Source organism: Acidovorax sp. 62, assembly GCF_002754495.1.
Lineage (GTDB): Bacteria > Pseudomonadota > Gammaproteobacteria > Burkholderiales > Burkholderiaceae_C > Acidovorax.
Window position 1 is genome coordinate 1,644,755 of sequence record NZ_PEFJ01000001.1, and the last position, 55,513, is coordinate 1,700,267.

55 protein-coding genes (2 of these 55 cut by a window edge) are annotated in these 55,513 nt (G+C 63.5%); 25 read left to right on the plus strand and 30 right to left on the minus strand.

What is annotated here, in order from left to right:
• The 7 genes from CLU86_RS07310 to CLU86_RS07340 form a co-directional block, all read right to left on the minus strand.
• On the minus strand, positions 1-1,500 hold the 5' portion of the coding sequence (locus CLU86_RS07310) for a DEAD/DEAH box helicase (protein WP_099741151.1). The gene continues 1,422 nt to the left of window position 1, outside the view; 1,500 of the gene's 2,922 nt are visible here — the first part of the coding sequence; it begins with the start codon at positions 1,498-1,500; its stop codon lies beyond the left edge, outside the window.
• 57 nt (positions 1,501-1,557) lie between these two features.
• Positions 1,558-2,280 (minus strand): hypothetical protein, encoded by a 723-nt coding sequence (locus tag CLU86_RS07315; protein WP_233194859.1) that lies wholly within the window; start codon positions 2,278-2,280, stop codon positions 1,558-1,560.
• 26 nt (positions 2,281-2,306) lie between these two features.
• A complete protein-coding gene (locus CLU86_RS07320) occupies positions 2,307-3,674 on the minus strand; it encodes a HAMP domain-containing sensor histidine kinase (RefSeq protein ID WP_099741152.1) in 1,368 nt (455 codons plus the stop codon).
• Positions 3,661-4,326, minus strand: a complete 666-nt coding sequence (locus CLU86_RS07325; protein ID WP_099741153.1) for a response regulator transcription factor — start codon at positions 4,324-4,326, stop codon at positions 3,661-3,663. The genes CLU86_RS07320 and CLU86_RS07325 overlap by 14 nt, the downstream gene beginning before the upstream one ends.
• Positions 4,327-4,340: 14 nt before the next feature.
• The gene (locus tag CLU86_RS07330) at positions 4,341-4,886 is read right to left on the minus strand and encodes a cytochrome b/b6 domain-containing protein (RefSeq protein WP_099741154.1); all 546 of its coding nucleotides are present in this window, start codon (positions 4,884-4,886) and stop codon (positions 4,341-4,343) included.
• A gap of 47 nt (positions 4,887-4,933) precedes the next feature.
• Positions 4,934-5,191, minus strand: coding sequence for a PepSY domain-containing protein (locus CLU86_RS07335; protein ID WP_099741155.1), 258 nt, complete (start codon positions 5,189-5,191; stop codon positions 4,934-4,936).
• Positions 5,192-5,351: 160 nt separating this feature from the next.
• A complete protein-coding gene (locus CLU86_RS07340; protein WP_199175104.1) occupies positions 5,352-6,188 on the minus strand; it encodes a helix-turn-helix transcriptional regulator in 837 nt (278 codons plus the stop codon).
• A 122-nt stretch (positions 6,189-6,310) separates the two neighbouring features.
• Between CLU86_RS07340 and CLU86_RS07345 the strand changes: the two genes are divergently transcribed.
• The 3 genes from CLU86_RS07345 (at position 6,311) to CLU86_RS07355 (ending at position 9,680) form a co-directional block, all read left to right on the plus strand.
• Positions 6,311-6,787 carry a DUF3237 domain-containing protein gene (locus CLU86_RS07345; protein ID WP_099741156.1) on the plus strand — a complete coding sequence of 159 codons (477 nt, stop codon included), beginning with the start codon at positions 6,311-6,313 and terminating at the stop codon, positions 6,785-6,787.
• Between the two features lie 99 nt (positions 6,788-6,886).
• Positions 6,887-7,909, plus strand: coding sequence for a tripartite tricarboxylate transporter substrate binding protein (locus CLU86_RS07350; RefSeq protein ID WP_099741157.1), 1,023 nt, complete (start codon positions 6,887-6,889; stop codon positions 7,907-7,909).
• Between the two features lie 46 nt (positions 7,910-7,955).
• Entirely contained in the window at positions 7,956-9,680 is a 1,725-nt protein-coding gene (locus CLU86_RS07355; protein WP_199175105.1) for a tannase/feruloyl esterase family alpha/beta hydrolase, read from the plus strand.
• Between the two features lie 100 nt (positions 9,681-9,780).
• Here the strand turns inward: CLU86_RS07355 and CLU86_RS07360 are convergent, their stop codons facing one another.
• Positions 9,781-10,032: a GlsB/YeaQ/YmgE family stress response membrane protein gene (locus CLU86_RS07360; protein WP_099658630.1), complete on the minus strand. Its 252-nt coding sequence runs from the start codon at positions 10,030-10,032 to the stop codon at positions 9,781-9,783.
• Positions 10,033-10,247: 215 nt separating this feature from the next.
• On the opposite strand from CLU86_RS07360, the gene CLU86_RS07365 reads away from it, so the two are divergent.
• Positions 10,248-10,631, plus strand: a complete 384-nt coding sequence (locus CLU86_RS07365; protein ID WP_143226678.1) for a hypothetical protein — start codon at positions 10,248-10,250, stop codon at positions 10,629-10,631.
• 48 nt (positions 10,632-10,679) lie between these two features.
• On the opposite strand, the gene CLU86_RS07370 is transcribed toward CLU86_RS07365, so the two are convergent.
• On the minus strand, positions 10,680-11,267 hold the full coding sequence (locus CLU86_RS07370) for a C40 family peptidase (RefSeq protein WP_099655448.1): 588 nt from the start codon (positions 11,265-11,267) through the stop codon (positions 10,680-10,682).
• Between the two features lie 273 nt (positions 11,268-11,540).
• On the opposite strand from CLU86_RS07370, the gene CLU86_RS07375 reads away from it, so the two are divergent.
• Positions 11,541-12,146, plus strand: coding sequence for an isochorismatase family protein (locus tag CLU86_RS07375; RefSeq protein WP_099741159.1), 606 nt, complete (start codon positions 11,541-11,543; stop codon positions 12,144-12,146).
• Between the two features lie 124 nt (positions 12,147-12,270).
• On the opposite strand, the gene gloA is transcribed toward CLU86_RS07375, so the two are convergent.
• The gene (gene gloA / locus CLU86_RS07380; RefSeq protein ID WP_099655450.1) at positions 12,271-12,684 is read right to left on the minus strand and encodes a lactoylglutathione lyase; all 414 of its coding nucleotides are present in this window, start codon (positions 12,682-12,684) and stop codon (positions 12,271-12,273) included.
• Positions 12,681-13,232, minus strand: coding sequence for a PaaI family thioesterase (locus CLU86_RS07385; protein ID WP_099655451.1), 552 nt, complete (start codon positions 13,230-13,232; stop codon positions 12,681-12,683). The genes gloA and CLU86_RS07385 overlap by 4 nt, the downstream gene beginning before the upstream one ends.
• Positions 13,233-13,305: 73 nt before the next feature.
• On the opposite strand from CLU86_RS07385, the gene CLU86_RS07390 reads away from it, so the two are divergent.
• Genes CLU86_RS07390 through CLU86_RS07405 form a run of 4 tightly spaced genes read left to right on the plus strand, consistent with a single transcriptional unit; the run spans position 13,306 to position 17,028 of the window.
• Positions 13,306-13,806, plus strand: a complete 501-nt coding sequence (locus CLU86_RS07390) for a MarR family winged helix-turn-helix transcriptional regulator (RefSeq protein ID WP_099741160.1) — start codon at positions 13,306-13,308, stop codon at positions 13,804-13,806.
• Positions 13,796-15,073 (plus strand): MFS transporter, encoded by a 1,278-nt coding sequence (locus CLU86_RS07395; protein WP_099741161.1) that lies wholly within the window; start codon positions 13,796-13,798, stop codon positions 15,071-15,073. Before CLU86_RS07390 ends, CLU86_RS07395 begins: the two co-directional genes overlap by 11 nt.
• A gap of 42 nt (positions 15,074-15,115) precedes the next feature.
• The gene (locus CLU86_RS07400) at positions 15,116-15,625 is read left to right on the plus strand and encodes a MaoC family dehydratase (RefSeq protein ID WP_099741162.1); all 510 of its coding nucleotides are present in this window, start codon (positions 15,116-15,118) and stop codon (positions 15,623-15,625) included.
• Entirely contained in the window at positions 15,622-17,028 is a 1,407-nt protein-coding gene (locus CLU86_RS07405; protein WP_099741163.1) for an MATE family efflux transporter, read from the plus strand. The genes CLU86_RS07400 and CLU86_RS07405 overlap by 4 nt, the downstream gene beginning before the upstream one ends.
• Positions 17,029-17,109: 81 nt before the next feature.
• Here CLU86_RS07405 and CLU86_RS07410 read toward each other — a convergent pair whose 3' ends face one another.
• A complete protein-coding gene (locus tag CLU86_RS07410; RefSeq protein WP_099741164.1) occupies positions 17,110-17,922 on the minus strand; it encodes an SDR family NAD(P)-dependent oxidoreductase in 813 nt (270 codons plus the stop codon).
• A 282-nt stretch (positions 17,923-18,204) separates the two neighbouring features.
• Positions 18,205-19,200: a DNA-binding protein gene (locus tag CLU86_RS07415; protein ID WP_099741165.1), complete on the minus strand. Its 996-nt coding sequence runs from the start codon at positions 19,198-19,200 to the stop codon at positions 18,205-18,207.
• 115 nt (positions 19,201-19,315) lie between these two features.
• Between CLU86_RS07415 and CLU86_RS07420 the strand changes: the two genes are divergently transcribed.
• The gene (locus tag CLU86_RS07420; RefSeq protein ID WP_233194861.1) at positions 19,316-20,389 is read left to right on the plus strand and encodes a site-specific integrase; all 1,074 of its coding nucleotides are present in this window, start codon (positions 19,316-19,318) and stop codon (positions 20,387-20,389) included.
• 30 nt (positions 20,390-20,419) lie between these two features.
• Here the strand turns inward: CLU86_RS07420 and CLU86_RS07425 are convergent, their stop codons facing one another.
• From CLU86_RS07425 to CLU86_RS07440, 4 genes are read right to left on the minus strand one after another with little or no spacing between them, the layout of a single operon-like run.
• Positions 20,420-20,764, minus strand: coding sequence for a TIGR01244 family sulfur transferase (locus tag CLU86_RS07425; protein ID WP_369803811.1), 345 nt, complete (start codon positions 20,762-20,764; stop codon positions 20,420-20,422).
• Position 20,765: 1 nt separating this feature from the next.
• Positions 20,766-21,206 carry a YeeE/YedE family protein gene (locus tag CLU86_RS07430; protein ID WP_099741166.1) on the minus strand — a complete coding sequence of 147 codons (441 nt, stop codon included), beginning with the start codon at positions 21,204-21,206 and terminating at the stop codon, positions 20,766-20,768.
• 33 nt (positions 21,207-21,239) lie between these two features.
• Entirely contained in the window at positions 21,240-21,671 is a 432-nt protein-coding gene (locus tag CLU86_RS07435; protein WP_099741167.1) for a YeeE/YedE family protein, read from the minus strand.
• A 2-nt stretch (positions 21,672-21,673) separates the two neighbouring features.
• Complete coding sequence (locus CLU86_RS07440; protein ID WP_099658638.1) at positions 21,674-22,024, minus strand: helix-turn-helix transcriptional regulator; 351 nt, start codon at positions 22,022-22,024, stop codon at positions 21,674-21,676.
• A gap of 111 nt (positions 22,025-22,135) precedes the next feature.
• Between CLU86_RS07440 and CLU86_RS07445 the strand changes: the two genes are divergently transcribed.
• The 6 genes from CLU86_RS07445 to CLU86_RS07470 all read left to right on the plus strand — a co-directional run bounded on the left by CLU86_RS07445 (position 22,136) and on the right by CLU86_RS07470 (position 28,746).
• Entirely contained in the window at positions 22,136-22,996 is an 861-nt protein-coding gene (locus CLU86_RS07445; RefSeq protein WP_099741168.1) for an MBL fold metallo-hydrolase, read from the plus strand.
• A 96-nt stretch (positions 22,997-23,092) separates the two neighbouring features.
• Positions 23,093-23,290 carry a DUF2892 domain-containing protein gene (locus CLU86_RS07450; RefSeq protein ID WP_099741169.1) on the plus strand — a complete coding sequence of 66 codons (198 nt, stop codon included), beginning with the start codon at positions 23,093-23,095 and terminating at the stop codon, positions 23,288-23,290.
• A 23-nt stretch (positions 23,291-23,313) separates the two neighbouring features.
• Positions 23,314-23,667 carry a carboxymuconolactone decarboxylase family protein gene (locus tag CLU86_RS07455; protein WP_099741170.1) on the plus strand — a complete coding sequence of 118 codons (354 nt, stop codon included), beginning with the start codon at positions 23,314-23,316 and terminating at the stop codon, positions 23,665-23,667.
• 242 nt (positions 23,668-23,909) lie between these two features.
• Entirely contained in the window at positions 23,910-24,446 is a 537-nt protein-coding gene (locus CLU86_RS07460) for a molybdopterin-dependent oxidoreductase (protein WP_099741171.1), read from the plus strand.
• 18 nt (positions 24,447-24,464) lie between these two features.
• Complete coding sequence (locus CLU86_RS07465; RefSeq protein ID WP_099741172.1) at positions 24,465-27,503, plus strand: hybrid sensor histidine kinase/response regulator; 3,039 nt, start codon at positions 24,465-24,467, stop codon at positions 27,501-27,503.
• A gap of 52 nt (positions 27,504-27,555) precedes the next feature.
• A complete protein-coding gene (locus tag CLU86_RS07470) occupies positions 27,556-28,746 on the plus strand; it encodes a two-component system response regulator (RefSeq protein ID WP_099741173.1) in 1,191 nt (396 codons plus the stop codon).
• 36 nt (positions 28,747-28,782) lie between these two features.
• On the opposite strand, the gene bioB is transcribed toward CLU86_RS07470, so the two are convergent.
• Positions 28,783-29,883, minus strand: a complete 1,101-nt coding sequence (gene bioB, locus CLU86_RS07475; protein WP_369803812.1) for a biotin synthase BioB — start codon at positions 29,881-29,883, stop codon at positions 28,783-28,785.
• A 122-nt stretch (positions 29,884-30,005) separates the two neighbouring features.
• Between bioB and CLU86_RS22585 the strand changes: the two genes are divergently transcribed.
• Complete coding sequence (locus CLU86_RS22585) at positions 30,006-30,263, plus strand: hypothetical protein (RefSeq protein ID WP_143226679.1); 258 nt, start codon at positions 30,006-30,008, stop codon at positions 30,261-30,263.
• A 124-nt stretch (positions 30,264-30,387) separates the two neighbouring features.
• On the opposite strand, the gene CLU86_RS07480 is transcribed toward CLU86_RS22585, so the two are convergent.
• The 8 genes from CLU86_RS07480 to scpA all read right to left on the minus strand — a co-directional run bounded on the left by CLU86_RS07480 (position 30,388) and on the right by scpA (position 39,874).
• Entirely contained in the window at positions 30,388-30,894 is a 507-nt protein-coding gene (locus CLU86_RS07480) for a YegJ family protein (protein WP_158235578.1), read from the minus strand.
• A gap of 185 nt (positions 30,895-31,079) precedes the next feature.
• The gene (locus CLU86_RS07485) at positions 31,080-31,550 is read right to left on the minus strand and encodes a VOC family protein (RefSeq protein WP_099741174.1); all 471 of its coding nucleotides are present in this window, start codon (positions 31,548-31,550) and stop codon (positions 31,080-31,082) included.
• 98 nt (positions 31,551-31,648) lie between these two features.
• Complete coding sequence (locus CLU86_RS07490; RefSeq protein ID WP_233194863.1) at positions 31,649-32,494, minus strand: YdcF family protein; 846 nt, start codon at positions 32,492-32,494, stop codon at positions 31,649-31,651.
• Positions 32,491-34,539, minus strand: coding sequence for an acetyl/propionyl/methylcrotonyl-CoA carboxylase subunit alpha (locus CLU86_RS07495; RefSeq protein ID WP_099741175.1), 2,049 nt, complete (start codon positions 34,537-34,539; stop codon positions 32,491-32,493). Before CLU86_RS07495 ends, CLU86_RS07490 begins: the two co-directional genes overlap by 4 nt.
• A 21-nt stretch (positions 34,540-34,560) precedes the next feature.
• The gene (locus CLU86_RS07500; RefSeq protein WP_056062687.1) at positions 34,561-36,093 is read right to left on the minus strand and encodes an acyl-CoA carboxylase subunit beta; all 1,533 of its coding nucleotides are present in this window, start codon (positions 36,091-36,093) and stop codon (positions 34,561-34,563) included.
• A gap of 37 nt (positions 36,094-36,130) precedes the next feature.
• Entirely contained in the window at positions 36,131-37,192 is a 1,062-nt protein-coding gene (gene meaB / locus CLU86_RS07505; RefSeq protein WP_255408824.1) for a methylmalonyl Co-A mutase-associated GTPase MeaB, read from the minus strand.
• Positions 37,189-37,653, minus strand: coding sequence for a GNAT family N-acetyltransferase (locus CLU86_RS07510; protein ID WP_369803813.1), 465 nt, complete (start codon positions 37,651-37,653; stop codon positions 37,189-37,191). Before CLU86_RS07510 ends, meaB begins: the two co-directional genes overlap by 4 nt.
• Positions 37,654-37,702: 49 nt before the next feature.
• Positions 37,703-39,874: a methylmalonyl-CoA mutase gene (scpA, locus tag CLU86_RS07515; RefSeq protein WP_099741176.1), complete on the minus strand. Its 2,172-nt coding sequence runs from the start codon at positions 39,872-39,874 to the stop codon at positions 37,703-37,705.
• Positions 39,875-40,002: 128 nt separating this feature from the next.
• Between scpA and CLU86_RS07520 the strand changes: the two genes are divergently transcribed.
• Both CLU86_RS07520 and CLU86_RS07525 read left to right on the plus strand, forming a co-directional pair.
• The gene (locus CLU86_RS07520) at positions 40,003-40,638 is read left to right on the plus strand and encodes a GntR family transcriptional regulator (RefSeq protein ID WP_099741177.1); all 636 of its coding nucleotides are present in this window, start codon (positions 40,003-40,005) and stop codon (positions 40,636-40,638) included.
• 191 nt (positions 40,639-40,829) lie between these two features.
• Positions 40,830-42,719 carry a long-chain fatty acid--CoA ligase gene (locus CLU86_RS07525; RefSeq protein WP_099741178.1) on the plus strand — a complete coding sequence of 630 codons (1,890 nt, stop codon included), beginning with the start codon at positions 40,830-40,832 and terminating at the stop codon, positions 42,717-42,719.
• A 12-nt stretch (positions 42,720-42,731) separates the two neighbouring features.
• Here the strand turns inward: CLU86_RS07525 and CLU86_RS07530 are convergent, their stop codons facing one another.
• The gene (locus tag CLU86_RS07530) at positions 42,732-43,835 is read right to left on the minus strand and encodes a saccharopine dehydrogenase family protein (protein ID WP_099743396.1); all 1,104 of its coding nucleotides are present in this window, start codon (positions 43,833-43,835) and stop codon (positions 42,732-42,734) included.
• Between the two features lie 148 nt (positions 43,836-43,983).
• Between CLU86_RS07530 and CLU86_RS07535 the strand changes: the two genes are divergently transcribed.
• A complete protein-coding gene (locus CLU86_RS07535) occupies positions 43,984-44,460 on the plus strand; it encodes an Lrp/AsnC family transcriptional regulator (protein ID WP_099741179.1) in 477 nt (158 codons plus the stop codon).
• Positions 44,461-44,663: 203 nt separating this feature from the next.
• Here the strand turns inward: CLU86_RS07535 and CLU86_RS07540 are convergent, their stop codons facing one another.
• Complete coding sequence (locus tag CLU86_RS07540; protein WP_099655522.1) at positions 44,664-45,251, minus strand: lysophospholipid acyltransferase family protein; 588 nt, start codon at positions 45,249-45,251, stop codon at positions 44,664-44,666.
• A gap of 294 nt (positions 45,252-45,545) precedes the next feature.
• Here CLU86_RS07540 and dusA point away from each other — a divergent pair, with 294 nt between their 5' ends.
• Positions 45,546-46,550: a tRNA dihydrouridine(20/20a) synthase DusA gene (gene dusA, locus CLU86_RS07545; protein WP_369803814.1), complete on the plus strand. Its 1,005-nt coding sequence runs from the start codon at positions 45,546-45,548 to the stop codon at positions 46,548-46,550.
• A 42-nt stretch (positions 46,551-46,592) separates the two neighbouring features.
• Here dusA and CLU86_RS07550 read toward each other — a convergent pair whose 3' ends face one another.
• Entirely contained in the window at positions 46,593-49,145 is a 2,553-nt protein-coding gene (locus tag CLU86_RS07550; RefSeq protein ID WP_233194864.1) for an EAL domain-containing protein, read from the minus strand.
• 509 nt (positions 49,146-49,654) lie between these two features.
• On the opposite strand from CLU86_RS07550, the gene CLU86_RS07555 reads away from it, so the two are divergent.
• The 3 genes from CLU86_RS07555 to rsxB all read left to right on the plus strand — a co-directional run bounded on the left by CLU86_RS07555 (position 49,655) and on the right by rsxB (position 53,060).
• Entirely contained in the window at positions 49,655-50,728 is a 1,074-nt protein-coding gene (locus CLU86_RS07555) for a GTP pyrophosphokinase family protein (protein ID WP_099741182.1), read from the plus strand.
• A gap of 224 nt (positions 50,729-50,952) precedes the next feature.
• The gene (locus CLU86_RS07560; RefSeq protein WP_099741183.1) at positions 50,953-52,356 is read left to right on the plus strand and encodes a polyhydroxyalkanoate depolymerase; all 1,404 of its coding nucleotides are present in this window, start codon (positions 50,953-50,955) and stop codon (positions 52,354-52,356) included.
• Positions 52,353-53,060: an electron transport complex subunit RsxB gene (rsxB, locus tag CLU86_RS07565; protein ID WP_099741184.1), complete on the plus strand. Its 708-nt coding sequence runs from the start codon at positions 52,353-52,355 to the stop codon at positions 53,058-53,060. Before CLU86_RS07560 ends, rsxB begins: the two co-directional genes overlap by 4 nt.
• A gap of 62 nt (positions 53,061-53,122) precedes the next feature.
• On the opposite strand, the gene CLU86_RS07570 is transcribed toward rsxB, so the two are convergent.
• Positions 53,123-54,610 (minus strand): methyl-accepting chemotaxis protein, encoded by a 1,488-nt coding sequence (locus CLU86_RS07570; RefSeq protein ID WP_099741185.1) that lies wholly within the window; start codon positions 54,608-54,610, stop codon positions 53,123-53,125.
• A gap of 247 nt (positions 54,611-54,857) precedes the next feature.
• On the opposite strand from CLU86_RS07570, the gene dapC reads away from it, so the two are divergent.
• A protein-coding gene (dapC, locus tag CLU86_RS07575) for a succinyldiaminopimelate transaminase (protein ID WP_099741186.1) crosses the window boundary here: on the plus strand, positions 54,858-55,513 show its 5' portion. Its footprint extends 550 nt past the window's final position; 656 of the gene's 1,206 nt are visible here — the first part of the coding sequence; it begins with the start codon at positions 54,858-54,860; the stop codon falls past the right edge of the window.

Below are 55,513 nucleotides of genomic sequence, written 5' to 3' on the forward strand. Positions count from 1 at the left end.
GGTGGGCACCACCACCAAGGCGGGGCGCTTCAGCCGCCCGGCTTCCTTTTCAGCCAGCACATGGGCCAGGGCCTGCGCGGTTTTGCCCAGGCCCATGTCGTCGGCAAGGATGCCGCCCAGGCCTTGTTCGTGCAGGTATTGCAGCCAGGCCAAGCCCTCCAATTGGTACGGGCGCAGTTGCACTTGCAGCCCCTGCGGTGCGGCCACAGGCCGGGGCGTGCCGATGCGGCGCAGGCGCTGGGCCAAGTGGGCCAGGCCTGCATCGCCCTGAAGTTGCCAGTCGTTGCTCCAGCCGTTCACGGTGCCTACGCGGTGGGCTTGCACCAGCCCGGCACGCAGGGCCTCGATGCGGCGGGCCTCCCACGCGCCCAGGTGCAGCGGGTCACCGTCCTTGCGCTGGTTGCGGGTGGGATCGGTCAACAGGTCCACCATCGCGCCCACGATGGCCTTGAGTGGCCCGGCCGGTGCCTCAATGCGTTTGCCGCCCGGGGCGCGCAGTTTGATGATGGCCAGGTCGTCAATGGCGGCCATTTGCTGGGCGTTGAGCCAGCGCGCATCGCGGCGCAGCAGGTCGGCCAGCAGCGGGGCGAGGTCCAGGGTTTGGCCGTCAATCTCAATGCCCAGCGTCAGCAGCCAGGCACCTTCGCGCTCGGGCAGCATGAGCTTTTGCACGGGGCGTTCGCGCGAACCCAACTGGCCGTCCACTTCCTTGCCCAGCAGCTCGCCCGTGTCGGGTGCGATGTGCAGCTTCCAGCGCAGCACGGGCACGCTTTCGTGCGCAAAGCCGGGCCGCACCACCACGCTCCACCCCTCAGCGCGCAACTGGGGAATCTGCTCGGCCCAGAAGTCGCCAAAGTGCGCTTCTTGCGGCAGCGTCCACACCGGGCCCAGGGTGCTGGCGGCTGCGCGGTGGCGCCACTGCAGTTTGTGGGCATCCACGGGGGTCAGGCCCAGGTCCCACACGCGGTCCATGGCGTCGGATTCAGCCGCCAGGTTGCGCTGCATGCGCACCACAGGGCCGCCGGTGTCAAACAGGTCCTGCACGGGGGCAGGGCGGGCGTTCAGGATCGAGGTAGGCGCAGCCGCCTGCCAGGTGGCGCCGCCGTCGGTGCGGTAGGTCCAGTCGATCTGCACCAGTGTCACGCTGTCGCCGCGCGGGCCCAGCTTGCCCTGCGGTTGCAGGCCCAGCAGGCCATCGCCCCGGCCCAGCGTCATCAGGGTGATGCGGGGGGTGAAATGACCTGGGGCAATGCCCGTGTCGGCGTCTTTGGGCTTGGCCGCAGCTGGGGCGTTGGGCCATGGCCCGGGCTGCGCCGCGTGGACATCGCCACGCAGCAGGGCCATCACGCGGGCGGCCTCGGCGTCGCTCAGCGGCGCCAGGGCTTGCAGCTGGGCGCTGCTGGCCTGGTTGCGCAGGGCCTGTACCCACGCCTGCACAAGGGCAGCGCGGTCAGACCGGGGTGGAATGGGCTCTGCAGGGTAGGCGCCGTGGGCAGACATAGGCTGCTGATTGTGCCGTGCTGGCAAGAGGCCCAGCACCGGCGCCCAAAACCAAGCTCAAAACTCCCAGGCCATGCCCAACTGACTGAAGGTGCGGCCATTGCCCCGGCCCACTGCAGCAGAGACCTTGAGCCCATCGGCCACTTCATAGCGCAGGCCCACAGCCTTGTCGGGGCGGCTGTGCCGCTCGCCAAACACCTCAGAGGTGAGCTGCAGCCGCTGCGCCAAGGGCAGCTCGTACCCCACAGCCCAGGTGGCCGCGTTGTTGCGCACGCCGTCCAGCTTGGTGGATTTGCGCCCCACGTTGAGGTGCAGCACCTGCTCGTTCACAAAGCGGTAGGTCGCCAAACCGGTGAGCGCGTATTCGCGGTGGGTCAAACGCACGGGGGTGGCTGGGTCGCGCACGCGGGTGTGCCCCACATCCAGCCGCGCCCCCAGGGACCAACCCGTTTCGTTTTGCCATGGCACCCATTTCAGCCCCAGCCCACGCCCTTGCAGCGTGGTCGATGGTGCGGTGCTGCGGTCTGTGGCCCGTGCCAGCGAGACTTCCATCTCCAGGTTGGGCAAAACCCCTGCGCCCCACAGCAGCTCGCCCCCCCGGGTTTTGCCCTCGCGGCCGATGACAGTCTCCAGCTTCATCGCGCCTTGGCCCAGGGTGCCGGCATCGTCGGTGTGCATCGGCGCCTCGGCATGTGCGGCCAGGGCGCTTGCCAGGCCCAAGAGCGCTGCGCACAGGCGCACCGTGCCTACGGGGTGAGGGGTTTGAAGTTGGGTTCTCATCGGGGGTCTCTCTCTCGGGGTCATTTTTATGGGGTGGCTCTTTGGCCTTGCGGGGCCAAAGGGCCCTGCACCGGATCTGGCCAGCAAAGCTCAATACAAAAGCCTTGGGCACAGTCGGGTAGGGAAGTATGCCCGCCATGTGCGCGGACCACCAGATCGGTCAAAACCAAGCCCAGCCCACGCATGGCACTGCCCTCTGCGTAAGCTTGCTGCCGCAGCGCCTGCTGCAGATCCGACTTGGTTTGCGGGGGGCAGCCGTCGCCGTCATCCTGCAGGCGCAAAACCGTCTCTGCGCCCCGGCTCCATGCCGTGACAGAAACGGTGCGCGCGTGGAAACGCTGGGCGTTGTCCAGCAGGTTCAACAAAGCGGCCGCAAGCAGATCGGGATCGGCAAAGAGAGGCCCTTGCGCTTGGATCTCGATGTTCAAATCGTGGAACGAGAGCGATCGGATAAATGGTTCCAGCTCAATCGGTTGGCGCTTGGGCTCGATGCCGCTGCGAAACATCATCAGCAACGCCTGCATCACGCGCCCCAGGCGCCCAGCGGCCTCGCGGGCCCGCACCAGCCGGGGGCGAATGGCTTCTGGGGCCTCTTTGATGGCCAGGGCCAGTTGCACATCAATACCTGCCACAGGCGTGCGCAAGGCATGGGCCGCATGGGCGGTGAAGGCACGCTCGCTCACAACACGCCGGGCCAGCCGCTGCCCCAGCTCAGCCACCGAAGCTTCGATAGGCACCAGCTCCGCCCTGGGCTCAGCGCGGGGTGTCGTCTCGGGCCGCAGGGGGTCGTAGCGTTGCACGTCTTGGCTCAGGGCCCCCAGCGGACTGAGTTCCTGGCGGATGCGCCAGCTCATCCACAACGCAGAGAGCAGCCCCAACGAAAGGGCTGCGCCCAGGGTGTAGAGCACCACCTCGCTGCGTGCCTCATTGCGCTCATTGCGGCTTTGTGCCACCACCAAATAGCGCGTTGCCTGGGGATTCAAGGGCAGGGCAAAAGCACGCCATTGGCCGTCGGCAGTCCAGAGGGCTTTGGTGTCTGCCTTCGCCAGCAAGGGCGTTGCGGGCGCCTTGTGTGAGCGCTGTCGTACCTCGCCCATGGCACTGTCGATCACTTGCCATACCAAGTGCTCCTCGTACCCATAGTGCGGGCCTGCAGTGGCGTTCAATGGGCCACCTGCCGATTCGGCGGGCTGGGCTGCCAACACCCCATGAAAAATCTCGGCAGTCTCGCGCAGCTCCTGGTCCATCAGCTCACCCATCTCATGGGCCATCACCAGCCAGACGACCAGGGTGGTCAGCAAACCAAAAGCAATGGCGGTCCACAGGAGCGATTGCGTCAACCGGCCACGAATGGACGGAGGATGGGCCGCGCGCAGGCCGTCAGCCAATGGCATGGGGTGCCTCTATCCGGTAACCCAAGCCACGCACTGTCTGAATCAGACCTTTGCCCAGTTTGCTGCGCAGGTGAAAAACGTGCACTTGCAGGGCGTTGCTGCTGAGTTCACTGTCCAGCCCCAGCACCAGCGCCTCCAGGTCGGCGGCTGAAACGGTGCGCCCGGCGCGCAGCACCAAGGCCTCCAGCACCGCCCATTCGCGGGCCGTCAGCTCCACCCGCTGGCCGTGCAGGCGCACGGTCTTGTCGGCCAAAGCCACGTCCACGGCTCCAAACGTCTTGCAAGGGGCGCCACCCGCCATGCGCCGGAACAGGGCGCGCAGGCGGGCGCACAGTTCTTCAGGGGCAAAGGGCTTGACCAGGAAATCATCTGCCCCGCTGTCCAGGCCGTGAATGCGGTCGCTGAGCAAATCCCGCGCTGTAAGCACCAGCACCGGGGTCTTGGCCCCTTTGGAGCGCAGGCCCCGCAGCCAGTCCAAGGCTGATCCGTCGGGCAAATTCCAGTCGAGCAACCACGCGTCGTAAGGATCGGAGGCCAACACCCGGGCTTGTGCCAGCGTGGCGCACCAGTCCACCAGGTAACCGTCCTGCTCAAGATAGTCCCGCAGGCCTTCGCCCAACGTCAGGTCGTCTTCCAACAACAGCAGTCGCACCTGGGGCCTTCGTCTCAATAACGCTGTTTCACGCCCGTGACCATCGCACGCACCAGGCGCACGCGCTCAAGCCGCCCCATGGCAATGGCCGCCACCGCGTGCAACCCTGCAGCCCAAAGCAGCGCTTGCGCCAGGCTCTCGTGCAGTTCCATCAGCCATTCTTCGCCAAACAATGCGTCAGTGGTTTGCAGCCAGCCCGTGGCGCCCAGGGCCAGCACAAGCGCCATCAACGCCAGCATCATCAAAGCGCCCAGTGGGTTATGCCCCTCATAGTGCAATTGCTGACCCTGGCGCAGGGCCTGCACGTGGCGGAGCAGTCGGCCAGGGGTGGGGAAGAAGTCGCTGAACCGCGCGTGCCTGCTGCCCACGAAGCCCCACACCACGCGCGCCAACACCAGCGCACTGGCGATGTAGCCCACCCACTCATGCGCAGTTTTGCCGTCTTCCAGCACAAACTGGTTCAAGACCACGCAGGTGACCAGGCTCCAGTGAAAAATGCGAACGAACGGGTCCCACACCCTGGTGGCTGAGGGGGCTTGATCAGAAGGGCTAGGGTTCATGGGCAACTCGCTTGGCAATGGCCTGGGTCGGTCTGCGCGACGTTGCTTTACTTGCGTTCGAGTTCAGCGCCAGTGGCGGGGTCGAAATAGATTTCCACCTTTTTGCCAGCTTTGTCCAAGCCGTAGATTTCGTAGCACTTGCCCTTGCTGACCTTGAAGGTGCGGATCTGGTAGCCCTGCTTTTCCAGCCCGGCCTTGAAGTCGGCCTCTTTCATCCATTTGTCTTGCGGAACATTGCAGGTGGGGCCAGCAAATGCAGCAGCAGAACCAAGGGCCAAAACGAGTGCGGTGATGTGCAGTTTCATGGGTAACTTTCAAAGAAGATGAACCGAGAAGGCGCAGGCTGTCTGCCCACGAACTGCATTGGAAGCGGTCAAGATTAAGAGGGGATGAAGGGCGAGGGCCCTTTGAAAAGAGGAGGGGTGCCTGGCGACAGCGCCGCCTGCCAAGGCTTAGAACAGGTTCTTAGTGGCCCAGCGCCAGCGCAAACAACTCGTTGCGAAAATGGATGCCCAGGCGGCCAAAAGCGCGGTTTCGGTAGGTTTTGACGGTGGGCAGGCTCAGGCCCAGGTCACAGGCAATACCCTCTTGCGTCATGCCTTGTAGCAGGCGGGTGCACACATCGAGCTCGCGTTCGGTCAGGCCCGCATGGGCCCGCAGCAGGCGCTCGCGCAGCGCAGGCAATTGCTGGGGCAAGCCATGGGGCGGGGTGCGGGTGGTTGGCAAAGCCACAGGCTGGTGCTGGGCCAGGGCAATGTGCTTGCGCGCCAGGGCCAGCAGTACGGGGGCCATGGTTTCAAAGTCGCTGATCTGCCGGTCCAGAAACGGCCGTTGGTGCTGGTGGCGGTAAAAGTTGACGGCAAACACGGCGCCATCGTTTTCATGCTCGACGATGGAGACCCGCTCGGCCATTCCGTGGGCCTCATACACGCGCGCCTGGTGTTCGCCGCCCACTTCGCTGGCGGTGAGGTGGCACAAGCGGGTGCTGGGAGCGGCCGCGACCGATTCCCCCCAAGTGCGGTCGCTGCGGTAAGGGCCTGAGAGGTAGGCCCACCAGCAATCTCGCGTGGTGTCTGGAATACCGTGGCTGGCAGACATGAACAGCGTGGGCTGGCAATGGCGCCCTGTGCGGTACACCGACCACGACGCTGCGGGCAGCACAGGGGCCAGCTCTTGCAGCAAACCGCTGGCAAAGCCGGCATCGCCCAGCCGCTGGACCATGCCGCCCAGGGCCGCGCCCGTGCCGTGAGTGGGCGGCGCAATGCCATCGCCCAAGGTGCTTGCTGGGAGCCAATGCCTCATGGGTGGTATGCAGCGCAACGGCAGGTGAAAGTCATTGTGTCATCTTCAGGGATGACGCGAATCCAGCGCCACAGGGCTTACGCTATGTTGCGTTGCACCTTGCAAAAACCCCAAAGCCCACTATGACCGAACCTGTCCCATTGCCTGAACCCCGTTTGCGCTTTTTCGCCGACCTGCGTGTGCAGGTGGGCGCCCCCCAAGAGGTGGGCCGCACCGTGCATGGCCTGCGCCGCCTGATCCCCATTACCGGCGGCCACGCCACGGGCGATGGCTGGCAAGCGCGGGTGCTGGCAGGAGGGGCGGATTTTCAGCTCATCGTGAGCGACACCCTGGCCGAGCTGGATGCCCGCTACACGCTGGAGACCGATGCCGGTGACCTCGTCTATGTGCAAAACCGCGCATTGCGCTCGGGCCCGCCGGAGCTGATGGCACAGCTGGCCCGCGGCGAGCTGGTGGACCCGGCGCTCATCTACTTTCGCTGTAGCCCCCAGTTTGAAACCGCGTCCCCCACCTTGCGCTGGATTGCCGAGCGCCTGTTCACCGGCAGCGGCGCCCGTTACCCGGATGCAGTGGCCATGCGCTTTTGGGAGGTGATGTAGACACGTCAGCACATGCCAGAACGATCAGCTTCTCGGCCCGCTATGGGCCCGTCACACCAATCACACCCAGCACTCGAAAAACACCAGGAGACCTTTGCCATGACACACGAACCCCACCCCGCCCCAACCACCCGCCGCAGCGCCCTCCGGCTTGCCAGCATGGCTGCGGTGCTGGCCACCGGCCTCGCGCCCTTCACTGGGGCCTGGGCGCAAACGGCGCCGTACCCCAACAAGCCCGTGCGCATCATCGTGGGCTTTGCCGCAGGCACGGGACCGGACATCGTGGCCCGGCTGCTGGCGCAAAAGCTCTCGGAGGGCTGGGGCAACCTGGGCGTCATCGTAGACAACAAACCCGGCGCTGGCGGCTTGATTGCAGCGAGTGAGGCCGCACGCGCAACCCCCGACGGCTACACGCTGATGCTGGGCGAAACGGGCCAGCTCAGCATTGCCCCCAGCAGCTACAACAAGCTGCCCTACGACCCGCAAAAGGACTTTGCCGCAGTCAGCCAGGTTGTCACCGCAGACTTTGCCTTGCTGGTGAACCCGCAAAAGGTGCCCGCTCGCAACGTCAAAGATTTTGTGGCCTGGACACAGCAGCAAAAGGGGCTGTTCCTGGCCACATTTGGCGCAGGCACCCCGGGCCACTTTGGCGCCTTCATGTTTGGCGAGGCCGTCAAGCTCAAGCCCGAGCCCGTGCACTACAAAAGCACGGCCGATGCTTTGGGGGGCTTGTTTGGTGGCGATGTCCAGGGCGTCTTTGCCAGCGTGGGCCTGGCGGCCCCCAACGTGAAGGCGGGCAAGCTGATTGCCCTGGGCACCACGGGGGGCACCCGGTCCAACGCGCTGCCCGATGTGCCCACCATGAAAGAGCAGGGGTACAGCGGTCTGGAATTCAATTCGTGGTTTGGCATCGTGGCGCCCAGCAAGACGCCGCCCGACATCCTGGCGCGTCTGCAGGCCGACGTGATCAAGGCCGTGCAATCGGCCGATGGCAAGGCCAAGCTGGAAGACGCTGGCTTTCGCGCGACCGGCACCACCCGCGAGGAGTTTGCCCGCGTGATTGCGGCCGACGCCGTGACCTGGGGCAAGGCCGTAGCTGCCACCGGGTTCAAGGCCGACTGATCCTGCGCCGCGTTTCAGAGCACACAAAAACACAAGGAGACACGCCATGCCCCAAACACGCCCAACACACCACGGCCGGGCCCTTCAAACCCCGCCCGGAAAAACGGGCCCCGCACTGCGCACCAGCCGCTGGCCCACAGCACTGCTGGCACCGCTGACGCTGGCGTTGAGTGCCTGCGGCGGCGGCAGCGCCGTGCTGGTCACCGAAACCGCCAACCCAGCGGCCGCCTGCGCCGACCTGGTCACCAAGGCCCAGCTCAGCGGCACCACGCTGGCCACCAGTTACGTACCTGCGGACACCCGCCGCCCTGGCGGCGCCACGTCGGGCAGCTTTCTGCCTGGGCACTGCGTGGTCACCGGCAGCATCAACCCCCGCGTGGGCGTGGATGGCAAAAACTACGCCATCGGCTTTCAGCTGAGCCTGCCGGACCAATGGAATGGGCGGTTTCTGTTCATCGGTGGTGGGGGCAACGATGGCATCTTGCGCGACACGTCGCTCAGCTCCAGCATCTCGGGCGGCACCGCATCCCCCCTTGGGCAAGGGTTTGCCGTGGTGTCCACCGATGCGGGGCACAGCGGCACCAGCGCCAGCTTTGGTGCCGACCCGCAGGCGCGCATTGACCACGCCTACAACTCGTACGACAAAACGGCGGTGGCCTCTAAGTCGCTCATCAGCACCCGTTATGGCCGCAAGCCAGACCGCTCGTACTTTTCGGGCTGCTCGGGCGGTGGACGCCAGGGCATGATGTTCTCGCAGCGGTTTCCAGACTACTTTGACGGCATCACCGCAGGGGCGCCCGCCATGCGCGTGTCCAGCGGCGCCACGGTGGCCGCCATGTGGAACACCATCCAGTTCAACGCCATCGCGCCACAAGACGCCAGCGGCAAGCGCATCCTGTCGCAGGCCTTCAGCAATGGCGATCTCAAGCTGGTAGCCAATGCCGTCAATGCCACGTGCGACGCTGCCGACGGGGTGGTCGATGGCCTGGCGCAAAACTTCCAGGCCTGCAAGGCGTTCGACCCCGCCGTGCTGCAATGCAGCGGCAGCAAGACGGACAGCTGTCTGTCATCAGCGCAAGTGGGCGCACTCAAAAATGTATTTGCCGGTCCACGCAATTCAGCAGGCAAGGCGCTTTACACAGGTCAGCCCTGGGACGCAGGCTTGGCCGCCGCAGGCTGGCGCAGTTGGACGCTGGGCAACTCCACCACAACCACGCCCGACGCCCGCTACATCACCCTCATGGTGGACGCACTGACCAACGAATTCTTCACGCCCCCCGATGTGGCATTCGACCCGCTCAAGTTCAACTTTGACACGGACCCTGCCCGCATGGAGGCTTACTCAGCCATCTACGACACGTACCGTGATGACAAGCTGGCAGCGTTCCAGCAGCGCGGGGGCAAGATGCTGTTCATCCACGGCATGTCAGACCCGATCTTCTCGGCGTTTGACACCATTGACTACTACGAGCGCCTGGCAGCCAACAACGGCGGCCTGGCCGCCACCCAGAACTTTGCACGGACCTTTTTGGTGCCCGGCATGAACCATTGCTCTGGCGGGCCGGCCACTGACAATTTCGACTCCATCCAGACCATGGTGGATTGGGTGGAAAAAGGCATTGCACCGCAGAGCATCACCGCCGAGGCCCTGGCCAGCAGCGCTGATTTTCCGAACCGCACGCGGCCCCTGTGCCCCTACCCACAGTTTGCCAAATACAAGGGCACAGGCAGCGTAGAGGATGCCAGCAGCTTTGTCTGCACAGCACCCTAGCGCGCAAAGGCGGCAGGCATGGGCGGACAAGGGCAGGGCGCCCAGTCTGCCCCTCTGCCTGCCTCTTGCACGGCCACACTGGCCTTGCAGCGGGGCTGGCTTAGCCTTTGCTTTTGACCAGGCTGTAAATCACCAACAGCACCACCGCGCCGATCACCGAGGCGAACCAGCCCGCGGCAGCGCCCTGTGCATACCACCCCATGGCCACGCCCACATAGGTGGCCAAAAACGATCCCGCCACCCCCAGCAGCGCCGTCATGATCCAGCCGAGCTTGTCATCGCCCGGTTTGACGGCCCGCGCAATCAGACCCACCACCAGACCCACAAGCAGGGTTCCCAACAAAGACAGCATGGAGATTTCTTTCAAAAAATAAAGTCTGGAATGTAAGGCCCGAAAAGGGCCCGGGTTGTCAGACAACTGCGCTATCCATGCCTCCATGCCATGTGGCCGGGTAGGCCTTGTCTGGCACGCGCTAAAGCCACACGCTGGCAGGCCCAGGCTGCACCACGCCGGATGATGGCAGCCATGGCGTGCAGGCCGCACGCGTCTGATGAAAAGGAGTTGGAATGAAGCACCTCGATTTTTCCCTGGGCCGCTCTGGCCTCGCTTGCGCGGCAGCCTCCTTGGCCCTGTGTCTACCGATGGGCACCCTGCATGCACAGACAGCGGAAGACGCCTCTCTGGCGCGGGGCGCCCAGGAAGACACCACGCCACAACAGCGCTACCAAACTGCCATGCGGGAAGCGGGTGGTGGGCTCAAGATCAGCTTGGAGGAGTGCAAGGCAGCAGCGATGACAGAGCGCACGGCTTGCAACGCACAGGCCCGCGCCCGTTACACGGAAGACATGGCCGCAGCCAAGGCGCTATTGAAAAACCCCGAAGCACGCCCCGTGAATGTGACCGGAGGGCCCATCCGTTCCACCATCACGAGCGTGAACGTCAAGCCCTGAGAGCGAACACGCTAAATGGGGTTGCGAAGGCAGCAAGCCTGCGCTGGCTTACTTGCCGTCGTCGGCCTGCGCCGCAAACTGGTTGGCGGCCGATGGCGTGACGCGGCGGGCGCCATCGAAGCGGCGCTGCCAGTAGGTCTGGCGCATGTCTTCCACGCGCACTTCCGAGCCGCTGCGGGGCGAATGGATGAACTTGCCGTCACCCACGTAGATGCCTACGTGGCTGAAGGTGCGGCGCATGGTATTGAAGAACACAAGATCGCCCGGCTGCAGCTCTTTCTTGTCGATGACTTCGGTAGAAGCCGCCTGCTGGTCTGCACGGCGCGGCAAGATCAGGCCCACGGTTTGCTGGTACATGGCCCGCACAAAACCGCTGCAGTCAAACCCGGTTTCGGCACTGTTGCCACCCCGTTTGTAGGGTACGCCCAGGAAACCCATGGCGTTCACCACCAAGTCCGAGGCACGGTCTGCCACGGTGTGCGCCTTGTCAGCCATGCTCAGGCGCACATGTTCCAGTTGGGTGAAAAAGCCTTTATCGGTCAAAAGGCGGTCGATTTCGTCGGAGTTTGCGTCAACGGGGGCCGCATGGGCTGCCGAGGCAAAAACGATGAGAAGTGAGCAAAGCCATTTGGACATGGGGGCGGAGGGTAACACGGTTAGGTGAAAAAACCGCCCGTAAAAACCGTGATTCATGACCTGAGTCAGGCGTTGCCCCCTGAGGAGGCTGTCGCTCAGGTGACATTTTTTTGCAATCTGGCGCCTGCAACGCATTGCTATCCAGCAGGTCGACCTCCCAAAGACGCCTTGGCCAAAACCACCGCTGCCAGCAGCCCAAGCACCCGGCACGGCTCAGCTGCTGCGACAATGCCGCCTGTTTCAATGAATCAACGCCACCGGGGCGATACAACCATGCTGCTCGACGCTGAAGAATCCCAATTGGTGCTGGTGGACTACCAGGAACGCCTGATGCCCGCCATCTTTGAAGGCCCCTCAGTGTTGGCCAATGCCCGCCTGTTGGCCCAAGTGGCGCAAATCATGGAGGTGCCGGTGTGGGGCACCGAGCAAAACCCCTCGCGCCTGGGCCCCAACGATGCGCAGTTGCGAGCCCTGTGCGCCCGCACCTTGGCCAAAATGCATTTCAGCGCGGCAGAAGAAGGCCTGGGCGAATGGCTGCGCCCCCCCGCCAAGCCGCAGCAAGGCGGCAATGCCCGCAGCCTGCCCAAACACCTGCAAAAGCCTGCCCAACAAGCACCAGAGCGCGGCACCATCGTGATCGCGGGCTGCGAAGCCCATGTCTGCCTGCTGCAAACGGCTTTGGACCTGATTGAAGACGAATTCGAGGTGTGGGTGGTGACCGATGCCTGCGGCTCGCGCACCGAACGCAACCGCGATGCCGCATTCGACCGCCTGGCGGGCGCCGGGGCAGAGCTGGTGACCACCGAAATGGTGGCATTTGAGTGGCTGCGCACCTGCGAGCACCCGGACTTTAAGGATGTGCTGAGCTTGGTGAAGTGAGCTGAACGCAAGCCACTGCACCAGTGGTTTAGAGCCAAATCGGCATGTAGCGCCCGCCCTATAAGCGCTAGCTGCTACTAAAAACAGAGCAAAAAGGGCGCCTATCCCAGGCGCCCTTTTTGTTTCAGCGCAAGCCAGCGCCTGCAGCCCCCTCGGCGCGCTGGATCAACTCAATTTTGTAGCCATCAGGGTCCGTCACAAACGCGATCACGGTGGTGCCGCCTTTGACCGGGCCCGCTTCGCGCGTCACGTTTCCGCCAGAGGCCCGGATCTTTTCACACGCGGCATACGCGTCTGGCACACCCAGTGCGATGTGGCCATAAGCTGTGCCCATCTCGTAGCTTTCCACGCCCCAGTTGTAGGTCAGCTCGATCTCGGCCTGCGCGGGGTTGCCGCCCTCAAAGCCCAAAAAGGCCAGCGAGTATTTGTACTCGGGGTTTTCAGACTGGCGCAGCAGTTGCATGCCCAGCACCTGGGTGTAGAAGTCAATCGAGCGTTGAAGGTTGCCAACGCGCAGCATCGTGTGAAGGAATTTCATCCTTTCGATTGTGCAGGCAAGTCAAAAACCAAGCAGGTGGTGGTGGCGTGGGCGTAGAGCGTGCCATCTGGCCCCACCAGGCGCGCCTCGGCCGTGGCCAGTTGGCGCCCGCAGTGGATCACGCGGCCTTCGGCACGCACGCGCTGCACCTTGGGCGTGATGGCTTTGACCAGGTTGATGCCCAGCTCGGCCGTGGTGTAACCGCGCCCTGGCTCCATGCGGGTGTGGATGGCACAGCCGAGAGCAGAGTCAAGCAGGGTGGCAAACCAGCCGCCGTGCACCGTGCCCATGGGGTTGAGGTGCTCCAGGCGCGGTGTGCCTTGAAAGATGGCCGTGCCTTCACCCGCTTCCACAATCAAAAAGTCCAGCGTCTTGGCGATGGCGGCATAAGGCAACTCGCCACGCAGCATGGCCTGCATTTGCTCCAGGCCGTTCAGGTGGGCGATCTGGTCGCGCCGGGCCACCCCAGGGCCGGGGCCTGCGTCCAGCGTGGCGAGGATGTCGCGTTCTTGCGCAAGCCAGTGTTCAAGGTGGTTGTGCTGGGTCATGGGGTTTCCTGGTGGGTGGTGTGGTGGAAATCAAAGTATTGCATATGCAATTATTGCAGATACAATTAAATCCATGCAAGACGACACCACCCTCCGCGAACCTGTTGCTTCCCCCGCTTTGGCGGGGGGGCCGCAGGGGTGTACCAACTTCAAGCTGCGCCAGCTGATGCGCCGCGTCGCCAACCATTACGACATCGAAATGGCGAAGTGCGATCTCAAGACCACGCAGTATTCGCTGCTGTCGCATGTGCTCAAGCTGGGCCCCATTCGCCCCAGCGATCTGGCTGTGGCCATGAAGATGGATGCCTCCACGCTGACGCGCAACCTGCGCCCCCTGGTGGACGCGGGGTGGGTGACGCTGGAAGCCGGTGCCGATGCCCGCAGCCGCCTGGTGCACATCACCGATGCCGGCCGCGACAAACGTGCGCAAGCACAGCGCCATTGGAAAGCCGCGCAACTGGCGTTGAACAGCGCCCTGGGTGCGGAGCGCGTGATGGCGTTGCATGCGCTGGTCGATGATTCACTCGCGCTGCTGGCGGCGCTGCCTGCCCAGGAGGCTGGTCATGACGAATAAACCGCACAACGCTGCCACCCAGGCCAGCCCCCAAGCCAGCGCCACCGCGCCGCTGGCAATGTGGCTTGTGCTGCTGGCTGCGGCAGGCACCTTCGCACTGACCATGGGCACGCGGCAGACCATGGGGCTGTTCCTTTCGGCGCTAAACACCTCCACCGCACTGGGCATTGGCAGCATCAGCCTGGCGTTTGCATTCGGCCAGCTCTGGTGGGGCCTGACGCAGCCTTTTGCTGGTGCAGTGGCCGACCGCATTGGCACCGGCCGGGTCATTCTGCTGGGCGTGGCGCTGGTGGCGCTGGGCACGTTCATCACCCCCTACATGACCAGCACTTGGGGCCTGATTTTTGCGATCGGTGTGCTCGCTGCGGGTGGGGCAGGGATGGCCGGCCCCTCCGTGCTGATGGCGGCCACGGCGCGGCTGGTGCCCGTGCACCAACGGGGCCTGGCCAGCGGCATCGTCAACGCGGGCGGCTCGTTTGGCCAGTTCGTCATGGCGCCCATCGCCATCAGCCTGACGGCGGCCGTGGGCTGGACCAGCGCCATGCAGTGGCTGGGTGTGATGGTGCTGCTGACATTGCCCGCTGTGTGGGCGCTCAAGGGCAATTCCAATGCGCTCGCAGCGCAGGCCGCAGCGGCATCCGGCCAAAAGGCACTGACGGCCCGCGAGGCCGTGGCCCAGGCGCTGACCACCCCCAGTTACCGCTATCTGGCGGTGGGTTTCTTGGTGTGTGGTTTTCATGTGGCCTTTCTGGCCACCCACTTGCCCGGCGTGATTGCCGCCTGCGGGCTGCCCCCTGAAGTGGGCGGCTGGGCCCTGGCGGTGATTGGTCTGTTCAACATCGTTGGCAGCCTGGGCATGGGCTGGGCGGTAGGGCGCTGGCGCATGAAGTCGCTGCTCTCGCTGTTGTATGCCACGCGTGGCGTGGCGGTGCTGGTCTTCCTTTTTGCGCCCAAAACACCGGCGGTGGTGATGATTTTTGCCGCCGTGATGGGGGTGACCTTTCTCTCTACAGTCCCACCCACGGTGGGGCTGGTGGCCAAGATGTTTGGCACGGCCAACATGGCCATGCTGTTTGGCATCGTGATGCTGTCGCACCAGATCGGTGGTTTTCTGGGTGCCTACCTGGGCGGCAGTGTGTTCCAGGCCACGGGCAGCTATGACTGGGTCTGGTACATCGACATCGCGCTGGCTGCCGGGGCTGCGCTGGTGAACCTGCCCATCCGAGAAGCACCGCTGGCGCGCAGCACGGCGCCTGCCGCCGCCTGACCCGACACACTTCATTTTCCCCACCGCCGAAAGCAACCTGCCATGACTTCCCATCTGGCGGCAGCCGCCGCATCGCCTGAAATGTCACACCCCCTGTATTTTGACGATCTTGCCGTTGGCAACCAGTTCACCAGCGGCGAGCACGCCATGGACGAGGGCCAGATCAAGGCGTTCGCCGCGCAGTTTGATCCGCAACCCTTTCACCTCGACGAAGCGGCGGGCCGCGCCACGATGTTTGGCGGGCTGGCCGCAAGCGGCTGGCACACCGCCGCCGTGACCATGCGCCTGCAAGTGACGAGCGGCCTGCCCATTGCGGGCGGCATCATCGGAGCAGGGGGCGAGCTGAGCTGGCCCCGCCCCACGCGCGCTACAGATGTGCTGCATGTGGTGAGCGAGGTTGTGCAAATCCAACCCTCCAAATCCAAACCCGACCGAGGCATGGTCACCGTGCGCAGCGAAACCCGCAACCAGCATGGCGATGTGCTGCAGCTGTCCACCGTGCGCATCGTGGTGCCGCGCAAGCCCGCAGCCGACGGCGCGGGGGCCCCATGACCGAGGCCCTGAACCCGCGCACCCGCATGCTGCTGGAGGCGCCCATCGCGCCCACGCTGCTGCGGCTGGCGGCTCCCAATGTGCTGGTGATGCTGGCGCAAGCGGGCGTCGGGCTCATCGAGACCTACTTCGTGGGCCAGCTGGGCACGGACGCCTTGGCGGGCATGGCGCTGGTGTTTCCGGTGGTCATGCTGATGCAGATGACGTCCGCAGGCGCCATGGGCGGCGGCATCGCATCAGCGATTGCGCGCGCGCTGGGCGCCCGCCGGCGAGACGATGCCGATGCGCTGGTGCTGCACGCACTGGTGATAGCGGCGGTGTTTGCGCTCGTTTTCACCGTGGGCGTGGTGGGAGGAGGGCGCTGGCTCTACGCCCGCATGGGCGGCACGGGCGGGGCGCTGGAGGCCGCACTGGTGTATTCCAACTGGGTGTTCGCTGGCGCGGTGCTGGTCTGGCTGTTCAACACCCTTTCGGCCGTGATCCGTGGCACGGGCAACATGGCCGTGCCTGCGTATGTGACGGTGCTGGGCGCCTTGGTCCTGGTGCCGCTGTCGCCCTTGCTCATCTTTGGCTGGGGGCCGCTGCCGGGCATGGGCATTGCGGGCGGTGCGCTGGCATTGATGGCGTATTACGCTGTGGGCAGCGCGGTGCTGGCAGCCTACCTGTGGTCGCCACGCAGCCTGCTTCGGCCATCACTGACCCACATCCGCTTTCGCTGGGCGCTGTTCAAGGACATCCTGCGCGTGGGTCTGGTGGGCACTGTTTCTACCGTGGCAACCAACCTGGCGATTGGCGTGACAACGGCGCTGGTGGGCGGTTTTGGCACGGCGGCCATCGCAGGCTATGGCACGGCGTCGCGGCTGGAATACCTGCTGGTGCCCCTGGTGTTTGGCCTGGGTGCCCCACTGGTGGCCATGGTCGGCACATGCATCGGAGCCGGCCAGCGCGAGCGCGCCCTGCGCGCCACCTGGATCGGTGCCGCGATGGCGTTTGCCATGGCCGAGGCCATCGGATTGTGGGCTGCCACCTATCCAGCCACCTGGCTGCGGCTGTTTAACAGCGACCCGGCCATGCTCGAATCCGGCGCACTCTATCTGCGCACGGTGGGCCCGGTGTATGGCTTTTTCGGGCTGGGCCTGGTGCTGTACTTTGCCTCGCAAGGGGCTGGGCGCCTGCTGTGGCCCGTGATCGGCAACATCGCGCGCCTGGTCGTGGCCGTGGTCGGTGGTGGGCTGGCCTTGCGTTGGGGCGGTGGCTTACAGGCCGTTTTCGCTGCGCAGGGCGTGGCGTTGGTGCTCTACGGGCTGGTCAACGCCTGGGCAATTGCGGGTGGCGCCTGGTTTGGCCGGGTGGGGTGGCCACGCAGCATGTCAGGGCTGCTGCGGCGTGTGGCGCAGGCGTGAAAATTGGGTGCTAGCGCTTTATAGATAAGCGCTAGAAGCTATCAATACCATAGCAAATTCCGACCGACGGCGCCTGCCGTTTTAGACGGGCACGGTGTAGTTCAGCGTCATGCGGCCGCCGTCCACCGTAACGATTTCGCCGGTGACGTAGCTTGCGGCATCGCTGGCCAGCCAGGCCACCACATCGGCAATCTCCGAAGGCTCGCCCAGCCGCTTCATGGGGGTGCGGCTCATGATCTTGCTTTTGGCCTCATCACTGGTCAGCACAGCTTTGGCGGCCAGCTCCGTGGCGATAGTGCCAGGGGCCACTGCGTTCACACGGATGTTCTTGTCCGCCAGCGCCAACGCCATCACACGCGTGAGCTGGTTCACACCCCCTTTGCTCACGTTGTAGCTGGAGATACTGGGAATGGTCAGCACACCGTTGACCGAACTCATGTTGACGATGGCGCCGCCACCGTGGCCGCCATTGTGTGCCGCCATGGCCCGCGCCACTGCCTGGCCCACCAGGAATGACCCCTTGAGGTTGACCCGAAGCACCGCATCGAAGTCTGCCTCGGTCACCTCCAGAAAATCTGCCGCGCGGAAGATGCCCGCGTTGTTCACCAGCACATCGATGCGTCCGTAGGCAGCAAGCACCTGCGCCACCAAAGCGTCCACCTGCGCCTTGTCACCCACATCGCAGCGCACATACAGCGCGCCCAGCGCCTGCGCCAAAGCGTGGCCACGGGCGTCGTCCACATCCACGATGACGGGTTTGGCGCCTTCTGAGGCAAAGCGGCGCACACAGGCTTCGCCAATCCCTTGCGCACCGCCCGTAACGATACAAACACGGCCTTGATGGCCGAAGTGGACGGAAGACGCGACGGAAGGTGCTGGGCTGGTAAGGTTCATGGGCGTGGATGGTAGCGGCTGAACAGCGCGTGCAGGAGTCTGGAATGCGGCACAGGAGCGAAGGAGGCAGACTGAATGCGATCGCAAGGTTCGATTTGAGCCTTTAGGCATAGAAACCGTTAACTAGATACGATGTATATTATGTAAAATTACTTTTGGACAAAGCATCGGTAAACAACAGAATTTGCGCCATCTTGCCGTCAAAGGCCTCGCCACCCGTTTGAACATTCAGGTCCACAGCAGCCCTACCTGAACAGTTGACGCAACAAGTCGTCCACGCCATCAACGCCCCCTGCGCAAAGGCTGTACAGCCGTCTTGATCAAGCCAGCACGCAACCGCCTCGGCCCAGGCAAATGGGTGCGTAATTCTTGCAAAAGCTGCGCAGTTTCGCGGCCCAATTCAGTGTTCTGGGTGCGTGCGGTGTAAATCTCGTCCCGTGCCACAGCCAGCTCGCGGGTCAACCCAGCGTTTTCTGTCTGCAAGGCATTTGATTGCACTTCCAGCGTCTTGGTGCGGCCTTGCTCGTCGGCCAGGGTTTTGGCAGCTTTCTTGGCGTCCTCCGCCCATTGCGCAGCGACGCGCTTGGCATCCTGACGAGCACGGTCAATTTCTTCGAGCAAACGGTGCTCCTGCGCGGTGGCGCGTTGTTCCATGCGTTCACGCTCTTTGCGATGCTCCTCGTCTTTGGCGCGTGCGTTTTGGCGCTCTAGCTGCGCAGCCGTGGCTTGCTCGGACAGACTGCGGCGCAGTGCTTCTATCTCGGCCTGGCCCAACGCCAGCGTTTGCTGCATTTCTTCCAGTTGTCGGGCCAGGTTGGTGATTTGCTGGTCTTTGGCCTGCATCGCAGTCGCCAAGGCTTCGGTACGGTCCCTCAAGCGCTGCGCGTCTTGAGCCAGGGCATCCTGTTCTGCAGCGAGCGTTTGGGCTTGTGCATCTAAGGTGGCCTGGGCCACGGCCATACCTTGTGCGGCTTGCTCTTGCGATTGCTGCAGCGCACGCGCCCAAAGCGCTTTGGCGGCGCGCAGCACGGGTGCAGGAAGCGCGTCTGCTTCTGCGCTAGCACCCGCGTCCTCCACAGGCCCTGCGGCAAGGCGCTTTGCCAACGAGCCATACCAACCGTCCAGCATTGGGCCAACCGTGTTGGGCGAGCCGCGTCCCAGTTGTTGGCGCACCCGCTCAATCGTCGGGCGCTCGCCTTGGGCCAGCACGGCATCTGCGGCCGCCCAGACCTCTTCCACCTGAACACCCCGGGCACCTCGCACGCTATGGAACTGCATGGCTTCTTCCTCGTAAAATTGCCATCGATAAGTGATTGTTATCGTGAGTAAAATTAAATATTCATATCAAACAATACATTGTATGTATTAAATATTAGAAAAGAAAGTTTTCAGCATGCTCACCCCCATCAAAAGCCCTGCAGCGGCTCTAGAACCCAGCCAACTGTCCGAAATGACCGCCCGCGCTGTGGATGAGCTGCTGCGCGAGGGGGAATCGGCCAATACGCTGGCCAGCTATCGCTCGGCTCTGCGGTATTGGGCCGCTTGGTTCAATCTGCGTTATGGCAGGCCCATTGCGCTGCCGCTTGCGCCCAGCGTGGTGCTGCAATTTGTGGTGGACCACGCCCAGCGCACCACCGAGACAGGTCTGGCACACGAATTGCCTGCCGAGTTGGATGGCGCTCTGGTGGGTGCAGGCTTCAAAGGCAAAGTGGGGCCTATGGCACTCAATACGCTGGTGCATCGCGTGGCCGTGCTGTCCAAAGCGCACCAGCTGCGCGGACTTGACAACCCCTGCCAGGACACCAGGGTGCGTGAGCTGCTGAGCAAAACCAAGCGCGCCTATGGCAAACGTGGCGCCCTGCCCCAAAAGAAAGATGCGCTGACCAAAGCCCCACTGATGGCCATGCTGGAGACCTGCGATGCCAGCCTGAAGGGGCAGCGCGACCGAGCCTTGCTGTTGTTTGCATGGGCCACAGGTGGGCGGCGGCGCTCTGAGGTGGCGGCGGCCGATATGAAAAGCCTGCGCAAGACGGGGCCAGCATCGTTCACTTACGCCCTCACCCACTCCAAGACCAACCAGAGCGCGGCAGACCGGCCCGAGAACTACAAGCCCCTGGAAGGCCTGGCCGCTGAAGCCCTGCAGGCATGGCTGAAGGCATCGGACATTCAAGAAGGCGCTATCTTCAGGCAGGTCAAGAAAGGCGGCAGCGTGGGCGCACCGCTGTCCGCAGCGTCCGTGCGGGACATTGTTCGCCAGCGTGCCACAGCCGCTGGTTTGCCTGACGTGTACTCAGCACATTCTTTGCGCTCGGGCTTTGTGACGGAAGCCGCCACGCAAAACATTCCCCTCGCAGACACCATGGCCATGACGGGCCACCGGAGTGTGGGGAGCGTGCTGGGTTACTTCAGGGCATCTGGCAGCAACCCCGCAGCCTCACTGCTGGACAGCCAAGACGGCCCTGCCTGAAAACACCCACAACGCACTCAAACCAAACCCTCAAAACGCGGCCTGCGCCAGGCTGAACAGCTGGGCGGACCGCGCCCCGGATCGGCAAAACGCCAGGACGGGACTGGGCATGGTGCACAGCAACTCGCCCATGGCCTGTGCTTGCTCGGCCGTAATGGCCCCACCCACCACGGGCAGATAAACATATTGCAAGCCCGCTGCTTGTGCGGCCCCGGCCAGGTCTGCGCTGCGCGGCTGGGCGGGGCCGCCCTCTTCGTCCGGGCGATTGTTCACCACGGTTTTGTAGCCTTGCGATGCAACCTGCGCCATGTCTTGCGCCTGCAATTGAGGGGACACGGCAAAGTCTTGCGTCACAGCAATGAAGGAAGGCATCATTTCAATGTCCCTTGGTGGAAGTGCGTTGGGCTTGGCGCTCCAACACCTCAAAAAGCCACATGCCTGCCAGCATGGCCGCGACAAAGGCCATGGCCTTGGGCTGGCCTGCGGCGGCCGAGACGATGGCTGGGCCGGGGCAAAAGCCCGCCAGCCCCCAGCCCACGCCAAACACTAGGCTGCCCAGCACCAGGCGCTTGTCTATATCCCGCGCGGTGGGCACATGCATGGCCCCTCCCAAAAAGCTGCGGGTGCGTTTTTTGGCCACGGCAAATGCAAAAGCACCTACGGCAATGGCCCCGCCCATGACAAAGGCCAGCGACGGGTCCCACAGCCCCGCCAGATCAAGAAAGCCCAGCACCTTGCCGGGGTCGGTCATGCCCGACAGGATCAAGCCCAGGCCAAAGAGCAGGCCCACCAAAAACTCAGACAAACGGCTTTTCATTTCAAGTCTTTCAAAACTTGGCGCTGCTGGACATCAGCCCAGCCAATGGCGCACCACATACACAGCCACAAACCCTGCACCCATGAACGACACCGTCGCCACCAAAGAGCGCGGCGACAGGCGCGACAGGCCACACACCCCATGCCCACTGGTGCAGCCCGACCCGTAGCGGGTGCCCATGCCCACCAGCAAACCCGCAACCAGCACCATGGCCCAGCTGGCGTCCACCCGCACAGCAACGGAGCCCGCCAGCGCAAACCACAAGGCTGGTGCGGCCACCATGCCCAGCACAAACGACAGCCGCCAGCCCACATCGCCCGCTCGGGGCCGCAGCAGCCCGCCCACAATGCCGCTGATGCCCAGAATGCGCCCGTTGACGAGCACAAACACGGCGGCGGCCATGCCCAGCATCAGCCCGCCAGCCAGCGACATCCAGGGGGTGAAATGGCTCCAATCGATGGTCATGTTCAATCCTCCTCGTTGGTTGCGGCCGCTGCAGCGGGGGCGCAAAACTGTTCAAACAACACCCCCATCACCGCCAGCGCCTGGGGGCTGGCAATGGCGTAGTAAATGTTCTTTCCCTCGCGCCGGGTGCTGACAAGGCCCTCTTCCCGCAGCACCCCCAGTTGCTGAGACAGCGTGGGCTGACCAATGCCCACCAATGCTTCCAGCTCGCCCACGCGCTTTTCGCCTTCGGTCAATTGGCACAGCAGCAGCAGGCGGTCGGGGTTAGAGAGCGCTTTCATCAGGCGGCAAGCGGCATCTGCCGAGCTGCGCAGGGTTTCCAGGTCCATGGTGGCGTGGGTTTCAGCGGTCATGGGCATCGGCATCGGCTCCGGTTTTTAATTTCATTGACGATAGTCTATTGACAAACAATATATCAGTCAACATACTATCCTCAACTTAATTGAAGGCGTGAGGCATTCAACGTGAACCCCACCGTGAAAGCATTCTTTGACGCCGCCACCTGGACGGTGAGTTACGTGGTCTACGACCAACCCGGCGGCCACTGCGCCCTGGTGGATTCGGTACTGGACTACGATGCCAAGTCGGGCCGCACCGGCACCCGCTCAGCCGATGCGCTGCAGGCCTTTGTGGCGCAGCAGTCGCTCACGGTGCAGTGGATTCTGGAAACCCATGCCCATGCCGACCACCTCTCCGCGGCCCACTACCTGCGGGGAAAAGTGGGCGGAAAAATGGCCATCGGCGCTGCCATCACACAGGTGCAAAAGGTGTTCAAAGGCATCTTTCACCTGGAGCCTGCATTCCAGCCCGACGGCCGCCAGTTCGACCACCTGCTCCAGGACGGTGAAGTGTTTGCCATCGGCAAACTGCAAGCCCAGGCCCTGTCGGTGCCCGGGCACACCCCGGCCTGCATGGCCTTCCAGGTGGGGGATTCGGTGTTTGTGGGCGACACCCTGTTCATGCCCGATGTGGGCACCGCGCGCTGCGACTTTCCGGGCGGCAATGCGCACCACTTGTACCAATCCGTGCGCAAGCTGCTAAGCCTGCCACCAGACACGCACCTGTTCATGTGCCACGACTACCCGCCGCCTGGCCGTCAGCCTACCTGGCAATGCACCGTGGCCGACCAGCGGGCGCACAACATCCACCTGCACGACGGCGTCACGGAAGCTGAATTTGTCAGCCTGCGTACCCGCCGCGACGCCTCGCTGGAGATGCCAGCGCTGATCCTGCCAGCCGTGCAAGTCAACATCCGCGCAGGCGCCCTGCCCCCGGCCGAGGACAACGGCGTGGCCTATCTGAAGATTCCGCTGAACGCCCTGTAACGCCGCCAGCCCCACGCAACCCTTTGCAGCGCCGTGCTGCAGAGGCATCACCAGGGCGCCCTCCAAGGCGCCCCGACAACCCGGAGGAAAGAAACCATGAAATTCAATGTAGGAACCGTGGACCGCGCACTGCGCATCGTGGCAGGCCTGGTGCTGATTGCGCTGGCCGCAACGGGGGTGGTGGGCTGGTGGGGCTGGCTGGGCGTGATTCCCTTGGCCACCGGGTTGTTCCGCTTTTGCCCGGCGTACACCTTGCTGGGCATCAACACCTGCCCTCTGAAAAATAACCCATAAAAAGCACAGAAAAGGCCCCTTCCATGAGCACGTTTGACCACGCAGGCCTGATGCAAGGCATCAATGAAAGCCTGTCCACCTTCCGCAAGGCCCAGCCCGACACCATGCGGGGCTTTTCGCAATTGGCGCAGGCCGCCATGGCCGAGGGCGCGCTGGGCGCCAAGCACAAAGAGCTGATTGCACTGGCCATTGGCGTCAGCCAGCGCTGCTCGGGGTGCATCGGCTTTCACGTCAAGGCCTTGCTCAAACTGGGTGCCACCCGCCAAGAGGTGGAAGAGATGCTGGGCGTGTGCGTGTACATGGGGGGCGGCCCCTCGCTCATGTACACCGCCGAGGCCCTGGCGGCTTGGGACAAGCTCGCAGTCGCCACCTATTGAACATCAAAATAGGCTCTAGCGCTTTCTAATAAAGCGCTAGCAGCTACTATTTCAGTAGCAAATCTATATCCATAGAGCAGCCCAGACAGCGGCTGAACAGGCCGCCAGCACGGCGCGCCACGCATTGGCGCATCGCGCAAATATCCCTTACGCAGTTAACAATTGGCTGATATAACTTACATATTGCCAAGAAGCTTGCACCACCCCGGCAGCAAGGCCGCTACGTACAGGGAGAGAGTCATATGGCTGCCGACCACCGCAAACGCAGCGCGCTGCGCACCTGGGCCTTGCGCACTTTGTTATGCGCCGCGCCACTGTTGCTGCTAAGCCATGTGGCCCAGGCGCTGGACAAGCCCACCGGCCCCGTGGTGCTCACGGTAGAGGGCAACATCAGCGCGCCCAACCAGGGGGCCAAAGCGCAGTTCGATATGCCCATGCTGGAGAAGCTGCCCCAGCACACCTTCACCACCCGCACCCCGTGGTACCCCGACGCCGTCACCTTCACTGGCCCCCTGCTGCGCGATGTGCTGGCCGCTGCGGGCAGCAAGGGCAATGCCATCACGGCAGTGGCGCTCAATGACTACAAGACGGAAATCCCGATGGACGATGTGCATCGGCATGAGGTGATCGTGGCCCGACTGATGAACAACCGCCCCATGCCCGTGCGCGAGAAAGGCCCGCTGTTCATCATCTACCCCTTTGACACGAAGGCCGAGTTGCGCACCGAGCTGTACTACAACCGCGCCGCCTGGCAGCTCAACGCGCTGCGCATCCGTTAACGCCATCAGGGGGCCCGCATGCTGCGCAGCAAGCACTTCCTGAAACTCATCATCGCCAGCCTGGTGCTGGCCTACGTGGCCATTGCGGCGGTGCAGTACCAGCAGTACCGCAGCGTGGAAGCTGTGATGCGCCGTGGCGACGTGAATGCGCTGTGGTCGTTTTTGCAGCTCAATGTGGAATACGAGCGCCTGGACCACGCGCTGCACCAGTTTGTGCTGGACCCTGAAAGCACTTCGTTGGAAGCCGTGGCCCTGCGCTACGACCTGTTCCTCAGCCGCTTCAGTGCGCTCGAAAGCGGCAGCGCCCGCATCCTGATGCAAAACGAGCCCATCTACGGCCAAGCGCTGCGGGCGCTGCAACAGTTCGTCGCTGCGGGCGATGACTACTTTGGCCAGAGCGTCGATGTGCCATCGGGCCAAAAGAACATGCGCCTGTTGCGCACCCAGCTGGCCGAGCTGCGCGAGACGGTGCAAGAGCTGGCCTTGAATGCCTCGCGCCTGTCGGCCCTGCTGGGCGACCAGCGCAATGAAGAAGTGCAGAACCAGACGCTGATGACCACCGGGCTGACCAGCTTTCAGGCGCTGCTCACGTTTTTGCTGGCGTTTGCCATGGCGGGCCAGTTTGTGGCGCGCGAGCGGGCCAAGTCGCAGGCCATGCTGGCGCAGGCCGAGTTGGTCGAAGCCCTCAAGCGCAACGAAGAGGCACTGGAAGCACGCGTGGCCCAGCGCACCACCGAACTGCAGCAGGCCAACGAAGCCCTGCGCGAGCACGAGGAAGAGCTGGTCATCGCCCGGGCCAAGGCCGAAGACGCCTCGCAGATGAAGTCGGACTTTCTGGCCAACATGAGCCATGAAATCCGCACCCCCATGAACGCCGTCATCGGCATGAGCCACCTGGTGCTGGGCACCGAGCTGACGGCGCGCCAGCGCGACTACGTGCAAAAAATCCAGCGCTCCGGCCACCACCTGCTGGGGCTGATCAACGACATCCTCGACTTCAGCAAGATCGAGGCGGGCAAGCTGGAAGTGGAAGTCCTGGACTTTGACCTGCGCGGTGTGCTGGACAACGTGGCCAACCTGATTGGAGACAAATGCGCCGCCAAAGGGCTGGAGCTGATGTTTGACGTGGACCCCGACCTGCCCGACAACCTGCGCGGCGATCCGCTGCGGCTGGGGCAAATCTTGGTGAACTACGCCAACAACGCCGTCAAGTTCACCGACCAGGGCGAGATCGTGGTGCGCGTGCGCCAAGACAGCGCGGACGACAACACCCTGGTGCTGCGCTTTGAGGTGCAAGACACCGGCATCGGGCTCACACCCGAGCAGCAGTCCCGCCTGTTTCGCTCGTTTGAGCAGGCCGACTCGTCCACCACCCGCAAATACGGCGGCACCGGCCTGGGGCTGGCCATCTCCAAAAGCCTGGCAGAACTCATGGGCGGCGCGGTGGGCGTCACCAGCGCCCCCGGGCAAGGCAGCACCTTCTGGTTCACCGCCCGCCTGGGGCTGAGCGAGGCCCGCCAGCAGCCCCTGCTGCCCTCGCCCGACCTGCGCGGGCGCAGGGTGCTGGTGGCCGACGACAGCGACCAGGCCCGCCACATCCTGTCGGTGCTGCTGGGGCGCATGAGCTTCGTCGTCACCACCGCCCGCAGCGGCCAGGAGGCCGTGGCCCTGGCCCGCAGCGCTGCAGCCGCAGGCGCTCCGTTTGAAATTGCCTTTCTCGACTGGAAGATGCCGGGCATGGACGGGTTCGAGACCCACCAGCAGCTCGCGCAGCTGCCCCAGCCGCCGGTGTCCGTCATCGTCACCGCCCATGGGCGCGAAGAGGCCCGCAAAGAGCTGGAGCGCAGCGGCATTGCTCTCATTCTCACCAAGCCTGTCAGCCCCTCGCAGTTGCTGGATGCGGCCATGCAGGCCCTGGGCGGCCTGCGCACCGAGGTGCGCCAGGCACCACATTCGCACAGCAGTGCGTCGGTGCTGCAGGCCATCCGGGGCGCCCGGGTTTTGCTGGTGGACGACAACGACCTCAACCAGCAAGTGGGGGCAGACCTGCTGACCGACGCAGGCCTCGTGGTGGACGTGGCAGACAACGGCCAGGTGGCGCTCGACAAGCTCGCCCACACCGCTTACGACGCCGTGCTGATGGACATGCAGATGCCCGTGATGGACGGGCTGACCGCCACCCGCCTTCTGCGCGAGAACCCCGCCTGGGCCCAGTTGCCCGTGCTGGCCATGACGGCCAACGCCATGAGCACCGACCGCGAAAAATGCCTGCAGGCGGGCATGAACGGCCACATCGCCAAACCCATTGACCCAGACGAGCTGTTTGCCACCCTGCTTCGCTGGATTGCACCGCGCACCAGCGAAGTGCCCCCTGCAGTCCCGGCCGCAGGACATGGCACACCCGCACCGCCAAGCACCGATGCCACCGAGCCACCCGCCGACGACCCGCTGGAGCGCATCCACGGGCTGGATACCGCCGCAGGCCTGCGGCGCGTGCTCGATAAACGGGCCGCCTACGTGGCACTGCTGCGCAAGTTTGTGGCGGGGCAGACATCGGCCATTGCCACCACGCGCAGCCAACTGGCGGCGGGGCAACGCGATGCCGCACAGCGCAGCATGCACACGCTCAAAGGCACGGCAGGCACCATCGGTGCCAGCCCACTGGCAACACTGGCCGAGGCAGCCGAACAGGCCTTGGCCCAGGGCCAGCCCGACAGCACCATCGAAGCGCTGCTGCAGTCAGCCGACACCGCCTGCAACACCTTGGTGGCGGCCTTGCAAAGCGCCCTGCCCCGGGAGGCTGCTGAGCCAGCCGATGTGCCAGAAGCACCAACCTCCAGCGCAGCCACCTCGCAGCTGCTGGAGCGGCTGGACGCCCTGCTGGCCGACGACGACTCAGACGCCATCGAGCTGTTCAAGGAATCGGCCCCCGCCCTGCGCGCGGCCCTGGGGCCCGTGTATGCCGAGATGGAGCGGGCGCTGGACAACTACCAACTGGTCGAAGCCCTGGCCGCCCTGCGCACCGTGCCCCATGCAGATGCCAAGGCTATTGCTTGAACACCCTGAACGCCTGAACGATAGATAACCACAACACACAAGGAGGTCCGCCATGAACAGCCCACTCGAACCCAACGGCAAATGCACCGTGCTGGTCGTGGACGACACGCCCGACAACCTCTCGCTGATGAGCGGCCTGCTGCGCGCGGACTACAAGGTCAAACTGGCCCCCAGCGGCGAGCGGGCCCTGCAAATTGTGGCGGGCGAGAGCAAGCCCGATCTGATCCTGCTGGACATCATGATGCCGGACATGGACGGCTACGAGGTGCTGCGGCGCCTGCAGTTCAATCCCGAGACCGAAGACATTCCCGTCATCTTCCTCACCGCCATGAGCGCGTCAGACGACGAAACCACCGGACTGGAACTGGGCGCGGTGGACTACATCACCAAGCCCATCAACCCCGCCATCACGCTGGCGCGGGTGCGCAACCACCTGCAGCTCAAGCGCGCCCGCGACCTGCTGGCCCACCACAACCACTACCTGGAGCAAGAGGTGGCCCACCGCACCCGCCAGGTGGCCGAGCTGCAGGACGTGACCATCCGTGCCATGGCCTCGCTGGCCGAAACCCGCGACAACGAAACCGGCAACCACATCCGCCGCACCCAGCACTATGTAGAGGCGCTGGCGCGCAAGCTGCAAAACCACCCGCGCTTTGCAGAAGAGCTGAGCGAAGCGGCCATCGCCATGATCTTCAAGTCCGCCCCGCTGCACGATATTGGCAAGGTGGGCATTCCAGACCGCATCCTGCTCAAGCCCGGCCCACTCACCCCCGAAGAGTTTGAAGTGATGAAAACGCATACGACGCTGGGCCTGGAAGCCATCTTGTCGGCCGAGCGCGAGACCACACAGGACAACCCGTTTTTTCGCTACGCCAAAGAGATCACCTACAGCCACCAGGAAAAATGGGACGGCTCAGGCTACCCCCTGGGCCTGGTGGGCAACACCATTCCACTGTCAGCACGCCTCATGGCCGTGGCCGATGTGTACGACGCACTGATCTCAGTGCGCGTTTACAAGCCGGCCTACAGCCATGAGCAAGCGGTGCAGATCATCCAGGACGGGCGCGGCAGCCACTTCGACCCTGACATGGTGGATGCCTTTTTGACACTGTCTGAGGAGTTTCGGCGCATCGCATTGCGCTTTGCCGATGGCGAGCCCGCCCTGCACCAGGAAGTCGACCGCATGGCGGCCGATCTGCCCGCCGAGGCCATCGAAACCATCGTGCTGGACACCCGCAAGTAGTCTGCGCGGGCCGTCTCACCCGCCCCGCGCCGTGTCTCAGCCGCAGGTGCTATCGCACGGCACAGCGTGGTGTGCTGCGCCGTCCTTCGCGCCACCCGTCACGCCGTCCTCTTGGGCCTGGGTGCGGTGCCCATTCAGTCCCAGCTTGGCCAGCAACTGCACATCGGCATCCACATCGGGGTTTCCCGTCACCAGCAGCTTGTCGCCGTAAAAAATCGAGTTGGCACCGGCCATGAAGCACAGCGCCTGCACGGCTTCGCCCATCTGCTGGCGCCCAGCCGACAAGCGTACGCGCGCCTTGGGCATGGTGATGCGGGCCACCGCAATCACGCGCACAAAGTCAAACGGGTCGATGGGGTCGCTATCGGCCAGTGGCGTGCCCGGCACGCGCACCAGGCTGTTGATGGGCACGGATTCGGGGTACGGCTGCAGGTTGGCCAGCTGCGCAATCAGGCCCGCGCGGTGCACGGGGGCCTCGCCCATGCCCACAATGCCGCCGCAGCACACACTGATGCCTGCGCTGCGCACGTTCTGCAGCGTGTCCAGTCGGTCCTGGTAGGCACGGGTGCTGACCACGTCGGTGTAGTACTCGGGGGCCGTGTCCAGGTTGTGGTTGTAGTAGTCCAGCCCCGCGTCTTTCAACGCCTGCGCCTGGTGCGATTCGAGCATGCCCAGCGTGGCGCAGGTCTGCAAGCCCAGGCCCTTCACCGCGCCAATCAGGGCGCTGACTTTTTCAATGTCGCGGTCCTTGGGCGCGCGCCAGGCGGCACCCATGCAAAAGCGGGTGGCCCCTGCGTCCTTGGCGGCCTGGGCGGCGCGCACCACCTCATCCACCTCCATCAGCTTTTCGGCCTTCACGCCGGTGTCGAACTCGGCGGCCTGCGGGCAGTAGCCGCAGTTTTCAGGGCAGCCCCCGGTTTTCACCGACAGCAGAGTGGCCAGCTCAATATCACCAGCGGGCCAGTTCTGGCGGTGCACGGTCTGCGCTTCAAACAGCAGGTCCAACAAAGGCTTGTCGAGCAGCGCCTGGATGGCCTCGACCGACCAGGGGCCTGCAGGCTGCGGCATGGCTGCGGGGCGGCGGTGCAACTGCACAGCCTGTGGCGTGGCGGCAGTGGGGGTAGTGAATCCGGACATAGGGTGCTCCTTCAATGCATCTGCCTGCACCCGCCGCACAAAGCGGCACGCGGGCAATGAGGGTGATGCGATGCCAGCAGCCCGAGCCGTGAGGTACAGCGCAGGCCACGCATCGCGATGAAGTGCGGATTCTCAAACGAAAAAAGGTGCAGCAGCGCGCCACAGGGTCACAAAAAGTGCCAAGAAAAATGGCGCTTTATCAGCAGGCAATTTCAGTGATTTTTCTGGACACAAAGACAGCCGTTGACGCCAACTTCGATGCAATTGAATGCGCAGCTGGATCCGCTTTGCAAGACCCAACGGTAACTGCAGACATCCCCGTGCCAACTGCAGTCAACACGCAGGGCAAGCACTGGGAGATAGCGCAGGTTTGCACGTGAAGTTGGGTGGATTTGGCCTGCGATGCCTGCGTGATGGCCGCCTATTGGCAAAAACCGCAGCGAAAATATGGCGGAGGCTGCACCCAGCGGCCTCATGCCCCCTCACACAGCCCTCTGCCCAGGCTCAGCACTCAAAACCGTAGTCGCGGCGGTAGCGCTGAGCGTCGGCGGCCGGCATGTGTTTGAACATGACGCACACGGTGTAGCTGCCCTTTTGCTTGCCGCCCTGCACATAGCCCCAGTCCGACACATCGGCCCGGGTGAACTGCACGCTCTGCCCGTTCTCCAGGTGCGTGACATAGCGGGGCTGACCCGCCAGGGTGCCTGTGAAGCCTTTGGAAGTGACCTGGAACGGCGTGACCCAGATGTGCTCGTCGTTGCCGCCCCCTGAGAACTTCACCTTGATCTTGAAGCCGTCAGCGCCTGCGGGCGGCTTGGCGTGGATCTTCAAAAAGTCATCCAGCGTGGCGCGGGCCTTGCCAATCGCTTCTTCCATTTCCGCGTCTTGCGAAGAAATGTTGTAGACCTTGTCCTTGATCTTGCCCCCCTGTCCCTGGCTTTGTGCCTGGGTGGGCAAAGAGAAGGTCATCAACACCGAGACCGCACCGACGGCCAGCAAAGAGAGTTTCATGGGCATTCGCACAAGGCTTGAACAAAGAAGCTGCGAATGTAAAACGGCACAAAGCACCGTGCCCCGGGCCCGCGTGAAGTGCTCGGGCCCAAGGGTGAAAAACTGCACACGATGGCGCGCCAAAACAAAACGCCTTGCTGCGCAAGGCAGCCAGGCGTTGGCTTTGGCACCGTCAGCGCAGCCGCTCAGCCCAATGCGGCAATCACATCGGCAGGCGCCTGCACCAGCTCAATCAACACACCCTCGCCCGCAATCGGAAACTCGTCGTTGCTCTTGGGGTGCAAAAACGTGATGTCGTAGCCTGCGGCGCCCTTGCGGATGCCACCAGGCGCAAAGCGCACGCCTTTGGCGGTGAGCCATTCCACCGCCTTGGGCAGGTCGTCGATCCACAGGCCAATGTGGTTGAGCGGCGTGGTGTGCACGGCGGGTTTCTTGTCAATGTCCAGGGGCTGCATGATGTCCACCTCCACCTTGAAGGCGCCCTTGCCCATGGCCAGAATGTCTTCGTCCACGTTCTCGCGCTCGCTCTGGAAGGTGCCGGTTTGTGTCAGGCCCAGCATGTCGACCCACAGGGTTTTCATGCGCTGCTTGTCGGTGCCGCCAATGGCGACTTGCTGGATGCCGAGGACTTTGAACGGGCGGGTACTAGCGCTCATGATTTACTCCTGAATTGATAGCTTCTAGCGCTTTCAGAATAAGCGCTAGAGGCCTATTTGATTTGAAATATGAACTGAAATATGGGCCACATCTCCGCTCACAGTTCACGCAGCAACCAGCTGCTGGCCATGGCGAAATACTCGCGCAGCCAAGCGTTGTAGCGGATGTAAAGCGGTGTGGGCGCCGCCACGGCCAGGGCGCAGGTGTAGCCGATCTTCTGGGCAATGCGCTGTGCGCGCAGGGTGTGAAAGTCGCTGGTCACCACCGCCACGGCAGAGTCCAGCCCCAAGCCCTGGGCTTGCAGCAATGGCAGGCTGTACTGCAGGTTCAGCTCAGTGCTGGTGCTGCGCTCTTCCTGAAGGATACGCGCCGGGTCCAGGCCCTGCTCGCGCAGGTAGTTGCCCATGACCTGGCCTTCGCTCAGCGTTTCGCCAAAGTCCACGCCGCCCGACACCACCACCCAGGCCTGCGGGTGCGCAGCGGCCAGCGCATGCGCTGTGTCCAGACGCGCCCGCAGCGCGGGCGACGGCTGCCCCTTGGGCGTGCCACTGCCCAGCACCACGATGGCCTGCGGAGTTACCGCCTTGTCAACCTGGCCCAAGGCGTTCACCTGCTGCACCAGCACGGCCCAGAACACCCCCACGCTGCACGCCCACGCCGCCAGCAAGAGCCAGCCTGTGCGCCACGCCAGGCGGCCCCAGCGCAAACGGTGAAACCCGTCACGCACCCCGTGCCAGCGCGCGCCCACAAAGCACAGCACCAGCCCCAGGGCCGCAGGCACGGTCACGCCCACCATGAAAAAGCCCATGGCCATCAGCACCAGGGCATCGGCCAGCAACACGCCGCCCACCAACAGGCAGGCGATGCGCGCCCAAGGCCAGCCACGGCGGCGCGCGCCACCGTGTCCGACAGTGCGGGCCGCCATGCCCAAGGGCTGGGTCACTGGAATTCCAGAATGATCTGGTCCACCGCCAGCGAATCGCCCTTGCCCGCCGTGATCTTGCCGACCACGCCATCCTGCGCGGCAAAGAGGATGTTCTCCATCTTCATGGCTTCAATGACGGCCAGCTTCTCACCCGCTTGCACCTTCTGGCCGGGCTGCACCGCCACATCGACCAGCAGGCCGGGCATGGGCGAGAGCAGGAACTTGGAGAGATCTGGCGGTGCCTTAAAGGGCATCAGCTTGTGCAGCTTGGCACCCAGCGGCGACAGCACCAGCGCATCGATCTGCGTGCCGTTGTGCGCAATGCGCAGCGCCAGCGGGTTCTTGCCCACACCGCGCTCCACCTGGGCGGTAAAGCCCTGGCCGTTGCATGCGCCCTGCACGCGAATCTGGCCCAGCGTGGCGTTGCTACTGATTTGGTAGCTGCTACCGCCCACCGTTACTGCGCTAGAGCCCGATTTGTCTTCAAAGTCGGACACCGTCACCTCGTGGTGCTGGTTCTGCCCTTCGGCGCCCAGCGTGACCACCACAAACTGCTCGCCCACCTTCACCTCGTGGCCGGCCAGTTGGCCGCTGATGCCGGAGGCGCGTGCGCGGTAGCGGCGGTTCATGAACGCGGCCAGCGCCACCAGGAACAGCGGGTCGCTGTGCGGCACGTCTTCGGCGTGGAAGGCCTTGCCGTAGTTCTCGGCAATGAAGCCGGTGTTGAAGTCACCCGTCACAAACTTGGGGTGCGCCAGCAACGCGGCCTGGAACGGGATGTTGCTGCTGATACCGCGAATCACAAAGCCGTTCAGCGCCGCGCGCATCTTGGCAATCGCATCGTTGCGGTCCGTGCCGTGCACGATGAGCTTGGCGATCATCGAGTCGTAGTACATGGGGATCTCGCCGCCCTCGTACACGCCCGTGTCCACCCGCACGCCCAGCTTCTTGCTGGTGTCGGACTGGAACATGGTTTCCTCCGGCGGCTGAAAGCGCACCAGGCGGCCGGTGGACGGCAGGAAGTTGCGGAACGGGTCTTCGGCATTGATGCGGCACTCAATGGCCCAGCCGTCGCGCTTCACATCGGCTTGCGTCAAGGGCAGCTTCTCGCCTGCGGCCACGCGGATCATCAGCTCCACCAGGTCCAGGCCGGTGATGCATTCCGTGACCGGGTGCTCCACCTGCAGGCGGGTGTTCATTTCGAGGAAGTAGAAGTCTTGGTCCTTGCCGACCACGAACTCCACCGTGCCCGCGCTCTGGTACTTGACGGCCTTGGCCAATTGCACCGCTTGCTCGCCCATGGCCTTGCGGGTGGCGTCACTGATGAAAGGCGACGGCGCCTCTTCGATCACCTTCTGGTGGCGGCGCTGGATGGAGCACTCGCGCTCGTTCAGGTAGATAACGTTGCCGTGGCTGTCGCCCAGCACCTGGATCTCGATGTGGCGCGGCTCCTGCACAAACTTCTCGATGAAGATGCGGTCGTCGCCAAAGCTGTTGCGGGCCTCGTTCTGGCAGCTGGCAAAGCCTTCAAACGCTTCCTTGTCGTTGAACGCCACGCGCAAGCCCTTGCCACCGCCCCCGGCCGAGGCCTTGATCATCACGGGGTAGCCAATGCCCTTGGCAATCTCCACCGCCTGCTCAGGGCCAGCGATGGCGTCGTTGTAGCCCGGGATGGTGTTGACCTTGGCCTCGTTGGCCAGCTTCTTGGACGCGATCTTGTCGCCCATGGCCGCAATCGAATGCGCCTTGGGGCCGATGAAGGCAATGCCTTCGTCCTCGCAGCGTTTGGCGAAGGCTTCGTTCTCAGAGAGGAAGCCATAGCCGGGGTGTACCGCTTGCGCGCCCGTCTGCTTGCAGGCCGCAATGATCTTGTCGGCCAGCAGGTAGGACTCGCGCGAGGGCGCCGCGCCAATGTGCACGGCCTCGTCGGCCAGCTTGACGTGGCGGGCTTCCTTGTCGGCGTCGGAGTAGACGGCCACAGTCTTGATGCCCATCTTGCGGGCAGTAGCGATGACGCGGCAGGCGATTTCGCCACGGTTGGCGATCAGGATTTTCGTAAACATGTTCTTATGCTCCTTGTCCGCTCACAGTGGGATGTTGCCGTGCTTGCGCCATGGGTTTTCCAGCTTTTTGTCGCGCAGCATCACCAATGAGCGGCAGATGCGCTTGCGTGTCTCGTGCGGCAGGATCACATCGTCGATAAAGCCACGCGCACCGGCCACAAACGGATTGGCAAAACGCTGCTTGTATTCGGCCTCACGCGCGGCCAGCTTCACGGGGTCGTTCTTGTCTTCGCGGAAGATGATTTCCACCGCGCCCTTGGCGCCCATCACCGCAATCTCGGCGTTGGGCCAGGCCAGGTTCACGTCGCCGCGCAGGTGTTTGGAGCTCATCACGTCGTATGCACCGCCGTAGGCCTTGCGGGTGATGACGGTGATCTTGGGCACAGTGCACTCGGCGTATGCGTACAGCAGCTTGGCGCCGTGTTTGATGATGCCGCCGTACTCCTGGCTGGTGCCGGGCATGAAGCCGGGCACGTCCACAAACGTGACCACGGGGATGTTGAACGCATCGCAAAAGCGCACAAAACGCGCGGCCTTGATGCTCGACTTGATGTCCAGGCAGCCCGCCAGCACCAGCGGCTGGTTGGCCACGATGCCCACGGTCTGGCCTTCCATGCGGGCAAAGCCGATGAGGATGTTCTTGGCGTACTCGGGCTGCAGCTCGAAGAAGTCCCCATCGTCCACCGTCTTGAGGATCAGCTCCTTCATGTCGTAGGGCTTGTTGGGGTTCTCGGGCACCAGGGTGTCCAGGCTCAGGTCCATGCGGTCAGCCGGGTCGTTGCTGGGGCGCACCGGGGCCTTCTCACGGTTGTTGAGCGGCAGGTAGTTGTACAGGCGGCGCAGCATCATCAGCGCCTCCACGTCGTTCTCAAACGCCATGTCGGCCACACCGCTCTTGGTGGTGTGGGTCACAGCGCCGCCCAGTTCCTCGGCGGTGACCTCTTCGTGCGTCACGGTCTTCACCACTTCGGGGCCGGTCACGAACATGTAGCTCGAATCTTTGACCATGAAGATGAAGTCGGTCATGGCGGGCGAGTACACGGCGCCACCGGCGCTGGGGCCCATGATCATGCTGATCTGCGGAATCACGCCGCTGGCCAGCACGTTCTTCTGGAACACGTCGGCATAGCCGCCGAGGGACGCCACACCTTCCTGGATGCGGGCGCCGCCCGAGTCATTGAGGCCGATGACCGGTGCGCCGACCTTCATGGCCTGGTCCATCACCTTGCAGATCTTTTCGGCATGGGTTTCGGAGAGTGCTCCGCCAAACACCGTGAAATCCTGGCTGAACACGAACACCAGGCGGCCGTTGATCATGCCGTAGCCCGTCACCACACCGTCGCCGGGGATCTTGTTGTCCTCCATGCCAAAGTCGGTGCAGCGGTGCTCGACAAACATGTCCCATTCCTCGAACGTGCCGTCGTCCAGCAACAGCTCGATGCGCTCGCGCGCGGTGAGCTTGCCCTTGGCGTGCTGCGCATCAATGCGCTTTTGCCCGCCGCCCAGGCGTGCGAGGGCACGCTTTTTCTCCAGTTGATCCAGGATGTCTTGCATGGTCGTCCTTTGGTGAATTCGGTTTATTGCTTACGATTTATTTGATAGCTGCTTGCGCTTGTCCAGCTTGCGCTAGCAGCAGATTTCGTGCTGCAGTCGATGCCGCAATGCGTCCTGCGGCCACATCGGCCTGCATCTGGGGCAGTAGCTCACGCACCTGCGGGTGCTGGCGAAACGCGAGCTTGAGGCCTGCGTCGATGCGCTCCCACATCCAGGACAGCGCCTGTTTCTCGCGCCGCGTGGCCAGGCGGCCGTTGGCGGATTGCAGCTGGCGGAACTGCGTGACGGCGGCCCAGAAACTGTCTACGCCCTGCCCCAGCAGCGCGCTGATTTGCACTACCTTCGGGTGCCACAGCGTTTCGTCGTGGTGCGCGTTCTCGGGGTTGCCGTGTTGGCTGAGCAGGCGCAGGCTCGATGTGATCTGCGCCTCGGCGCGCGTGGCGGCGTTCTTGTCGATGTCGGCCTTGTTGATGACCACCAGGTCCGCAATCTCCATCACGCCCTTCTTGATGGCCTGCAGGTCATCGCCCGCGTTGGGCAGCTGCATCAGCACAAACATGTCCGTCATGCCCGCCACCGCGATCTCGCTCTGGCCCACGCCCACGGTTTCGACAATCACCACGTCGTAGCCTGCGGCCTCGCAGACCAGCATGGCCTCGCGCGTCTTCTCGGCCACGCCGCCCAGCGTGCCGCTGGAGGGGCTGGGGCGGATGTAGGCCTTTTCGTGCACCGACAGGTGTTCCATGCGCGTCTTGTCGCCCAGAATGGAGCCGCCCGAGACGGTGCTGGAGGGGTCGATGGTGAGCACGGCCACGCGGTGGCCCTGGTCGATCAGGTACAGGCCCAGGGCTTCGATAAAGGTGGACTTGCCCACACCCGGAACGCCGCTTATGCCAAGGCGGAAAGCTTTGCCGGTGTGCGGGAGCAGCGCGGTGAGCAGCTCGTCTGCCTGCGCGCGGTGGTCAGTGCGGGTGGATTCGAGCAGCGTGATGGCCTTGGACATGGCGCGGCGCTGCACGACACCAGCGTCACCGGCGATACCGTCCAGCAAGCCGCTGACCGAAGGCTGCCGCGCAATCGTGGTCGGGGACGCGGTCATTCGGCACTCTCCAGAGACCGCCACTCGTAGTGCACATCTACGCCTTCCTCGCCCGTCTTCACGAAACCGTGGCGCTGGTAGAAGCGGTTGGCGTCACTGCGCTGCAGCGCAGTCACGCGCAGCACCCTGCCTTCACGGCGAGCCCTGTCCTGCACTTGGGACAGCACTGCAGCGCCTACACCAGCGCACTGCCAGTCAGGGTGCAAATACAGGTGCTGCAGTCGCAAAGCGCGCTCGCCCTCAGGGCGCACCGTGACAAATCCCATGCGATGTCCGTCGGGTGCCTGCAAATGTTGCATGTGTTCGGGCACGAAAGCCGCGCGCAGTCGTTCGCGAGAGCGCTCTGGGGTGTACCGCCCCACTCGCTCCAGGCTTTCACGCATGGCAGCCGTGCGCAACACCAGCATGGGCTCGAAGTCAGCCTCGACCACGGGATGCAAGGTGAATGCAGGGGTGTTCAATGCAACATCTCCAAACGGCACTCCACTAAGCGCGTGGGCGATACCTCACTCATGCTACGAAGGCCTTGCGAATCTGCTCCAGCACATCCTTCGCGCTGGCCGGAATCGGCGTGCCAGGGCCGTAGATGCCCTTCACACCCGCTTCGTACAGGTGCTCATAGTCCTGCGCCGGAATCACCCCGCCCACAAACACGATGATGTCGTCCGCACCCTGGTCCTTGAGCGACTGGATGATGGCGGGCACCAGCGTTTTGTGGCCTGCGGCCAGCGTGCTCACGCCCACGGCGTGCACGTCGTTCTCGATGGCCTGGCGGGCGCATTCCTCGGGCGTCTGGAAGAGCGGGCCCATGTCCACGTCAAAGCCTAAGTCGGCAAACGCGGTGGCCACCACCTTGGCGCCCCGGTCGTGGCCGTCCTGGCCCAACTTGGCGATCATCACGCGGGGGCGACGGCCTTGTTCTTCGGCAAAGGCGTTGATTTCGGTCTTGAGTTTGTCCCAGCCTTCGGCCGAGTCATAAGCGGCTGCGTACACACCGGTCACCTTTTGCGTATCGGCGCGGTGGCGCCCAAACACCTTTTCGAGCGCGTCAGACACTTCGCCCACGGTGGCGCGCAGGCGCACCGCCTTGATGGCTAGGTCCAGCAGGTTGCCGCTGCCGTCTTCTGCTGCAGAAGTGAGAGCATCCAGCGCTTGCTGGACAAGCGCTGGGTCACGTTTTGCCCGGATATTTTTCAGGCGCTCAATCTGGCCGTCGCGCACCTTCATGTTGTCGATCTGCAGGATGTCGACCGGGTCTTCCTTGGCCAGCTTGTATTTGTTGACGCCAACAATCACGTCCTTGCCGCTGTCAATGCGCGCCTGTTTCTCGGCGGCAGCAGCCTCGATCTTGAGCTTGGCCCAGCCGCTGTCCACGGCCTGCGTCATGCCGCCCATGGCTTCGACCTCTTCGATGATCTTCCAGGCGGCATCCATCATGTCCTGGGTGAGCTTCTCCATCATGTAGCTGCCGGCCCAAGGGTCGATCACGTTGGTGATGTGGGTCTCTTCCTGGATGATGAGCTGAGTGTTGCGCGCGATGCGGGCACTGAACTCGGTAGGCAGCGCGATGGCTTCATCCAGCGCGTTGGTGTGCAGGCTCTGCGTGCCGCCGAACACGGCTGCCATGGCTTCGATGGTGGTGCGCACCACGTTGTTGTACGGGTCCTGCTCGGTCAGGCTCCAGCCGCTGGTCTGGCAGTGGGTGCGCAGCATCAGGCTCTTGGGGTTCTTGGCGCCGGTCTCTTTCATGATGCGGCACCACAGCAGGCGCGCAGCGCGCATCTTGGCCACTTCGAGGTAGAAGTTCATGCCGATGGCCCAGAAGAAGCTCAGGCGCCCGGCGAACTCGTCCACATCCAGGCCCGAGGCGATGGCGGTCTTCACATATTCCTTGCCGTCGGCCAAGGTAAAGGCCAGCTCCAGCGCCTGGTTGGCCCCAGCCTCCTGCATGTGGTAGCCCGAGATCGAGATCGAGTTGAACTTGGGCATGTTCTTGGCCGTGTAGCCAATGATGTCGCCAATGATCCGCATCGAGGGCTTGGGCGGGTAGATGTAGGTGTTGCGCACCATGAACTCTTTCAGAATGTCGTTCTGAATGGTTCCTGAGAGTTGGTCTTGCGAGACGCCCTGCTCTTCGGCCGCCACCACGTAGCCTGCCAGCACGGGCAGCACGGCGCCATTCATGGTCATGGAGACGCTGACCTTGTCGAGCGGAATCTGGTCGAACAGGATCTTCATGTCCTCGACCGAATCGATCGCCACGCCCGCCTTGCCTACGTCGCCCGTCACGCGCGGGTGGTCGCTGTCGTAGCCCCGGTGGGTGGCCAGGTCGAAGGCTACCGACACACCCTGCCCGCCCGCGGCCAAGGCCTTGCGGTAGAAGGCGTTGGATTCTTCAGCGGTCGAGAAGCCTGCGTATTGGCGAATCGTCCAGGGGCGCACCGCATACATAGTGGCCTGGGGGCCGCGCAGGTAGGGCTCAAAACCAGGCAAGGTGTTGGCGTACGGCAGGCTGGCTGTGTCTTCGGCGGTGTACAGCGGCTTGACGGTGATGCCGTCGGGTGTCACCCAGTTCAAGGCGTTCACATCGCCACCGGGGGCCGACTTGGCCGCCGCCTTGGCCCATGCCTCTAGCGAAGCGGCAGCGAACTCGGGGGCGTTGTTGTGGGGTTTGTCACTCATGGCGAAAGCTTCTCCGAAGATGGCGTGGGTGCGTAAAACGGCGCGAGGGCTGGTCCCGATGTGGCGGCGAGTTTACATCATTCATAATTATTGATTCAAAATATTCCAGCCAGCTTACAATCCGGGCCATGTCTGCTGTCACCCTTACTCCCCGCGCGCTTTACGAAGAAGTTGCCGAGCAATTGCGCCAGCGCATCTTCCGGCGCGAGCTGCAGCCCGGCTGCTGGATTGACGAGCTCAAGATTGCGGAAGAGTTTGGTATCAGCCGCACCCCCCTGCGCGAGGCGCTGAAGGTGCTGGCCGCCGAAGGCCTGGTCACGATGAAGGTGCGCCGTGGCGCCTATGTGACGGAGATGAGCGAAAAAGACCTGCGCGACGTGTACCACCTGCTCAGCCTGCTGGAGAGCGACGCCGCAGGCGTTGTGGCCGAGCGTGCCACGCCCGAGCAGCAGCAGACCCTGCAAGCGCTGCACGCCGAGCTGGAAGGTGCTGTGGCCGACCGCGAAAAATTCTTTGCCGTCAACGAGCGCTTTCACATGCTGGTGCTGGAGATGGCGGACAACCGCTGGCGCAGCCAGATGGTGGCCGACCTGCGCAAGGTGATGAAGCTCAACCGCCACAACTCGCTGTTCAAACAAGGGCGCATCGAGGACTCGTTGGCAGAGCACCGGGCGATTCTGGAAGCCATGCTGGCGCGAGACGCAGCCGGCACCATGCAGGCCATGCAGACGCACTTTGCGCAGGGGCTGGAAGCCGCTACATAAAGGCTGACGTGAGCGGGCCAGGACCTGCTCGGCATTCCTGAGCACAGCAGTCATTGCAGGACGTAACGAAGCCTGCACGGTGGTTATCATGCCCGGCACCCAAAATTAGGGTTTGTACCAAGTCCTTTCCGAGCACACGGTCCATCCGATGCGTGCAGAGAGCCTCCCGGCGCCCCGCTTTCCTCCGCCCCATGACACCCTCCCCTCGCGATATCGCCAGCGTCCAGACGCTCCCCCAACTCCTGGCCTACCGCGTGGCCAGCACCCCTGAGGGCGAGGCCTATCGCGCCTTCAACCCGGCCACCCATGCCTGGGAGAGCTGGAGCTGGCAACACACGTCGCTGCACGTGCAGCGCTGGTCGGCGGCCATTGGCGCCATGCAACTGCCCCAGGCCGCCCGCATCGCCATCCTGCTGCCCAATGGGCTGAACGCACTGTGCGCAGACCAGTCCACCTTGGCTACGGGCTGTGTGCCCGTGCCGCTGCATGCCATCGACAACCCCGGCAGCATTGCCTACATCCTGGCCGACTGCGAAGCCTCGATGCTCATCCTGGGCCAGCGTGCCCAATGGGACAAGATATGCGCTGTGGGCACGCCCTTCCCGGCCCTGCGCGCGGTGGTGTTCACGGATGAAGATGCCCCCGCAACCGAGGCCAGCGCGGCAGACAAGGCTGGCGCTTCAATGCCACTGGACGGCCCCTTGGTCGGCTCACTGGCGCAATGGCTGGAGGGGGCGGACCAAGCCCCCTCGCTGGCCCAGTGGCCCACTCCCACACCCCCAGGGGCCGATGACCTGGCGGCCATCGTCTACACCTCTGGCACCACCGGCAAACCCAAGGGCGTGATGCTGACGCACCGCAACGTGGTCAGCGATGTGAAGGCGGTGCTCGAGCGCATTGCCCCCACGGCGCAAGACGTATTTCTGTCGTTCCTGCCGCTTTCGCACACGTTTGAGCGCACGGGTGGCTACTACCTGCCCATTGCAGCGGGCAGCTGCGTGGCCTATGCCCGGTCGGTGCCGCTGCTGGCGGAAGACCTGCGCACGGTGCGCCCCACGGTGCTGGTGTCCGTGCCCCGCATTTACGAACGCATCCATGCCAAGGTGCAAGAAAAGTTGTCGCGTTCGCCCTGGAAAATGCAGCTGTACGAAGCCGCGCAAAGCAAGGGCTGGGCACGCTTTTGTGCCGCGCAGGGCCTGCCCGCCCCTGCGCCGGACGATGCCAAGGCCGCAGGCTGGATGGCCGCCCTGCCCTGGCCCTTGCTGCGCGCCCTGGTGGCTGCGCCGCTGATGGCCCAGTTTGGTGGCCGCGTGCGGGTGGCGGTGAGTGGCGGCGCCCCACTGTCACCCACCATTGCCAAGTGCTTTTTGGGGCTGGGCCTGCCGCTGATTCAGGGCTACGGCATGACGGAGACATCCCCCGTGGTGTCGGTCAACGCGCCAGAAGACAACGACCCCGCCTGCGTGGGCAAGGCCCTGCCCGGCGTGGAGGTGCGCATTGGCGAGAACCGCGAGCTGCAGGTGCGTGGCCCCATCGTGATGAAGGGCTACTGGAAGCGCCCAGAGGACACCGCCAAAATCTTGAACGCCGACGGCTGGCTGGGCACGGGCGACCAGGCGGACATCGTGAACGGGCGCATCTATATCAAGGGCCGTATCAAGGAAATCATCGTCACCTCCACCGGCGAAAAGATCCCGCCGGGCGACCTGGAGCTGGCCATGCTGGCCGACCCGCTGCTGGAGCAGGCCTTTGTGGTGGGCGAGAACCGCCCCTTCATCGCCTGCGTGGCCGTGCTCAACCTGCGGGAATGGCAGCACCTGGCCGCCGACCTGGGGCTGAACCCGCAAGAAGCCGACAGCCTGCAGCACCCCAGCGTGCACCGCGCCGTGCTGGCCCGCATTGAGAAGAACACCGCCAGCTTTGCACGCTATGCCGTGCCCCGCGCCGTGCACCTGACGCTGGCGCCCTGGACGATTGAGAACACCTTCATGACGCCCACCCTCAAGCTCAAGCGCACCAACCTGATGGGGCATTTTGAGCAGGCGATTGAAGGCATGTACCAAAAGCCCGGCGGACGTTGACGCACTGAGGCCTTAAAGCACCAGCGCGCTATCTCCCGCATAGGCCACTCCAAACCGGTTGGCCACAAAGTCTGCCAACGCCACCGCCTCTTGCCCCACAAAGCCTTGTTGCGGCAACCGGCCCTGGGCGACCAGGTCCAGCGCCGTGCAAATGCCTGCGGCAGTGGTGAGCTGAATGGCGCTGAGCCGGTGGCCCGCCAGCTCGGTGCCCACGATATGCGCCGAGTACGACTCTTGCAGCAAACGGCCACCACGCAGCCCCGAGGCGGTGGCAAACACCACGATCACATCCTGGTCAGTGGTGGGGATGGCGGTCTCCAGAATGTCCTTGAGCAAATCGCGCCGCTCGCGCAGGCGCAGGTCGTTGAGCAGCAGCTTGAGGATGGCGTTGTGGCCTGGGTAGCGGATGGATTGGTAGTCCACCTGCCGGGCCTTGCCTGCCAGCGTTTCGGTAAGCGTGCCCAAGCCACCCGAGGTGTTGAAGGCCTCGTACTCCACGCCGTCCAGTGCAAAGGTTTCCAGGCCTTCGAGGGCGGGCACGGTGGTGCGCACGCCGTCCACAATGGCTTCGCAGGGGTTGCAGTACTCGTTGATGAGGCCCTCGGTGCTCCAGGTCAGGTTGTAGCGCAAGGCGCCCTGCGGGTAGCGCGGCAGTGCCCCCACGCGCATGCGCAGCGTGTGCAGGGTGTCAAAGCGCCGGGCCAGGTCGTTGCCCACAATGCCGATGAACCCAGGCGCCAGGCCGCACTGGGGCATCAGCACGCTGCGGGCATGGGCCGCCAGGGCGCGGATGGCCTGGGTGCTGGCCACATCCTCGGTCAGGTCAAAGTAATGCACTCCCGCTGCAGCGCAAAGCGTGGCCACCGGCACGGCGCGGTGAAACGGCAGTGCGTTGAGCACGGCAAAGCAGCCGCCGATGGCGGCCTGCAGGCTCGCCTCATCTGTGGCCAGTTGGGTGGACACCCCCAGGGCCGCCGCCTCGGCCAGGCGCGCCGGGTCACGGTCTACCACCCTGACGTCGTAGTCGCGGGTGTGCTGCAGCAACAGCGCCATGGCAAAGCCGATGTGGCCAGCGCCGAGGATGGTGATGGCGTGACGGGTGGAAGTGGTGGCCATGGCAGTGCTCCTGGTGTGGGCTTGCGGCATGCCCGCAAGCCGGTGTGAAAGATGCCCTGATCCTAGGCAAGGGTGCTGTCAATGTGTAGCAGCCAAATCATCGAAAGATGGGTTTTGTTTTGTCATAATGGCGAATATCATGGCCACTATGACGTTTGAACCCACACTACCCGCCTCCCCTCCAGTGCTGGACGCCACCGACCGCCAGTTGCTGAGCCTGCTGCAAGCCAACGCCCGAGAGGGCACGGCCCAGTTGGCGCGCAAGTTGAGCCTGGCGCGCACTACGGTGGTGGCGCGCATTGCGCGGCTGGAGCGCACGGGCGTGGTGGCTGGCTATGGCGTGCGGCTGGGCACTCGGCTCGATGCCACCACCGTGCGGGCCTGGTGCAGCATCAGCGTGCTGCCCAAGGCTGCGCCCGCCGTGCTGCGTGCACTCGAGGCGATGGCCGAGGTTGAAGAGGTGTCGGCCGTGAGCGGGCCGTTTGACTACCTGGTGTTTTTGCGCTGTGGCAGCCACGAGCAGCTCGACACCTTGCTCGACCGCGTGGGCCAGCTCGATGGCGTGCACCAGACGCAGACCAGCATCGTGCTCAGCCGCAAGATTGATCGCAGGCAAGTAGGGTGACATCCCCCTGATCGGCTGCGCCGCTTCCCCCTTCTCTCGACTCGCTGCGCGCATCGAGAAGGGTGAGGCGCCAGCGCGGCAGCACTGGCCTGGGCCGCGTCAGTCATGACCCGCACGCCCGCAATTAAACGCTGAGCGCTATGAATATTGAAGCTTCCAGCGCTTATCCAGAAAGCGCTAGAGGCCCATTTTTATGCAAACCCTCAGGCCTCGAACTGCGTAGGGTTCTTGCCCTGGATGGGGGCATAGAACGCCTTGATGACGGCCATGTCGGCCTCCAAATCGCCTGTGGGCTCGAACACAGGCCCCAGCCCGCCCACCTTGCGGCCATAGTCCACAAACGCCAGCACGATGGGCACACCAGCCTGCTGAGCAATGAAATAAAACCCCGTCTTCCAGTGCCGCGTTTTGCCGCGTGTGCCTTCAGGGGGCACGATGAGTTGCATGGGCCCCTGGGCATCCCGCATGGCCTGGGCCGAACTGGCAACCAGGTTGTTCGATTGTTCCCGGTTCACCGGGATACCGCCCAGCCAGCGCATCACGCCGCCAAACGGCGCCTTGAACAGGCTGTGCTTGCCCATCCAGTACACCCTCAGGCGCAGTGAAAAGGCGAGCATCAGTGTGTAGGGCAAGTCCCAGTTGCTGGTGTGAGGGGCGGCAATCAGCACGCACTTGGCAGCGTGGGATGGCAAAGCGCCTTCTACCCGCCAGCCAGTCAAGCGCAAAGTGGCTACAGACAAGGCGCGCAGCAAGGTGTTGACCACCGGGGTGTCAAAAATGGTGTGGTGCATGGACAAAAGGGAAACGCCCCCTGATAGGGCTCTGCTGCAAGTATCGCCGAAACGTTTTGCGACATTTCGCAAGGAAAAAGCCACCGAAAGAGCAAGCCATTCAGCTATCAAAAAAATAGCTATTAGCGCTTTCAGATAAAGGCTTGGGTGGCATTTTTACCCACAACATCCCCTGCATCGCACCTGGGCTGGTGGGATAATCCGTCACTGCACGCTGGGATGGCAGCCTTGCTGCCTCTCCCTGGCGCGCAACTTCGCCGCCACGCTCACCTTGTCTTTTCTTACTTGAATCCTGTGGAAACCAAACATAGCCCCTGGCGCATGTCCATCGCCCCCATGATGGACTGGACGGACCGCCACTGTCGCTACTTTCACCGCCTGCTCACCCAGCACACCCTGCTGTACACAGAAATGGTGAATGCAGGGGCCATCATCCACGGCGGCACCGAACGGCACCTGCGCTACAACGCCGAAGAACACCCTGTGGCCCTGCAGCTGGGCGGCAACGAACCTGACAAGCTGGCCCAAGCAGCGCGGCTGGGCCAGGAATGGGGCTATGACGAGATCAACCTGAACTGCGGCTGCCCCAGCGACCGTGTGCAGCGCGGTGCGTTTGGCGCCAGCCTGATGAAAGCCCCCCAACTGGTGGCCGACTGCGTAAAGGCCATGAAGGACGTGGTGGCTGTGCCCGTGACGGTGAAGCACCGCATTGGCATCGACAAGGACGAAAGCTACGGATTTGTGCGCGACTTCATCGGCACCGTGGCGGACGCGGGCTGCACGGTGTTCATCGTGCATGCGCGCAATGCCTGGCTACAAGGCCTGAGCCCAAAGGAAAACCGCGATGTCCCGCCGCTGCGCTACGAGGTGGTGCACCGCCTCAAAGCCGAGTTTCCGCAGTTCACCATTGCCATCAACGGAGGCATCACCACCGATGCAGTGGTGCAGGAACAGCTGGGGCACCTGGACGGCGTGATGATTGGCCGCGAGGCCTATCACAACCCCTGGTGGCTGGCACGCTGGGACGCGCTCTACTATGGTGGCGCGCCCTGCCCCCTGAGCCGCGACGCGGTGGAGTTGGCGATGGTGGAGTACATGGAGCGCGAAGCGGCGTTGCACGGCACACCCTGGGCCCACATCGCGCGCCACATGCTGGGCCTGCGCCACAGCTTGCCGGGGGCACGCATCTGGCGCCAAGTGTGGAGCAACCACCTGCTCAAAGACCGGCCTGCACGCGAAGTGTTTGCCCTGGCCCAACAGGCGGTGGCGGACTCCTTGGCCAACCACCAAGAGCATTGAGAATGGCCTGCTGAGCGGGCCTGGCAGCCCAGTCCGCAGGCGCTACGTGCCAAGGCCTATTTGCTTGTCCAGCCAGGCTCCCAGTGGCTGCGGGCGCCCGAACAGATACCCCTGCAGGCATTCGCAATGGCTTTGGATGAGGAAGTCTGCCTGCGCCTGTGTCTCGACCCCTTCAGCCACCACCCGCAGCTTGAGGTGACCGGCCACCGCCAGGATGGATTGCACGATGGCCGTATCGTTGGGATCCCCCGGGGTGTCCTGAACAAAGCTCTTGTCAATCTTGAGTTCGTACAGTGGCAGCCGCTTGAGGTACGCCAGGCTGGAATAGCCGGTGCCAAAGTCGTCGATGGAAAACCGCACGCCCAACTGCACCAGCTCTGTCATGCGGGCGATGGTGTCGTCCAGGTTCTCGATCAGCAGGCTTTCGGTCACCTCCAGGATCAGCAACTCGGGCTTGGCACCGGTGGCGGCCAGCACATTGCGGATGCGCTCCACAAAGTCTTCCTGCCGAAACTGCCGCTCGCTCACATTGACAGAGATCGACAGCGCCTGCCCTTGCGCCTGCAGCTTGGCCAGGGCATCACAGGCCTGGCCAATCATCCAGTCGCCCATGCGCAGGATGAGCCCTGACGCCTCTGCCAGGGGAATGAAGCGGCTGGGCGGCACGTTGCCGCGCTCGGGGTGGTTCCAGCGCATCAGCAGCTCGCCGCCCACCACGGCACCCAGGGCATTGACCTGGGGCTGCACATACACCGCCAATTGCCCTTCGGCTGCGGCTTTCTTCAGGTCTTGCTCCAGCGCCAGGCGCTCTTGCACATCGGCCTGCATCGCGGCTTCATAAAAACGGATGCGATTGCGCCCCATGTCTTTGGCGCGGTACATGGCTGTGTCTGCTTCGCGCAGCAGGTCTTCGGTGCCCTCGGCTTGCTTGGGAAACAGCGTGATGCCGATGCTGCTGGTGCTGCTGTAGAGATGGGTCTGGATGCTGTAGGGCACCTCCAAGGCGGCGCGCACGGTTTCGGCCACAAGCAACGCTGCCCGGCCTGCCCCTTCGATGTCAGTCCCCAAATGCCCGATCAGCATCACAAACTCGTCCCCACTGAGGCGCGCCACCGTGTCGCCCGGGCGCAGCAGGCTGAAAAGGCGCTGCGCCACCTGCTTGAGCATGGCATCACCCACCGTGTGGCCACGGGCATCGTTGATCTGCTTGAAATTGTCCAGATCGACAAACAGTACCGCCCCCATCTGCTTGGATGTTTGTGCGGCCGCGACGGCCTGCTCCATGCGGTCCATCAGCATGCGGCGATTGGGCAGCTGGGTGAGCGCATCAAAGTAGGCGAGCTGGTGCGAGCGGGCCTCGGCATTTTTGCGCTCGGTGATGTCTCGCGACAGCGCAATGAAACACGGTGGCTCTCCGGGAGCACCTGTCGGCTTGCGCGCAATGGACAGTTCAAACCAGTAGATCTGGCCTTGCAAATCCAGGCGAAACTGGTGGCCCGCCGAATAGCCCGTGGCGTTTGCCGCTTGCAGGGCGGCGCGGCATCCTGTGGCAGCCGCCGGCGGCATGATGTCTTCCAGCCGCCGGCCCACAAAGCTGCGAGCAGGCTCGGCAAGCGCGGCCAAGTGCCCGCTGCGGCAGTAGGCAATGCGCCCGTCGGGGCCGATTTCCATGAGCAAGTCTGGAATGGCGTTGAGCGTGCTGGCCAACTCGTCGCGCGCTCCGCGCAGCTCTGCAGTCATGGTGTATGCCAGCGATTCAGCGCGCGCCCGGCCCGTGGCCAGCAGCCAGGCGAACCAACCCAAAACCACGCTGAGCAAAGCCCCAATCAATGCAGACAAATGGTGGGTTTCGTACTCATAGCGGTCCTCAAATGCAGGCAAGGGCACCATGCGCAGGTTCCAGGTGCGCCCCCCAAACGTCATCGGACGAACAATCTGTCGCTGGGCCTGACCATGCTCCAGGCGCGCATCGGTGTAGAGATAACTGTTGCTGTCCTGGGTGTCGCCATCCAGCACATCCAGGCCTATGTCTGCATCGAACTCGCGGGACAGGCCGGCAATCACCTCAGACAAATGAAACGGCGCTGACACCCACCCCACCAACGCAGCCCGCCGCTGCTGGAGGGTGTCTAGCACTGCGCCATTGGTGTAGATCGGCAGGTACATCACCAACCCCCTGGGCGTCCCCGCCGCCTCGTCCTGCGCCAACGGCAGCATGGCAGAAACGGCCAAGGTGCCAGTGTCGGCGGCGCGGTCCAGCGCTTCGCGGGCAGCGGGCAGCATGTAGGCGTCTAGCCCCAGCGCACGCTGGTTCTCGGCATCCAAAGGCTCGATATGGGTAATGGCAGCGTAGGTGGGCCGCTCACCCGGAGGGCGCACGGTGTACTGCGGAAAGCCGCGCTGGCGCATGTCCTGGATGTGGGAGGCCAGCGCCACCGACGGTAGCTTCAGGACGAGTGAAATCCCCTTGAGACCAGGACGGGTTTCTTGCAACTGCAGTGAGCTGACGTAAGACTGGAACTCTTGCCGATCAATCCTCTCGGAGCCTTCGAAGTACCCGCGCGTCCCACGCAGCACCATTTCGTAGGTGGCCATGCGGTCAGCCAAGTTGTAACCAATCCGTTCTGCGGCAACCTGGAAATTGACGTCACGGCGCTCCCGGCTGCCCCGCTCTTCGCTTCGCCAGTGGGCGTAGGTCAGGCTCAACATCACCAAAGAAAGCACGGGCGCAAGCACCCAACCCCAGCGACGCTGGAACACAGGGGCGTTGTCTGCCGAAGAAGACGGTGGGGTTGGCTTTGGGGACATTGTTGGGACTGGACCCGAACCAATGTGGCGCGGGTACGCGCGAGCAGCATGGTCGCTCACACCGGGGCCATTATCAGCAAGTGCCAAGGGTCCAGAAAAGATTTTTCACAAAGTGTGCACAAATTCCTGCAGGGTTTGTGCCGTGTCTGAGTCCGTGCTGTGTAACCTATTACCGCGCCCAGCGACTGCTTACGATATGACGCCCCCAGAATCTTCAAGCGGCGCCAATACCGAGCGCTCTAACCCGACAGCTACGCCACTCGGCTCCGGCCACACAATACGCAGAACCTAGCACCATGGCACCCATCGATTTGGAACTGGAAGAATCCCAGTTCCGCACGTACTACCGCAACCACCTGCCTCAATTGCAGGCAGTCTGCGACCATGTGGTCCGGACTGTGGAGCAATTGTTGGTTGCCGCCCCCAACCTGGATGTCTCAAAAGTAGAGGGCCGCGTCAAAGACGTTGAAGAGTGCATTCGCAAGTTCCGCCGCAAGTACAGGGCGGCCCTGGAAGAGAGCAACACACCGTATGAAATCCAGCCGTGGATCACCGACTTGATCGGCGTGCGGGTGGTGTGCCTGTATGAAGATGAGCTGGAAAAAGTAGCCCAACTCGTGCAGTCGCACTACGCCGTGATCGAAGTCACCAACAAGGCTGCAGCCGTGGAAAGCACGGAGACCGAGTTTGGCTACAAGGGCCTGCACCTGGACCTGCGTGCCAAAGCCTCCTCAAAAGCCCAGGTTGAATCAGCAACAGAAGCCCCCTGGCCTTTCGAGCTGCAGATCCGCACCATCATCCAAGACTCTTGGAGTGTGCTGGACCACAAAATCAAGTACAAAAAATCCATTCCGGGGCAGCTCAAGCGGCGCATCAATGTGCTGTCGGCGTTGTTTGAGCTGGCAGACCGCGAGTTCTTGCAGATCCGCGATGCCACTGCGGCAGAGTTGCTGCAGGCGCCAGACGAAACCGCAGAGCCCGCGACTGAGGCGCAGCAAGATGCCCTGCAGGCCCCCAAGGCGTCGGCGCTGGGCAGCGAGCTCAACGCGTTCACCTTCCTCAAGATTGCCAACCACTTTTTCAAAGACTTCGAGTTCGAGGCCTCCAAGGTGGACAGTTTTGTGGCCGATATCCAGCTGTGGCAGCCTGGAATGACCCGCTCGCAATTCAATGAACTGCTGCGCCACACCATTGGCACCGTCAAGCGCTACAAGCAGCATTTTGAAGAGCAAAACCCACAGGCCTCGTTCAACCCGTTTACGGTGATGCGCCACTGCCTCTACCTGGGCCAAAAGGGCCAGTTTCGCCCGGCCTTGCGCAATGTGGCGCGGCAGGCCTTTGAGAGCTGGCTGCAAGAAAACCAGACCTGAACGCTTGGCAAGGCCTAGTTCATCAATAAAAATGCCGCTAGCGCTCTATACAAAAGCGCTGGAAGCTATATTTTTTATAGCAAAATGCCTTATGCATGGGCAGGTAGCATGGCATTCACGGGCGCCAATCTGTCGCAAAGGCGACTCGCGATTGGTGGTTTTACTCCATTCCTTTGTTACGGAGTGCTGCTATATTGCACTGCAACATAACGGAGTTTCGCCCCATGCTCTACCAGATCTACGAAACCCAGCGCTCCCTGATGGAGCCCTTTGCTGACTTTGCGCAAGCAGCATCCAAACTCTTCAGCAATCCGGTTTCGCCGTTCAACCAGATTCCGCTGGCTCAACGCCTGTCGGCTGGCTACGACCTGCTGTACCGCCTGGGCAAAGACTACGAGAAACCCACCTTTGACATCCCCAGCGTAGATGTGGACGGTGTGGGGGTGGCGATCCATGAGCGCATTGAGCTGGACAAGCCATTTTGCGAACTGCGCCGGTTCAAGCGCTTTTCAGACGATCCCGCTACCCTGACCAAGATCAAGGGTCAGCCGGTGGTGCTGATCGTGGCACCGCTGTCTGGCCACTACGCCACACTGCTGCGCGACACCGTGCGCACCATGCTCAAGGACCACAAGGTCTACATCACCGACTGGAAGAATGCCCGCCTGGTGCCGCTATCCGAAGGTGAATTCCACCTGGACGATTACGTCAACTACGTGCAGGAGTTCATTCGCTATCTGCAAGGGACCTATGGCAACTGCCACGTCATCAGCGTGTGCCAGCCCACGGTGCCCGTGCTGGCCGCTGTGTCCCTCATGGCCAGCCGGGGCGAGACCACGCCGTTGACCATGACCATGATGGGCGGCCCCATTGACGCCCGTAAGTCGCCTACATCGGTAAACAACCTGGCGATGAACCGCAGCTTTGAATGGTTTGAGAACAATGTGATCTACCGGGTGCCAGACAACTTCCCTGGGGCTGGTCGGCGCGTGTACCCCGGCTTTTTGCAGCACACCGGTTTTGTGGCGATGAACCCTGATCGCCACGCCTCCAGCCATTACGACTATTTCAAAGACCTGATCAAAGGCGACGACGCCAGCGCCGAAGCCCACCGCAAATTCTACGACGAGTACAACGCTGTGCTGGACATGGATGCGGATTACTACCTGGAGACCATCAGCACCGTCTTCCAGGAGTACAGGCTGGTCAATGGCACCTGGGATGTGCGTTCGCCCGATGGCAAAGTCGAGCGCGTACGCCCGCAGGACATCACCACCACCGCCTTGTTTACGGTAGAGGGCGAGCTGGACGACATCTCTGGCTCGGGCCAGACAGAGGCCGCCCACGACCTGTGCACCGGCATTGTGCGCAAAGAGCAACGCCATCTGGAGGCCAAAGGTGCTGGGCACTACGGCATCTTCAGCGGCAGACGCTGGCGCGAACTCGTGTACCCGCAGGTCAAGGCGTTCATTGTGGAACACCAGTTGAGCGCAGCCCCGGTGAGCAAGACGGCGACCTCTCGCACAGGGGCGGCAGCACCGGCCCCCGCAGAATCGGCAACGGCGGCAGCCGTTACGTCAGCCCCTACCCAGCGATCCCGCCGAGCCACCTCGGCACGCAAGGCTTGAGCCCTGCCCAGCCCGCCACAGCGGGCTGCGCCACCACCGCCGAGCTGGCGCGCCGCATCGATGCGGCGCTGCCCCAAACCCAATGCACCCGCTGCGGCTACCCGGACTGCGCTACCTACGCGCAGGCAGTGGCCGTGGGCGCAGCGGGCATCAACCAATGCCCACCCGGCGGTGCGCAGGGCATCGAGCGGCTCGCAGGCATCATGGGTGTGCCACCGCTGGCAATGAACCCTGAGCACGGACAAGAATCGGTTCGTGCCGTGGCGTTCATTGACGAAAACTGGTGCATCGGCTGCACGTTGTGCATCAAAGCCTGCCCCACCGATGCCATCGTGGGCGCCAACAAGCTAATGCACACGGTGATAGAGCCGTATTGCACAGGCTGCGAGTTGTGCGTGCCCGCCTGCCCGGTGGATTGCATTGAGCTGGAGAGCGTGACCGGCGACCGTACCGGCTGGGCCGCCTGGAGTGCAGAGCAAGCCAACGAGGCGCGCGAGCGTTACGCCGCACGCCAACAGCGCCTCGCCCAAACCGGGGCGCAGGATGAAACAGCCGCAGACATCCGGCGCAGCTTGCTAGAAGAAGACGCGCCCCCTGCGAATGCACCTGCGGAGCCACCATTGCAGGACGCAGCGGCCACTAGGCGCGCAGCGATTGCCGCAGCCATGGAGCGCGCAAGACAATTGCGTGCGGGCGGCAGCTGAAGCGAGCCGACTTCACCTGCTAGGCACACTGATCGAGTCTGCCCCCTGCCCAACTCGCCAAGCTACCGGGCCGCTAAGGTTTTGTAGACGCCACACCCCACATACCAATCGTCCACCTGGCTGACGAACGACATCTTGGTCTGCACAACCCCAGTGGCGGGGTTGGTAATGTCGTATTCCACCCAACCGGGCCCTTGCTGGGCCTGGGTCACGATGTCGTACACCAATTGGTCACCGGCAATGCCTGGAATGTCTTGCACCCGCGTGCCTACTTTGGCGGGGTTGCCTCCAAAGGCCAGGTAGCGTCCCGAGTCATCGAGCACGAACACATACATGTCGCGGTCATGAAAGCCCGCAGCCTTGTCCGTGATCCGGCCCAGAAACTGCTCGCGCGGGCTGGAGCGGCGCAATGCCACCGCCTTGCGCACCAGCGCTACCGCCTCTTCCGCAGTGCCCTGCTGCAGCCTGAAGGCTGCCACCGCCTGATTCAGCGTGCTGGCGCGCTGCTCCAGTGCCTCGGCCTGCTGCACGGCCAGCCCCACCATCTGCGCGTTGTCCTGGGTGATCTGGTCCAGCTGCTGCACCGCACCGCTGATCTCTTTGAGCCCCGTGCTTTGTTCGTTGCTGGAGTTGGCAATCTCGCTCATGCTGGCGGCCACACTGTGGATGCCCCCAGCCATGGCCGAAATCCCTTCGCCTGCGGAGCGAATCAGGCCCGCGCTGTCTTCCACCTGCCCCACTGAAGTCTGGATCAGGTCACGGATCTCGCGGGCCGCCTCGGCGGAGCGCTGGGCCAGCATGCGCACTTCGCTGGCCACCACCGCAAAGCCCCGACCCTGCTCGCCCGCGCGGGCTGCCTCCACCGCAGCGTTCAGGGCCAGGATGTTGGTCTGAAAGGCGATACCGTCAATCACGCCAATGATCTCGCTCATGCGGCGTGCACCCTGTTGGATAGCCTCCACGGATTGCACGGCTCGGCCCATGGCCTGAGCACCGCTGTCTGCGGCCTGTCGCACCTGGGCGGCCTTCTGATCGGCGCTCAGGGCTGTGTGGGCATTGTTTTGCACGGTCGAAGACAACTGCTCCACGCTCGCCGCCGTTTCCTCCAGGTTGGCAGCCTGCTGCTCGGTGCGGTCGGCCAGAGCCCGATTGCCCTGCGCCAGGCTTTGCCCCGCGTGGGCAACCAGCGCCGCATTGCTGCGAATGTCTGCCACCATGGCCGAAAGTTTGTATACCATCTGGTCCAACGAACGGGCCATATCACCCATCTCGTCACGGCCTTGCAGGCTGGCGTGCACGGTCAGGTCACCCTGGGTCGTTTTGCGCATGGAGCCAGCCACCGCCTCCATGTCCTGGGCCATGCTGACCCACAGCGCCAGTTGCACGTACAGCATCAGCGCACAGGCAATGGCCGTCAGCCAATACGGAGCGGAGAGCCCCGCCAACACCACGGCCAGTAAGGCCAGCACAGTACCCCATGCCACTTTGCCAGGCCAGCGCATGCGCCGCATCAGCTGCAACCCCGGGCTCAGTGGAGAAAACGCCGCCATGTCTTTTGTCCCTTGTCTCTATTTGTATATGGGCCATGCTAGGAGGCCGCTCTTACGCTCGGTTGACGAAAGGCGAGGTGGGCGGGTAAACGATAGGCCACAGAAACCACAACCAAACCCCAATCCAGCCCCAAGGTTTTAATCACGCCGTCTGGGTGCGACTGGAGAAACGCCCCCAGTGCCCACCCGCAAACAGCCTTCCATGACGCAATCAAGGTAGTGCATGCATCCACCATAATGCAACCCCATGAATTCCCTGCTCTCTCACTTGCAGCCTTATCCGTTTGAAAGGTTGCGGCAACTTTTCGCTGAGGTTACGCCTCCAGCCCACTACTCACCCATCAGCCTGGGCATGGGAGAGCCTCGCCACCCCACGCCGCAATTCATCAAAGACACACTTTGCAACAATTTGGAGAGATTGGCTAGCTACCCCGCCACCGCAGGGGATATTCGCCTTCGCACGGCATTCACCGATTGGATTGTCCGCCGTTACCAGCTTACGCTGAGCCCAGCCACCCAGGTGCTGCCTATCAATGGCTCCCGCGAAGCCCTGTTTGCCTTTGCGCAAACGGTGGTGGATGCAGCCCAGCCCGACCCTGTTGTGGTGTGCCCCAACCCGTTCTATCAAATCTATGAGGGCGCTGCTTTGCTGGCGGGGGCAACGCCCTACTATGCGCCCAGCGATCCGGCGCGCAACTTTGCGGTGGATTGGGACAGCGTTCCGCAAGAGGTCTGGAAGCGCACACAGCTGATTTTTGTGTGCTCGCCCGGCAACCCCACCGGGGCTGTCATGCCACTGAGCGAGTGGCACAAACTGTTTGCGCTGAGTGACCGGTACGGCTTTGTGATCGCATCGGACGAGTGCTACAGCGAAATCTACTTCCGTGACGAGCCGCCGTTGGG

Excerpts from the sequence above, each read along its gene's own strand:
- CLU86_RS07500 (WP_056062687.1), bottom strand. The coding sequence starts at position 36,093 with ATGCAAGACATCCTGGATCAACTGGAGAAAAAGCGTGCCCTCGCACGC.
- CLU86_RS07340 (WP_199175104.1), bottom strand. The coding sequence starts at position 6,188 with ATGAGGCATTGGCTCCCAGCAAGCACCTTGGGCGATGGCATTGCGCCG.
- CLU86_RS07530 (WP_099743396.1), bottom strand. The coding sequence starts at position 43,835 with ATGGCCACCACTTCCACCCGTCACGCCATCACCATCCTCGGCGCTGGC.
- CLU86_RS07410 (WP_099741164.1), bottom strand. The coding sequence starts at position 17,922 with ATGAACCTTACCAGCCCAGCACCTTCCGTCGCGTCTTCCGTCCACTTC.
- CLU86_RS07365 (WP_143226678.1), top strand. The coding sequence starts at position 10,248 with ATGAAGCACCTCGATTTTTCCCTGGGCCGCTCTGGCCTCGCTTGCGCG.
- CLU86_RS07535 (WP_099741179.1), top strand. The coding sequence starts at position 43,984 with ATGACGTTTGAACCCACACTACCCGCCTCCCCTCCAGTGCTGGACGCC.
- CLU86_RS07350 (WP_099741157.1), top strand. The coding sequence starts at position 6,887 with ATGACACACGAACCCCACCCCGCCCCAACCACCCGCCGCAGCGCCCTC.
- CLU86_RS07440 (WP_099658638.1), bottom strand. The coding sequence starts at position 22,024 with ATGACCGCTGAAACCCACGCCACCATGGACCTGGAAACCCTGCGCAGC.
- CLU86_RS07570 (WP_099741185.1), bottom strand. The coding sequence starts at position 54,610 with ATGGCGGCGTTTTCTCCACTGAGCCCGGGGTTGCAGCTGATGCGGCGC.
- CLU86_RS07330 (WP_099741154.1), bottom strand. The coding sequence starts at position 4,886 with ATGAACCCTAGCCCTTCTGATCAAGCCCCCTCAGCCACCAGGGTGTGG.
- CLU86_RS07455 (WP_099741170.1), top strand. The coding sequence starts at position 23,314 with ATGAGCACGTTTGACCACGCAGGCCTGATGCAAGGCATCAATGAAAGC.
- meaB (WP_255408824.1), bottom strand. The coding sequence starts at position 37,192 with ATGACCGCGTCCCCGACCACGATTGCGCGGCAGCCTTCGGTCAGCGGC.
- gloA (WP_099655450.1), bottom strand. The coding sequence starts at position 12,684 with ATGAAATTCCTTCACACGATGCTGCGCGTTGGCAACCTTCAACGCTCG.
- CLU86_RS07360 (WP_099658630.1), bottom strand. The coding sequence starts at position 10,032 with ATGCTGTCTTTGTTGGGAACCCTGCTTGTGGGTCTGGTGGTGGGTCTG.
- CLU86_RS07480 (WP_158235578.1), bottom strand. The coding sequence starts at position 30,894 with ATGAAACTCTCTTTGCTGGCCGTCGGTGCGGTCTCGGTGTTGATGACC.
- CLU86_RS07435 (WP_099741167.1), bottom strand. The coding sequence starts at position 21,671 with ATGACCATCGATTGGAGCCATTTCACCCCCTGGATGTCGCTGGCTGGC.
- CLU86_RS07375 (WP_099741159.1), top strand. The coding sequence starts at position 11,541 with ATGCTGCTCGACGCTGAAGAATCCCAATTGGTGCTGGTGGACTACCAG.
- CLU86_RS07335 (WP_099741155.1), bottom strand. The coding sequence starts at position 5,191 with ATGAAACTGCACATCACCGCACTCGTTTTGGCCCTTGGTTCTGCTGCT.
- CLU86_RS07470 (WP_099741173.1), top strand. The coding sequence starts at position 27,556 with ATGAACAGCCCACTCGAACCCAACGGCAAATGCACCGTGCTGGTCGTG.
- CLU86_RS07460 (WP_099741171.1), top strand. The coding sequence starts at position 23,910 with ATGGCTGCCGACCACCGCAAACGCAGCGCGCTGCGCACCTGGGCCTTG.
- CLU86_RS07420 (WP_233194861.1), top strand. The coding sequence starts at position 19,316 with ATGCTCACCCCCATCAAAAGCCCTGCAGCGGCTCTAGAACCCAGCCAA.
- CLU86_RS07485 (WP_099741174.1), bottom strand. The coding sequence starts at position 31,550 with ATGAGCGCTAGTACCCGCCCGTTCAAAGTCCTCGGCATCCAGCAAGTC.
- CLU86_RS07405 (WP_099741163.1), top strand. The coding sequence starts at position 15,622 with ATGACCGAGGCCCTGAACCCGCGCACCCGCATGCTGCTGGAGGCGCCC.
- CLU86_RS07430 (WP_099741166.1), bottom strand. The coding sequence starts at position 21,206 with ATGAAAAGCCGTTTGTCTGAGTTTTTGGTGGGCCTGCTCTTTGGCCTG.
- CLU86_RS07345 (WP_099741156.1), top strand. The coding sequence starts at position 6,311 with ATGACCGAACCTGTCCCATTGCCTGAACCCCGTTTGCGCTTTTTCGCC.
- CLU86_RS07355 (WP_199175105.1), top strand. The coding sequence starts at position 7,956 with ATGCCCCAAACACGCCCAACACACCACGGCCGGGCCCTTCAAACCCCG.
- bioB (WP_369803812.1), bottom strand. The coding sequence starts at position 29,883 with ATGTCCGGATTCACTACCCCCACTGCCGCCACGCCACAGGCTGTGCAG.
- CLU86_RS07395 (WP_099741161.1), top strand. The coding sequence starts at position 13,796 with ATGACGAATAAACCGCACAACGCTGCCACCCAGGCCAGCCCCCAAGCC.
- CLU86_RS07320 (WP_099741152.1), bottom strand. The coding sequence starts at position 3,674 with ATGCCATTGGCTGACGGCCTGCGCGCGGCCCATCCTCCGTCCATTCGT.
- CLU86_RS07525 (WP_099741178.1), top strand. The coding sequence starts at position 40,830 with ATGACACCCTCCCCTCGCGATATCGCCAGCGTCCAGACGCTCCCCCAA.
- CLU86_RS07315 (WP_233194859.1), bottom strand. The coding sequence starts at position 2,280 with ATGAGAACCCAACTTCAAACCCCTCACCCCGTAGGCACGGTGCGCCTG.
- CLU86_RS07465 (WP_099741172.1), top strand. The coding sequence starts at position 24,465 with ATGCTGCGCAGCAAGCACTTCCTGAAACTCATCATCGCCAGCCTGGTG.
- scpA (WP_099741176.1), bottom strand. The coding sequence starts at position 39,874 with ATGAGTGACAAACCCCACAACAACGCCCCCGAGTTCGCTGCCGCTTCG.
- CLU86_RS07540 (WP_099655522.1), bottom strand. The coding sequence starts at position 45,251 with ATGCACCACACCATTTTTGACACCCCGGTGGTCAACACCTTGCTGCGC.
- CLU86_RS07415 (WP_099741165.1), bottom strand. The coding sequence starts at position 19,200 with ATGCAGTTCCATAGCGTGCGAGGTGCCCGGGGTGTTCAGGTGGAAGAG.
- CLU86_RS07520 (WP_099741177.1), top strand. The coding sequence starts at position 40,003 with ATGTCTGCTGTCACCCTTACTCCCCGCGCGCTTTACGAAGAAGTTGCC.
- CLU86_RS07560 (WP_099741183.1), top strand. The coding sequence starts at position 50,953 with ATGCTCTACCAGATCTACGAAACCCAGCGCTCCCTGATGGAGCCCTTT.
- CLU86_RS07550 (WP_233194864.1), bottom strand. The coding sequence starts at position 49,145 with ATGGCCACCTACGAAATGGTGCTGCGTGGGACGCGCGGGTACTTCGAA.
- CLU86_RS07400 (WP_099741162.1), top strand. The coding sequence starts at position 15,116 with ATGACTTCCCATCTGGCGGCAGCCGCCGCATCGCCTGAAATGTCACAC.
- CLU86_RS07495 (WP_099741175.1), bottom strand. The coding sequence starts at position 34,539 with ATGTTTACGAAAATCCTGATCGCCAACCGTGGCGAAATCGCCTGCCGC.
- CLU86_RS07385 (WP_099655451.1), bottom strand. The coding sequence starts at position 13,232 with ATGACCCAGCACAACCACCTTGAACACTGGCTTGCGCAAGAACGCGAC.
- CLU86_RS07390 (WP_099741160.1), top strand. The coding sequence starts at position 13,306 with ATGCAAGACGACACCACCCTCCGCGAACCTGTTGCTTCCCCCGCTTTG.
- CLU86_RS07425 (WP_369803811.1), bottom strand. The coding sequence starts at position 20,764 with ATGATGCCTTCCTTCATTGCTGTGACGCAAGACTTTGCCGTGTCCCCT.
- CLU86_RS07370 (WP_099655448.1), bottom strand. The coding sequence starts at position 11,267 with ATGTCCAAATGGCTTTGCTCACTTCTCATCGTTTTTGCCTCGGCAGCC.
- CLU86_RS07450 (WP_099741169.1), top strand. The coding sequence starts at position 23,093 with ATGAAATTCAATGTAGGAACCGTGGACCGCGCACTGCGCATCGTGGCA.
- CLU86_RS07555 (WP_099741182.1), top strand. The coding sequence starts at position 49,655 with ATGGCACCCATCGATTTGGAACTGGAAGAATCCCAGTTCCGCACGTAC.